48 protein-coding genes and 1 pseudogene (1 of these 49 only partly in view) are annotated in these 57,671 nt (G+C 68.0%); 35 read left to right on the top strand and 14 right to left on the bottom strand.

Translation table 11 applies throughout. The features are described 5' to 3' along the window. On the top strand, nucleotides 1–1,671 hold the 3' portion of the coding sequence (locus tag JZ792_RS09720; protein ID WP_216909067.1) for a DEAD/DEAH box helicase. 111 nt of this gene lie to the left of the window's left edge; 1,671 of the gene's 1,782 nt are visible here — the last part of the coding sequence; the start codon falls outside the window, past its left edge; the stop codon is at nucleotides 1,669–1,671. 130 nt (nucleotides 1,672–1,801) lie between these two features. Further along, nucleotides 1,802–5,173, top strand: coding sequence for a bifunctional RecB family nuclease/DEAD/DEAH box helicase (locus JZ792_RS09715; RefSeq protein ID WP_308165229.1), 3,372 nt, complete (start codon nucleotides 1,802–1,804; stop codon nucleotides 5,171–5,173). Between the two features lie 172 nt (nucleotides 5,174–5,345). Here JZ792_RS09715 and JZ792_RS09710 read toward each other — a convergent pair whose 3' ends face one another. Together JZ792_RS09710 and JZ792_RS09705 are read right to left on the bottom strand one after the other, a co-directional pair. Then, complete coding sequence (locus tag JZ792_RS09710; RefSeq protein WP_216909063.1) at nucleotides 5,346–6,512, bottom strand: amino acid deaminase/aldolase; 1,167 nt, start codon at nucleotides 6,510–6,512, stop codon at nucleotides 5,346–5,348. A gap of 43 nt (nucleotides 6,513–6,555) precedes the next feature. Beyond that, nucleotides 6,556–7,038, bottom strand: a complete 483-nt coding sequence (locus JZ792_RS09705; RefSeq protein WP_216909061.1) for a TetR family transcriptional regulator — start codon at nucleotides 7,036–7,038, stop codon at nucleotides 6,556–6,558. 417 nt (nucleotides 7,039–7,455) lie between these two features. Here JZ792_RS09705 and JZ792_RS09700 point away from each other — a divergent pair, with 417 nt between their 5' ends. Then, nucleotides 7,456–8,202, top strand: coding sequence for a tyrosine-protein phosphatase (locus JZ792_RS09700; RefSeq protein ID WP_216909059.1), 747 nt, complete (start codon nucleotides 7,456–7,458; stop codon nucleotides 8,200–8,202). On the opposite strand, the gene JZ792_RS09695 is transcribed toward JZ792_RS09700, so the two are convergent. Together JZ792_RS09695 and JZ792_RS09690 are read right to left on the bottom strand one after the other, a co-directional pair. Continuing rightward, nucleotides 8,203–9,486, bottom strand: a complete 1,284-nt coding sequence (locus JZ792_RS09695) for a class I adenylate-forming enzyme family protein (RefSeq protein WP_216909057.1) — start codon at nucleotides 9,484–9,486, stop codon at nucleotides 8,203–8,205. Between the two features lie 102 nt (nucleotides 9,487–9,588). Further along, nucleotides 9,589–10,383: an enoyl-CoA hydratase/isomerase family protein gene (locus JZ792_RS09690; protein ID WP_216909055.1), complete on the bottom strand. Its 795-nt coding sequence runs from the start codon at nucleotides 10,381–10,383 to the stop codon at nucleotides 9,589–9,591. A 38-nt stretch (nucleotides 10,384–10,421) separates the two neighbouring features. On the opposite strand from JZ792_RS09690, the gene JZ792_RS09685 reads away from it, so the two are divergent. The 15 genes from JZ792_RS09685 to JZ792_RS09615 all read left to right on the top strand — a co-directional run bounded on the left by JZ792_RS09685 (nucleotide 10,422) and on the right by JZ792_RS09615 (nucleotide 28,631). Next, nucleotides 10,422–11,444 (top strand): glutathione S-transferase family protein, encoded by a 1,023-nt coding sequence (locus tag JZ792_RS09685; protein ID WP_216909053.1) that lies wholly within the window; start codon nucleotides 10,422–10,424, stop codon nucleotides 11,442–11,444. Between the two features lie 123 nt (nucleotides 11,445–11,567). Then, nucleotides 11,568–12,299, top strand: coding sequence for a hypothetical protein (locus tag JZ792_RS09680; RefSeq protein WP_216909051.1), 732 nt, complete (start codon nucleotides 11,568–11,570; stop codon nucleotides 12,297–12,299). Nucleotides 12,300–12,331: 32 nt separating this feature from the next. After that, nucleotides 12,332–13,282, top strand: a complete 951-nt coding sequence (locus JZ792_RS09675; RefSeq protein WP_254189563.1) for an ATP-binding cassette domain-containing protein — start codon at nucleotides 12,332–12,334, stop codon at nucleotides 13,280–13,282. Beyond that, on the top strand, nucleotides 13,279–14,061 hold the full coding sequence (locus JZ792_RS09670; RefSeq protein WP_216909047.1) for an ABC transporter permease: 783 nt from the start codon (nucleotides 13,279–13,281) through the stop codon (nucleotides 14,059–14,061). The genes JZ792_RS09675 and JZ792_RS09670 overlap by 4 nt, the downstream gene beginning before the upstream one ends. A gap of 146 nt (nucleotides 14,062–14,207) precedes the next feature. Then, nucleotides 14,208–17,933, top strand: a complete 3,726-nt coding sequence (locus JZ792_RS09665; RefSeq protein WP_368858154.1) for an ABC transporter ATP-binding protein — start codon at nucleotides 14,208–14,210, stop codon at nucleotides 17,931–17,933. Between the two features lie 276 nt (nucleotides 17,934–18,209). Then, on the top strand, nucleotides 18,210–21,920 hold the full coding sequence (locus JZ792_RS09660) for a multifunctional oxoglutarate decarboxylase/oxoglutarate dehydrogenase thiamine pyrophosphate-binding subunit/dihydrolipoyllysine-residue succinyltransferase subunit (RefSeq protein ID WP_438804315.1): 3,711 nt from the start codon (nucleotides 18,210–18,212) through the stop codon (nucleotides 21,918–21,920). A 217-nt stretch (nucleotides 21,921–22,137) separates the two neighbouring features. Next, nucleotides 22,138–23,691, top strand: a complete 1,554-nt coding sequence (locus JZ792_RS09655) for a Ycf46 family AAA ATPase (protein ID WP_308165228.1) — start codon at nucleotides 22,138–22,140, stop codon at nucleotides 23,689–23,691. Nucleotides 23,692–23,698: 7 nt separating this feature from the next. Then, on the top strand, nucleotides 23,699–24,139 hold the full coding sequence (locus tag JZ792_RS09650; RefSeq protein ID WP_216909039.1) for a hypothetical protein: 441 nt from the start codon (nucleotides 23,699–23,701) through the stop codon (nucleotides 24,137–24,139). Beyond that, nucleotides 24,136–24,378: a DUF2997 domain-containing protein gene (locus JZ792_RS09645; RefSeq protein WP_216909037.1), complete on the top strand. Its 243-nt coding sequence runs from the start codon at nucleotides 24,136–24,138 to the stop codon at nucleotides 24,376–24,378. The genes JZ792_RS09650 and JZ792_RS09645 overlap by 4 nt, the downstream gene beginning before the upstream one ends. Further along, nucleotides 24,375–25,406, top strand: coding sequence for a helix-hairpin-helix domain-containing protein (locus tag JZ792_RS09640; RefSeq protein WP_216909035.1), 1,032 nt, complete (start codon nucleotides 24,375–24,377; stop codon nucleotides 25,404–25,406). Before JZ792_RS09645 ends, JZ792_RS09640 begins: the two co-directional genes overlap by 4 nt. Beyond that, nucleotides 25,403–26,077, top strand: coding sequence for a 4Fe-4S single cluster domain-containing protein (locus JZ792_RS09635; RefSeq protein ID WP_308165227.1), 675 nt, complete (start codon nucleotides 25,403–25,405; stop codon nucleotides 26,075–26,077). The genes JZ792_RS09640 and JZ792_RS09635 overlap by 4 nt, the downstream gene beginning before the upstream one ends. A gap of 199 nt (nucleotides 26,078–26,276) precedes the next feature. Continuing rightward, nucleotides 26,277–26,465 (top strand): hypothetical protein, encoded by a 189-nt coding sequence (locus JZ792_RS09630; protein WP_216909033.1) that lies wholly within the window; start codon nucleotides 26,277–26,279, stop codon nucleotides 26,463–26,465. A 156-nt stretch (nucleotides 26,466–26,621) separates the two neighbouring features. Next, complete coding sequence (locus JZ792_RS09625; protein WP_216909031.1) at nucleotides 26,622–27,170, top strand: TerD family protein; 549 nt, start codon at nucleotides 26,622–26,624, stop codon at nucleotides 27,168–27,170. A 57-nt stretch (nucleotides 27,171–27,227) separates the two neighbouring features. Beyond that, nucleotides 27,228–28,172, top strand: a complete 945-nt coding sequence (locus JZ792_RS09620) for an NAD-dependent epimerase/dehydratase family protein (protein ID WP_216909029.1) — start codon at nucleotides 27,228–27,230, stop codon at nucleotides 28,170–28,172. A 111-nt stretch (nucleotides 28,173–28,283) separates the two neighbouring features. Continuing rightward, nucleotides 28,284–28,631: an acyl carrier protein gene (locus tag JZ792_RS09615; RefSeq protein WP_216909027.1), complete on the top strand. Its 348-nt coding sequence runs from the start codon at nucleotides 28,284–28,286 to the stop codon at nucleotides 28,629–28,631. A gap of 136 nt (nucleotides 28,632–28,767) precedes the next feature. Here the strand turns inward: JZ792_RS09615 and JZ792_RS09610 are convergent, their stop codons facing one another. Next, complete coding sequence (locus JZ792_RS09610) at nucleotides 28,768–28,908, bottom strand: hypothetical protein (RefSeq protein WP_308165226.1); 141 nt, start codon at nucleotides 28,906–28,908, stop codon at nucleotides 28,768–28,770. A gap of 70 nt (nucleotides 28,909–28,978) precedes the next feature. Next, on the bottom strand, nucleotides 28,979–29,635 hold the full coding sequence (locus JZ792_RS09605) for a TetR/AcrR family transcriptional regulator (protein WP_308165225.1): 657 nt from the start codon (nucleotides 29,633–29,635) through the stop codon (nucleotides 28,979–28,981). A 69-nt stretch (nucleotides 29,636–29,704) separates the two neighbouring features. On the opposite strand from JZ792_RS09605, the gene JZ792_RS09600 reads away from it, so the two are divergent. From JZ792_RS09600 to JZ792_RS09575, 6 genes are all read left to right on the top strand, one after another. Continuing rightward, entirely contained in the window at nucleotides 29,705–31,240 is a 1,536-nt protein-coding gene (locus tag JZ792_RS09600; RefSeq protein ID WP_216909025.1) for a flavin-containing monooxygenase, read from the top strand. Continuing rightward, nucleotides 31,237–32,067, top strand: coding sequence for an SDR family NAD(P)-dependent oxidoreductase (locus JZ792_RS09595; RefSeq protein ID WP_109528468.1), 831 nt, complete (start codon nucleotides 31,237–31,239; stop codon nucleotides 32,065–32,067). The genes JZ792_RS09600 and JZ792_RS09595 overlap by 4 nt, the downstream gene beginning before the upstream one ends. Before the next feature lie 3 nt (nucleotides 32,068–32,070). Continuing rightward, a complete protein-coding gene (locus JZ792_RS09590; protein WP_216909023.1) occupies nucleotides 32,071–33,015 on the top strand; it encodes an alpha/beta hydrolase in 945 nt (314 codons plus the stop codon). A 132-nt stretch (nucleotides 33,016–33,147) separates the two neighbouring features. Next, complete coding sequence (locus JZ792_RS09585; RefSeq protein ID WP_216909021.1) at nucleotides 33,148–34,941, top strand: AMP-dependent synthetase/ligase; 1,794 nt, start codon at nucleotides 33,148–33,150, stop codon at nucleotides 34,939–34,941. Between the two features lie 136 nt (nucleotides 34,942–35,077). Continuing rightward, on the top strand, nucleotides 35,078–36,742 hold the full coding sequence (locus JZ792_RS09580; RefSeq protein ID WP_216909019.1) for a molybdopterin-dependent oxidoreductase: 1,665 nt from the start codon (nucleotides 35,078–35,080) through the stop codon (nucleotides 36,740–36,742). Between the two features lie 124 nt (nucleotides 36,743–36,866). Then, the gene (locus tag JZ792_RS09575; protein WP_216909017.1) at nucleotides 36,867–37,493 is read left to right on the top strand and encodes a Uma2 family endonuclease; all 627 of its coding nucleotides are present in this window, start codon (nucleotides 36,867–36,869) and stop codon (nucleotides 37,491–37,493) included. A 3-nt stretch (nucleotides 37,494–37,496) separates the two neighbouring features. Here JZ792_RS09575 and JZ792_RS09570 read toward each other — a convergent pair whose 3' ends face one another. From JZ792_RS09570 to JZ792_RS09560, 3 genes are all read right to left on the bottom strand, one after another. Beyond that, a complete protein-coding gene (locus JZ792_RS09570) occupies nucleotides 37,497–38,978 on the bottom strand; it encodes a DHA2 family efflux MFS transporter permease subunit (protein WP_216909015.1) in 1,482 nt (493 codons plus the stop codon). 77 nt (nucleotides 38,979–39,055) lie between these two features. Then, nucleotides 39,056–39,739 carry a PadR family transcriptional regulator gene (locus tag JZ792_RS09565; protein ID WP_216909013.1) on the bottom strand — a complete coding sequence of 228 codons (684 nt, stop codon included), beginning with the start codon at nucleotides 39,737–39,739 and terminating at the stop codon, nucleotides 39,056–39,058. Between the two features lie 175 nt (nucleotides 39,740–39,914). Further along, nucleotides 39,915–40,805 carry a glycine betaine ABC transporter substrate-binding protein gene (locus tag JZ792_RS09560; RefSeq protein ID WP_216909011.1) on the bottom strand — a complete coding sequence of 297 codons (891 nt, stop codon included), beginning with the start codon at nucleotides 40,803–40,805 and terminating at the stop codon, nucleotides 39,915–39,917. A gap of 242 nt (nucleotides 40,806–41,047) precedes the next feature. Here JZ792_RS09560 and JZ792_RS09555 point away from each other — a divergent pair, with 242 nt between their 5' ends. From JZ792_RS09555 to JZ792_RS09540, 4 genes are read left to right on the top strand one after another with little or no spacing between them, the layout of a single operon-like run. Beyond that, the gene (locus JZ792_RS09555) at nucleotides 41,048–41,932 is read left to right on the top strand and encodes an ABC transporter substrate-binding protein (RefSeq protein ID WP_216909121.1); all 885 of its coding nucleotides are present in this window, start codon (nucleotides 41,048–41,050) and stop codon (nucleotides 41,930–41,932) included. A gap of 42 nt (nucleotides 41,933–41,974) precedes the next feature. Then, nucleotides 41,975–43,120: an ABC transporter ATP-binding protein gene (locus tag JZ792_RS09550; protein WP_216909009.1), complete on the top strand. Its 1,146-nt coding sequence runs from the start codon at nucleotides 41,975–41,977 to the stop codon at nucleotides 43,118–43,120. A 19-nt stretch (nucleotides 43,121–43,139) separates the two neighbouring features. Further along, nucleotides 43,140–43,802 carry an ABC transporter permease gene (locus JZ792_RS09545; protein ID WP_216909007.1) on the top strand — a complete coding sequence of 221 codons (663 nt, stop codon included), beginning with the start codon at nucleotides 43,140–43,142 and terminating at the stop codon, nucleotides 43,800–43,802. Next, nucleotides 43,799–44,512, top strand: coding sequence for an ABC transporter permease (locus JZ792_RS09540; RefSeq protein ID WP_216909005.1), 714 nt, complete (start codon nucleotides 43,799–43,801; stop codon nucleotides 44,510–44,512). The genes JZ792_RS09545 and JZ792_RS09540 overlap by 4 nt, the downstream gene beginning before the upstream one ends. Nucleotides 44,513–44,590: 78 nt before the next feature. On the opposite strand, the gene JZ792_RS09535 is transcribed toward JZ792_RS09540, so the two are convergent. The 3 genes from JZ792_RS09535 to JZ792_RS09525 all read right to left on the bottom strand — a co-directional run bounded on the left by JZ792_RS09535 (nucleotide 44,591) and on the right by JZ792_RS09525 (nucleotide 49,294). Then, the gene (locus JZ792_RS09535; RefSeq protein WP_438804314.1) at nucleotides 44,591–45,811 is read right to left on the bottom strand and encodes an NAD(P)-dependent malic enzyme; all 1,221 of its coding nucleotides are present in this window, start codon (nucleotides 45,809–45,811) and stop codon (nucleotides 44,591–44,593) included. Between the two features lie 502 nt (nucleotides 45,812–46,313). Next, nucleotides 46,314–48,125: an FAD-binding protein gene (locus tag JZ792_RS09530; RefSeq protein WP_438804313.1), complete on the bottom strand. Its 1,812-nt coding sequence runs from the start codon at nucleotides 48,123–48,125 to the stop codon at nucleotides 46,314–46,316. A 314-nt stretch (nucleotides 48,126–48,439) separates the two neighbouring features. Beyond that, complete coding sequence (locus JZ792_RS09525) at nucleotides 48,440–49,294, bottom strand: PHP domain-containing protein (RefSeq protein WP_216909001.1); 855 nt, start codon at nucleotides 49,292–49,294, stop codon at nucleotides 48,440–48,442. 105 nt (nucleotides 49,295–49,399) lie between these two features. On the opposite strand from JZ792_RS09525, the gene JZ792_RS09520 reads away from it, so the two are divergent. Further along, nucleotides 49,400–50,491, top strand: a complete 1,092-nt coding sequence (locus JZ792_RS09520) for a magnesium and cobalt transport protein CorA (protein ID WP_308165224.1) — start codon at nucleotides 49,400–49,402, stop codon at nucleotides 50,489–50,491. A 13-nt stretch (nucleotides 50,492–50,504) separates the two neighbouring features. On the opposite strand, the gene JZ792_RS09515 is transcribed toward JZ792_RS09520, so the two are convergent. Next, the gene (locus tag JZ792_RS09515; RefSeq protein WP_216908999.1) at nucleotides 50,505–51,086 is read right to left on the bottom strand and encodes a suppressor of fused domain protein; all 582 of its coding nucleotides are present in this window, start codon (nucleotides 51,084–51,086) and stop codon (nucleotides 50,505–50,507) included. Nucleotides 51,087–51,089: 3 nt separating this feature from the next. Continuing rightward, on the bottom strand, nucleotides 51,090–51,581 hold the full coding sequence (locus tag JZ792_RS09510) for a YflT domain-containing protein (protein ID WP_109528482.1): 492 nt from the start codon (nucleotides 51,579–51,581) through the stop codon (nucleotides 51,090–51,092). Between the two features lie 107 nt (nucleotides 51,582–51,688). On the opposite strand from JZ792_RS09510, the gene JZ792_RS09505 reads away from it, so the two are divergent. The 6 genes and pseudogenes from JZ792_RS09505 to JZ792_RS09480 form a co-directional block, all read left to right on the top strand. Then, on the top strand, nucleotides 51,689–52,975 hold the full coding sequence (locus JZ792_RS09505; protein WP_216908997.1) for a magnesium transporter MgtE N-terminal domain-containing protein: 1,287 nt from the start codon (nucleotides 51,689–51,691) through the stop codon (nucleotides 52,973–52,975). Beyond that, a complete protein-coding gene (locus JZ792_RS09500) occupies nucleotides 52,968–53,558 on the top strand; it encodes a DUF1003 domain-containing protein (RefSeq protein WP_216908980.1) in 591 nt (196 codons plus the stop codon). Before JZ792_RS09505 ends, JZ792_RS09500 begins: the two co-directional genes overlap by 8 nt. Nucleotides 53,559–53,677: 119 nt before the next feature. Further along, a complete protein-coding gene (locus JZ792_RS09495; protein ID WP_216908978.1) occupies nucleotides 53,678–55,063 on the top strand; it encodes a lytic transglycosylase domain-containing protein in 1,386 nt (461 codons plus the stop codon). A 100-nt stretch (nucleotides 55,064–55,163) separates the two neighbouring features. Then, nucleotides 55,164–56,015 (top strand): lytic transglycosylase domain-containing protein, encoded by an 852-nt coding sequence (locus JZ792_RS09490; RefSeq protein WP_216908976.1) that lies wholly within the window; start codon nucleotides 55,164–55,166, stop codon nucleotides 56,013–56,015. A gap of 19 nt (nucleotides 56,016–56,034) precedes the next feature. Beyond that, complete coding sequence (locus JZ792_RS09485) at nucleotides 56,035–57,171, top strand: Mrp/NBP35 family ATP-binding protein (protein WP_216908974.1); 1,137 nt, start codon at nucleotides 56,035–56,037, stop codon at nucleotides 57,169–57,171. Nucleotides 57,172–57,284: 113 nt separating this feature from the next. Continuing rightward, nucleotides 57,285–57,599, top strand: a pseudogene (locus JZ792_RS09480) (DivIVA domain-containing protein); the annotation flags it as partial. Nucleotides 57,600–57,671: the final 72 nt, after the last annotated feature.

Raw genomic sequence — 57,671 nt, 5'->3', positions numbered from 1 at the left:
GTCGGTTACGAGTCGCCGTCGCCGATCCAGGCCGCGACGATTCCGCCGCTGCTCTCCGGCGCAGACGTGGTCGGCCTCGCCCAGACCGGAACGGGTAAAACCGCGGCTTTCGCGATCCCGATCCTCATGGGATTGGAAATCATCGGCAAGCAGCCGCGCGCGCTGGTGCTGGCCCCTACCAGGGAGCTGGCGATCCAGGTGGCCGAGGCGTTCGGCCGCTACGCCGCGCACATCCCCGGTCTCAATGTGCTGCCGATCTACGGCGGCCAGAGCTACGGCGTGCAGTTGTCCGGACTGCGCCGCGGCGCGCACGTGGTCGTCGGCACCCCGGGTCGCGTGATCGATCACCTGGAGAAGGGCACGCTCGACCTGTCGCAGCTGCAATACCTGGTGCTCGACGAGGCCGACGAGATGCTCAAGATGGGTTTCCAGGAGGACGTCGAGCGCATCCTCGCCGATACGCCCAAGGACAAGCAGGTCGCGCTGTTCTCGGCCACCATGCCGCCCGCGATCCGCAAGATCTCCAAGCAGTATCTGCGCGAACCGGTCGAGATCACGGTCAAGACCAAGACCACGACCAACGTCAATATCAACCAGCGCTGGGTGCAGGTCTCCCACCAGCGCAAACTCGACGCTCTCACCCGAATCCTCGAGGTCGAGTCGTTCGAGGCGATGATCATCTTCGTGCGCACCAAGCAGGGCACCGAGGAACTGGCCGAGAAGTTGCGCGCCCGCGGATTCTCCGCCGCTGCGATCAACGGCGATATCGCGCAGAATCAGCGCGAGCGGACCATCGGACAGCTCAAGTCGGGCACGCTCGACATCCTGGTCGCCACCGACGTGGCCGCCCGCGGTCTGGACGTCGACCGCATCTCGCACGTGGTCAACTACGACATCCCGCACGACACCGAGTCCTACGTGCACCGCATCGGCCGCACCGGCCGGGCCGGGCGCAGCGGCGAGGCACTGCTGTTCGTCGCGCCGAGGGAACGGCATCTGCTCAAGGCGATCGAACGCGCCACCCGGCATCCGCTGACCGAGATGCAGCTGCCGAGCGTCGAGGACGTGAACGCCCAGCGGGTCGCGAAATTCGGTGACACCATCACCGAGAACCTGTCGAACCCGAACCTGGCGCTGTTCCGCACCCTCATCGAGGATTACGAACGCGAGCACAACATTCCGCTGGTCGATATCGCCGCGGCGCTGGCCGTCGGCTCCTACGACGGCGACAACTTCTTCATGGAGCCCGAGCCGGAGCCGGTGGAACGTCCGCAGCGCGCGCCGCGTGACCGTCCGGCCCGTGGCTTCGACGAGGATCGCGGCACCGGGTTCAACCGGACCAGCGGCGCCGAACTCGCCACCTACCGGATCAGTGTCGGCAAACGGCACCGCGTGGTGCCGGGCGCGATCGTGGGCGCCATCGCCAACGAAGGCGGTTTGCGGCGTAGCGATTTCGGGCATATCAGCATTCGACCGGATCACAGCCTGGTCGAGTTGCCCGCCGATCTGTCCAACGAGACGCTCGAAGCGTTGCGGCGCACCAGGATCAGCGGCGTGCTGATCCAGCTCCAGCTGGATTCGGGCCCGCCGCAGAGCCGCTCGTTCACCCGTGGTCCGCGCACCGAGCACAGCGGCCCGAAGCGGTTCGAGAGGCGTAAGCCACGCTCCTGAGCCGGGCAGGGTTCACCGAGGTCACATGGGCTAGCTAAGGTGTTGCCGTCCGCGTTGCTCGGGTGCCGGTGTTCGTCGGGGCGCCGCGAGTGCGGGTGTCCCGTAAGACACAGGAGGGCCGCGTTTGTTCGTGTTCGGTGATCGTGTCGTGTGCACCGCCGCTGATCTCGTGCGCGCGGCGCGGTGCGAATTCGCGCTGTTGCGCGCCCTCGACACCGAGCTCGGCACCTTCGCGGCCGAATCGGCGGATTTCGGCGATATCGCCGCGGTGCCCGGTGTCGGTGCGGAACGCGAACGCACACGCACCGATTTCCGGGATCGATTCGGCGACACCATGGTCGAGGTGCGGGCGCCGCATCCCGAACCGGAGGATCCCGAGGCCAGGGTCGCGGCATTGCGCGCCGCCGACGCCGAGACCGACGCGGCACTGCGCGCGGGCGCGGATATCGTGCACGGCGCCACCTTCTTCGACGGCCGGTTCGTCTGCGCCTGCGAATTCCTGGTCCGCGATCAGGCGGGTTACACCGCGCACGGCACCGCGCCGTATCAGCGGGAATCGGTCAGGGAGGCACTGGAACTCGCCGCACTCGAGCTCGCGGCCTGCGCCGACGCCGCGGACGCCCGCGGGATATCCACCGCCACCGCGGTCCGATTGCACTGGGGCCGAGACCTTTCCGATCTGCCGACGGCCGAACTCGTCCCGATCTATCGGTCACTCAGGCGCCGGGTCGAGTGGATCGTGGAGGAGAAACTCAGCGAACTGCTCCCCGTGCAATGGGGTGATCCACGCTTCCTGGCCTGCGGACGATGCCCGACCTGTACCTCGGCGCTGACCACCGCGCGCGATCTGCTGCTCGTGGCCGGACTCGGCAATCCGGCGCGAGCGCGACTGCGCGAGGCCGGGACCGCGACCATCGACCGGCTGGCGGTCACCGAATCCGCGGTCGCCGGACTCTCCCCGCGCACCGTGGGCACCCTGCGGCGTCAGGCCGAAATCCAGCTCGCCGGTGAACATTCCGGTGGCCCGGAGTACGTCGTGTTCGACCCGGACGCGCTGCGCGCGCTGCCACCGCCGTCCCCCGGCGACCTCGCGCTGATCCTGGACGACACCCCCGGCGAACCGCTGCGGATCGAGGTGGGCGGCCCCGGCGTCACCTACCGGACCTACCGGATTCCCGGCGACTCACCCGCCGCGACGGCCGCGCGACGCGACGCTGTGGCCGACACCCTCGATTTCCTCGCCTCGCGACGTCGCGACCATCCCGCGATGCGGGTGTACTACTTCACGCGCGAGGTCCGCGCGGCGCTGTTGCGTCGCACGGGCGGGTACGGCGTCGGCGAGGAGATCGCCGACGAACTGCTGTGCGACGGCGTGCTGGTCGACCTGTATCCGATCCTGCGCAACGCGGCCGTCATCGGGCGGCGATCGTATCGGCTCGAGACCCTGCGCGAATTTCTCGACGACCGCCTCTCTCTCGATGCCGCGGCGGGCGAATCCGCCGACTGCGCGACGATCCTGCGACTGCGCGACTGGTTGCTCGACCGTGCCGCCGACGAACGGATCACCCCGTGGCCGGTGCCGCCCCCGGGCACGCGGTCCTGGTGTGGCCCGGATTCGCAGGGGGCGGAATCGATTCCGCCCGCGCCCCCGTCGTCCATCGAGGCGGCGCTGGCCGAATTCGCGGCGGGTCGCGGCGCGGCGGGTCCCGCGCCGCATCCGGCCGCGCTGATGGCCGCCGCGCTCGGCTACCACCGGCGCGAGCGGCGACCGCTGTGGTGGGCGCATATGGACCGGCTCAGCCACCCGGTGAACGAATGGCCCGAGGCGGCGGGTGTGCTCGTGGCGGACTGGGGCACCGTCGACACCAAATGGCATCACAGCCCGAACCGGCCGACCATGCGGCGCTATCTCACCCTGACCGGACGGATCGGCACCGGTCGCGGCGCGGGCACGACACTGGCGCCGGGCGCGACCGTCTACACCTACTACGACCGCCCGGTGGCCGCGGGCATGGTGACGGCGGTCGGCAGGCGCGCCACCGCGACCGCCACCGTGCTCGGCTGTTCGGTCGACCCGGATTTCGACGATACGGTCCGCCTGGAGGAATTGCTGCCCGCCGGGTGCGAACCCTACGACGATCTGCCCGTCGCCATCGCGCCACAGTTGCCCGCCCGCGACGAGAATGCCGAGAGCGCGGTGGAATTCGCCGCCCAGCAGTTGCTGGTGACACTGCCGGAGATACCGCGCAACGCCGTCTTCGACATCCTGGCGCGCAGGCCGCCCCGGCTGCGCGACGGCGCCGCGTTGCCCGAGGTGCACGGCGATCACGCGGCCGCGATCACCGCGGCGATCCGCGAACTCGACGACTCCTACGTCGCGGTGCAGGGTCCGTCCGGCACCGGGAAGACCTCCACCGCGGCGCGGGTGATCGAACGCCTGGTGACCAAACATCGCTGGCGGGTGGGTGTGGTGGCGCGGTCGCATCCGACCATCGAGAACATGCTGGACGCGGTGGTCGAATTCGGCGTGCTCCCGGAACTGGTGGCCAAGAAGGATGTCGAATCGGTCGCGCCGGAGTGGGCCGTCATCGACGCGGGCCGCTACCAGCGTTTTCTCGACAACGCCGTCAACGGTTGTGTCATCGGTGGCGCGCCGGCGGATTTCGCGAACGAGGACCTGATCGGGCAGCAGGCCCTCGATCTGCTCGTGATCGCCGACGCGGGCGGTTTCGCGCTGGCGGAGATGATCTCGGTCGGTCCGAGCGCGCGCAATCTGCTGCTGATCGGCGATCTCGCGCCGACGACGGCGCACGCCGCGCATCAGGAACCGGTCGGGGAATCGGTGCTCGGTTGGCTGGTCGAGGACCGGGCCACCCTGTCCGCCGAACGCGGCTACTTCCTCGACCGGAGCTGGCGGATGCATCCGCGCGTCTGCGAGCCGATCTCACGGCTCTACTACGACGATCGGCTGCGGTCCAACGAAACCATCACGCTCGCACGCCAACTCGACGGGGTGGTGCCCGGCATCGAGGCCGTGCTGGTCGATCACCTCGGCAATACCACCGAATCGGAGGCCGAGGCGCGCGAGGTGGTCCGGCGGGTGCGCACGCTGCTCGGCGTCTCGTGGACGGTCGGCACGATGACCCGCCGCCTGCATCCACACGACATCTTCGTCGTCGCGCCCTACGGCGCCCAGGTCGGCCGGATTCGCACCATGCTGGCCCGCGCCAAGATCGAGGACGTCCTCGTCGGCACCCCGGATCGCTTCCGCGGCAGGCAGGCTGCGGTGGTCCTGCTGTCGATGACCACCTCCACCCCCGCCGACGCGCCCTACGGCATGTCGTTCCCGCTCTCGCGCGGTGTGCTGCACGCCGCGCTGTGCCGGGCGATGTGGAAGGCGGTGATCATCCGCTCAACGCTGCTGACCGAATATCTGCCGTCCACACCGCGCGAGGTGACGGATCTGGCGCGGTTCCTCGAACTGACGGCCGCGCCCAGCTGAGCGCGGCGGATCGCGCGGAGTTCGGTGCGGACGGACGCCGACAGGAACGCTGCGTCGACCGGACTCGAATGCCGAGCAGACTACGACGTCGACAGTTGAGCGCCGAACAACGTCGACGCCGAGCAGATTTCGGCATCGACCGGAGTTGGGCCCAGACTGAAATCCGAGGCCGTCAGCCGAAGCACTGACCTTCGCCGCGATAGGTGGGGACCGTGCTGCGCGTGCCGTCCTCGTCGACCAGGTGGATCCGATCGAAACGCTCGCACAGTTCGCCCGCCTTGGCGTGCCGGAACCACACCCGGTCACCGATGCGCAGCCCGGACGCCGACGACAGCGGGGTCTGCACCTCGCCCGCACCCTCGGTACCGATCAGCCGTAATCCGGTGGGCCACACCGGCTTCGGCACACGAGACGGACCGGTCGGTCCGGAAGCGATATAACCACCGGCGAAAACGGTCGCGATGGACGGCGTCGGCCTGCGCAGCACGGACGTGGCGAAGAACAGGGCGGGACGCGGGGTGAACGCGCGGTAGTTGTCGAACAGCGTCGGCACGTACAGGCCCGATCCCGCGGTCACCTCGGTGACCTCGGGATCGGCGATACTGACCTCGATCGAGCCGGTGCCGCCGCTGTTGACGATCCGCAACGGGCCGACCACCGAGCGCACCGCCGCCAGCACCTCGGTGCGCCGGGTGGCGATCTCGGCGGCCGAGAGTTTCTTGACCAGGCGAATCGCGATATTGCTGTCGGGAAGTCCGGCGATCTGCGCCTCGTAGGTCATCACGCCGACGACATCGAAACCGCGATCCACCGCCGCGCGGGCCAGTGCGGCGGCCTGATCGGGCGTGCGTATCGGGGAGCGGCGCACGCCCAGATGGATCGGGCCGACCCGCAGCGAGGCGTCGACATCCAGGCAGATCCGCGGCCGGACCCGGTCGCTGCCGACCGCGGCCCTGATCAGCGCGAGTTGCTCGGTGTCGTCGACCATCAGGGTGATGGAATCGAGCAGCGTCGCGTCGCCCGCGAGTTCGGCCAGGGCGGCCCGGTCGACGCTCGGATAACCCAGCAGCACGTCACGGGCGCCGAGCCGAACCAACCAGATGGCCTCGCGCAGCGAATACGACATGATGCCCGCGAAACCCCCGGCCGGTCCGGACCCGAGCACTTCCTCGAGGACGGCGCGACAGCGCACTGATTTACTCGCCACGCGAATGGGGACCCCGCCCGCCCTGCGCACCAGATCGGCGGCGTTGGCACGCAGTGTGGGCAGGTCGATGGCGGCAATGGGCGGATCCAATTCGGCGGTTGCCGCGTGGAGCCGCGCGATCGGCGAGGTCACCGTCCCCACTCAACCACCAAACTGGTCAGACGTCCAGCTCCTGTCAGTACGTGTCGGTCGCACGTCCCGCCAGGCCGCTGACCAGGTCGTCCAAGACGACCAACGCGGTCTCGTCATCACAGTCGGCGAGCCACCGCAGCACCGTGCCCTGCAACATCGCGGCCGCGTACGCGGCGATCGACTCGACCGGTTCCAACCATTGCGTGCCCGACCGGGCCGCGCAGAGGTCGAGGAACCACGCGACCTCGGCATCCATGTCACGGAACATCGCGCGAGCCGAAGGGTCCGGCGCGCAATCGGGCGGGACGTCCCATCGCTCGCGTAATGCGTTGACGGTCGCCTCGTATGCTTTTACCTGTTTGGTCGGCGCGGCCTTGACCATCGGCCAGTACGCGCTGACCCCGGCGTGCAACAACACTCGTAGTGCTCGCACACCGGTGAAATCGAGCGAGGCGGCCGCCTTCTCCACGGCCTCGCAGATCGCCGGCCGGAACCGCACCTCTGCTATCTCTCCACGTGCGCTCAACGACGACTCCCTCGGCGAAAAAACTCGCGCAAACTGCGGCGCGACTCGCTGAACATTGCGACCACTCCCACCGACCTCTTCATTGAGATCACGGGGCTGCCCGGTCCAACGTTCACCAATGGTAGAGGGTTATCAAGGTTTAAGAACGGGTTCAATGGGTAATTTCAGACTGAAAGAATGTTTTGTTACCCAAACGGAATGGCTTCGCGACCATCCCTGGGCGCTGATGAAACCTCGTTCTGGGTGCGGTCTCGTCGACCCTCCCGGCGAGAGACACCTCGATCCACTGTACGGACGATTTCGGGACCGCCCGGTGTCGCTGTGGCGCACAACACAGAGCGATCCTCGCGAACCGGTCATCAGAATTTCGCCGAGCGAACGATTCCCACGGCAACCCCCGGCCGATAGCCTGGGTCGGTGACTCTCCCGACCCCCGTCGACCAGTTCTTCATCTCCGGCACCTTCAACTTTCGCGACACCGGCGGCCTGCGCACCGCCGACGGCGCGACGGTCCGTCCCGGCGTCCTGCTCCGCTCGGCCCAACTCAGCGGCCTCACCCCCGACGGCCACGCCACCATGCGCGAACTCGGCGTCACCGACGTCTACGACCTGCGCGGACTGCGGGAGATCGACCACGTCGGGCACGACAACCTGCCCGACGGTGTCCGGCTCAACATCACCCCCTTCGACTCGCGCATGGGCGAGCGGCCGCCGCACGAGGCGCGCACCTCCTTCGGCATGGCCCACATGCTCGAGGTCTACCGGTTCTTCCCCGCGCTGCCCGAGGCCCAGCGCGCGATCGCGTCGATCGCCGACTCCGTGCTGCGCGGCGAGGGCGCGGTCCTGGTCCACTGCGCGGCGGGCAAGGACCGCACCGGCTGGGCGGTGGCGACGCTGCTGTACGCGGTCGGGGTCACCGAATCCGATATCTTCGCCGACTTCCTGCGCAGTAACGAGGCGGTCCCCTCGCTGCGCGCGATGTTGCAGCCGAAAATGCCCGAGGGGGTCGAACTGACCGCCGATCTGCTCGGTGTCAGGAACGAATATCTGAACGTCGCCGTGGCCGCGGCGCTGGAACAGCACGGTGACTTCGACAGCTATCTCGAGGCCATCGGTCTCACCGCGCAAGTGCGCGCGCGATTGCGCGAAACGATGCTGGAGTAATCAATCGATGCGTGGAAATCCCGACTGACCCGCCGCACCGCGACGGACCAGGCCGTCCGCGTCGATGGTGACCTGATCGCCGGTGTGGAACCAGCTGCCGGTGAAGCGATCGGCGGTCGCCTCGGGATCGTTCCAGTAGCGTCGCGTGACATTGGGCCCCCGACACAGCAACTCACCGTGCCCGGAGCTCGCGCGCGGCCCGAACAGCGCCAATTCGGTACCGCCGAAAGGGAATCCGAGGACGGCGGCATCCGCTTCGGCGCGGTCGTCGACGGCCAGACCGATACCGCTGGTCTCGGTCGCGCCCCAGACCGACCACTGCCGCGCGGCGGGAAAGATCTCACGCAGGGCGGCCGAGGGCGTCGCGCCCGCGGCGGGGACGAACATGCGTTCGGCGCGATGTCCGGCACTGCTGATCCGCGACACGCCCTCGGTGCGCATCCCGTCCTGACGCAGCGCGGCCAGTTGCGGTAGTAGGCGGGCGAAAAGTCGCGGGGTCGCCGAGACCATGTCGACCCGTTCGGTCGCGATCCCCTCGGCGAGTTTCCCGGTATCGGGGGCGAGTACGACGGTGCCGCCGACCGCGAAGGTGGGCAGCAACTGATCGACGCAGCCGCTGGCATGGGCCAACGGCAGTAGCAGCAGGTTCCGCAGTCCGTCGGTCGGCAGGTCCAGCGCACCGACCACCGACCGGATGGCCGAGAGCAGATTCTCGTTGGTCAGCTCCACGCCCTTGGGCTCGGCGTCCTGGCCCGTGGCGCCCGGCGCGGGGCCGCTGGTGTAACAGAGCAAGGCCAGATCGCTCAGCGCGGCGCCGTCATCGATAAAGGCCGCGCCGTCTGGCAGTTCGTCGCCCGCGCCCGAGCCGAGGACGAAATCCGCTCTGCTGTCGGCGATCACGCGTTCGGCCACCGCCGCGGGCAGACCGTCGTGGACGAGAACCGGCACCGCGCCACTGAGCAGCGCCCCGAGGAAGGCCTGCACCCAGCGAGCGCCGACGGGCATGTGGATGGCGACGCGGTCGCCGTATCCGATGCCGTGCTCCTGTAATCCCCCGGCGATCCGCGAGGCGGAATGCCACAGCTCCCGGTAGGTGAACCGGGGGCCGCCGATCTCGACCACCGCCTCGCGCTGGGCGAACGCGTGCACCTGTAGATCGAGCAACTCGGTGAGCGCGGGGGTGAGATTGCCGTACCTGAGTACACCGTCGGCGCCGCGAGCCAGCGGGTTGGCGCACACGGGCGGCCCGGCCATGGGGTATTCGACCAACAACTGCTGCGACATTCGTCCTCCGCGCGCCTCGAGCGACCAGGCACCTGCGACTATATGACGTGGATCACAATCCCGCTGGGTTAGCGGCGATACGTGTCATGTCGGACACGCCGGTCAACGACCGGTGTAGGTTGCCTTGCCCGGTCCGACCTCCAGAAAGCTGCGCACCGCGCCGCGCAGATCCTCGGTGTCGAACAGCACGCCGGAAACCTGCGGGGTGACCGAATCGGCGTGTGCCACACCGCCGGAACGCCAGGCCGCGACGATCTGTTTGGTGGCGGCGTGCGCGCGGGTCGGCCCCTGTGCGAGCCGGTGGGTCAACTGCCTGGCCGCGGTGTCGACATCCTCGTGCACGGCGTTGACCACACCCCAGTCGGCCATCGTCGCCGCGTCGTAGAGATCGCCGGTCATCACGAATTCGCGGGCGCGCCCCGATCCGGCGCGCTCGGCCAGCCGCTGCGGGCCGCCCATCGACGGGGTCAGCCCGACCACCGTCTCCACCAGACCGAACCTGGCCTTCGGGGCGGCCAGGATGATGTCGCAGGCCAACGCGATCTCGAAGGCCGCGGTCAGGGTCAGGCCGTGCGCGGCGAAGATCACCGGGCACGGCAGCGCTTCGATCGGATGGATGATCTGCGCGAACAGGGTGCGCCACAGTTCGGCGCCCTGTTCCACCGACAACCCGTCGAAGACGTGCACGTCGACGCCACCGGAGACGACCTTGCCTTCGGCGCGCAGCAACACCGCCCTGGGCGGGCGCGCGGCCAATTCCGCGATATCGCCGACCAGCGAGTCGAACATCGCCTGGTCGAACAGGTTCAGCGGCGCGTTGGCGAAGGTGAGGATCGCCACCTCCGCGCCGCCGTCGGTGACTTCACGTTCCAGCCGGGTCGCCTTCGATTCGCTCATCCGGTCAGCCTAGAACCCGGATCTGCCAGACTGTGCCGGTGACCAAGTCGGCATCCGAATCCGGTACCTACGTCGAGTCCGGCGAGTTCAAACGCGACACCAACTACATCACCACCCGGATCACCGCCGACGGCCGTGACGGCTACCCGGTCGAGGCGGGCCGCTATCGGCTCATCGCCGCCCGCGCGTGCCCGTGGGCCAATCGGACGCTGATCGTGCGCAGGTTGCTGGGCTTGGAGAACGCGCTGTCGCTCGGACTCTGCGGGCCCACCCACGACAAGTTGAGCTGGACCTTCGATCTCGACCCCGGCGGTGTCGACCCGGTGCTCGGCATCGCCAAGCTGCGTGACGCCTACCTCGCCGGATTCCCCGACTATCCGCGGGGCATCACCGTCCCCGCGATCGTCGATATCGCGACCGGTCGGGTCGTGACCAACGACTACGCGCAGATCACGCTCGACTTCTCCACCGAATGGACCGCCCTGCATCGCCCCGGCGCGCCGCTGCTGTATCCGGAACCGCTGCGCGAGGAGATCGACGAGGTGAGTCTGGCGATCTTCCGCGACGTCAACAACGGGGTGTACCGCTGCGGTTTCGCCGGGACCCAGGACGCCTACGACACGGCCTACGACCGGCTCTTCACCCGGTTGGACCAGCTCACCGAACGGCTGGAGGGGCAGCGCTACCTGGTGGGCGACACCATCACCGAGGCCGACGTCAGACTGTTCACCACCCTGGTGCGCTTCGACCCGGTCTATCACGGACATTTCAAATGCAACCGGAGCAAACTCAGCGAGATGCCGGTGCTGTGGGCCTACGCCCGCGATCTCTACCAGACCCCCGGTTTCGGAGACACCATCGACTTCGGCCAGATCAAGACCCATTACTACGTGGTGCACACCGATATCAATCCCACCCGGATCGTGCCGAAGGGACCGGATCTGTCGGGCTGGCTCACCGCGCACGGCCGCGAATCGCTCGGGGGACGCCCCTTCGGCGACGGCACGCCGCCACCGCCGCCCGTACCGTCGGAACAGGTGCCGACACCGGTCCTGCCGTAGACCGGGTATATCGGCCGTAACGGGGAACCCGTCGAGTGATGCGGTTCGTTGCCGCGTTGGGCCGAGCAATCCTCGGTGCCATAGAGTTCTGCCAGCGAATGCTGAGACTAAGGGGTTCTGCCGATGAGGCACAGCGCGTTCGAAAAGACCGTGGTCACGCTGCTCGAGAACGGATCGAAGCTACAGGGCCCCGCGGTGGAGAAGTACATCGACATGGTCCGGCGCTCACACCCCGACGAAACCCCGGCTCAGATCATCACCCGGCTGGAACGGTTCTACCTGCTCGCGGTCACGGGCAGCGGTACGGCGGCGGGCGCGACGGCCGCCATGCCCGGTGTCGGCACCGTCGCCTCGCTGGCGACGATCACCGCGGAGACCGCCTTCTTCCTCGAGGCCTCGGCCCTGTACACCCTCGCCATCGCCGGGGTGCACGGCATCGCGCCGGAAGCCAAGGAACAGCGCCGCGCGCTGGTGATCGCCGTCGTGCTCGGTGACGCGGGCATGGACATCGTGGAGAAATCGGTCGGCCATTCGGCCAAGAACTGGGGCACGCTGCTCGCCACCCGCGTCCCCGGCCTGTCCGGGATGAACGATTCGCTGATGAAGCGTTTCATCATCCGATTCCTGACCAAGCGGATGGCGCTGATGGCGGGCAAGGTGATCCCGATGGGTATCGGCGCCGTCATCGGCGGTGTCGGTAACCGCGCCCTTGGCAAGACCACGATCGCCAACGCGCACAAGGCCTTCGGCGCGGCGCCGACCAGCTGGCCCGCGTCCAGGCATCTGGTCATCGAAGCGGATCCGCTGAAGGCGATCGATCCGTCCGCACCTCGGCGGACCCCGGGCCCGCGGTGACTCCAGCACGCCCCGCTTTCTCCGTTCGCGGATTGACCAAGCGCTACGAACAGACCGTGGCGATCGAGGATGTGACCTTCACCGTCGACACCGGCACCAGCGTCGGCCTGGTCGGGCCCTCGGGCGCGGGTAAGTCGACGGTGCTGCGCATTCTGCTCGGCCTGGTGCGTCCGACCACCGGCACCGCGTCGGTGGGCAGCCCCGGCTCGGTGGCCGGTATCGGCGGCGGGTCGCCCGTCGGCGGCATGCTCTCCCCGCGCGGGCTGCATCCGGCCCGCGCGGCCCGCGACCACCTGTCGATCCACGCCGCCGCCGCGCGCGTGCCCGACGGGCGGGTCGAGGAAGTGCTCGACTCGGTCGGGCTGTCCGGCCACGCCGACACCAGGATCTCGGCGTTGAGCGCCGGACAGCACACCCGGCTCGCCCTGGCGACCGCGCTGCTGGCCGACCCGCCGCTGCTCATCCTGGACGAACCGGCCGAAGGTCTCGACGCCGCCGAACGCGGATGGTTGCAGGATTTCCTGCGCGGGCACAATCGCAGGGGCGGCACCGTGCTGCTGTCGAGTACGTCGCTGGCCGCGGTGGTGCCGATGGTCGACAACCTCGTCGTGATGAGCGAGGGCGCGGTGGTCTACCAGGGCACCCCGACGAAACTGCGGCGCGGACATCCGGACCGGCTCGTCGTCGCCGCGTCCACCCCGGTGGCGCTCGCGACCGTGCTCGCCGCGCGCGGCTACACCGACGCGGTGATCCGCCCGGACGGCAGACTCGCGGTCGCCGACGCGACCGAATCGCAGATCCGGGACGCCGCGCATACCGCGGGTGTACGACTGGACAGCGTCACCGCCGATCCGATCCACCCGGATCGGGTCCTCGCCTCGCTCACCAAACCGAAAACCGCCGCACCGACACCGTTCGCGGCGTCCGCCCCGTACCCGAACCACCCCGTCCAGCAGCCGACGTCCTACGGAATTCCACGGTGATCACCCTTCTGCCCCCGGATCTCGTCCCCGCCGTCAACTCCGAACTCCGCAAAGCCGCGACACTGCGCTCGAACGCGATGCTGGCCGCCCTGCTGCCCGCCGTCGCCCTGGTGGCGTGCCTGGCGACCAGCGTGCGTTCCGGCCCCGCCGACCCCGAAGCCGATCCGGCCACCGGCGCCGCCTCGATCGGGCTCTACGCCGCGATCGCGGTGACGATCCTGGCGGCGGCCGTCTTCGGCGCGGCGGGCGCGGGCGCGGAATTCCGGTATCACTCGATGCCGGTCACCGCGCTGTTCACCACCGACCGCGACCGCCTGATCGCCTCGAAACTGCTGGTCACCGGGGCCATCGCGCTGACGGTCGCCGTCGCGGTCGAACTCGTCGGCTTCGCCTGCCTGCTGATCTTCGGGCGCGGCAAGGTCGAGTTCGGCACGCAATTGGTCACCGTGCTCGGCGGCGGATTACTCGCCACGACCTGCTGGTCGCTGATCGGCGCCGGGCTGGCCCTGGTACTGCGGAAATCGGGCGCGGCGATCGCGGTGCTGCTCGGCTGGCTGCTGATCGCCGAACCGCTGATCTGGCTCATCGCCAACGCCGTCGGGATGGGTGGCGTCGCCACCCTGCTCCCCGGATCGGCGACCATCGCCACGGTGGCCGTCGGTTCCTTCCCCGACAGCGACATCCTCGCGCCGACACCGGCCGCCGTCGTCGTCCTGCTGCTGTGGACCATCGGCAGCGCGGGCGCGGGCTGGTGGTCCCTGCGCACCCGCGACCTCTGATCCACGCCTGATCCGCGGATCTCACCCGAACGCGCGCCACCCACCACCGCCCAGCGCGCGGCGCCGCGGCGACCACGCGGGAATCAAAGCGCGTCGCGAGACGTCGTAACGTCGGGGATACGAACAGGGGTGAGTGGGAAGTGCTGGTGGCGGAGTTGGACGGGCGTGCGGCGCGACGGCCGGGGTGGATTCGACGATTGTGGGCGGCGAGCCTGGTCTACCGGGGCACGCTGGCCGGGGTCGCCGCGGCGGTGGCGCTCGGCGCGGTGGTCGAGGTCGCCGCTCCCCTGCTGACCAAACGCGCCGTCGACGCGGCGGGCGTCGGCGATACCGAGGTGATCGGGGTGGTCGCGGCCCTGCTCGCCCTGCTCGCCGCCGGACGGTTCGTCTCCTCACTGACCAGGCGGGTACTGGCCGGGCGACTGTCCTTGGATATGCAGCACGCGATCCGGGTGGATCTGCTCGCCTCGTTGCAGCGTCTGGACGGGGCCGGACAGGACACCATCCGGACCGGGCAGGTGGTGTCGCGATCCATCACCGATCTGCAACTGGTGCAGGGCCTGGTCGCCATGGTGCCGTGGTCCGGCCTGGCGCTGCTGCAATTCGTGCTCGCCGCGGCGGTCATGGTGTGGCTGTCACCGCCGCTGGCCGCGGTGGCACTGCTGGTCGTGCCCGCCATCGCGCTCGTCGTCTACCGGATGCGGCCGCGCCTGTACGCGGCGACGTGGTCGGCGCAGCAGCGCGCGGCCGATCTGGCCCAGCACGTCGAGGAAACCGTCACCGGCGTCAGGGTGGTGAAGGGTTTCGGGCAGGAGGCCAGGATGGTCGACCTGCTGGAGAAACACAGTCGCGACCTCTACGCCGAGCGGCTGCGCGCCGCGCGCGTCGACTCGAGGTTCGCACCGGTGGTCGCCGCCGTACCACAGGCCGGAATGGTCGCGGTGATCGTCGTCGGCGGGCTGCTGGCCCTGCACGGCCTCATCGGCGTCGGCACCTTTCTCGCCTTCGCCGCCTACGTCGCGACCATGACCGCCTCGGCCCGGACCATGTCCTCGGTGGTGATCATGGCGCAGTTGACCCGCGCCGCCGCCGAACGAGTGTTCCAGGTCATCGACACCGCACCGGTCATCGCCGAACCGGCGCACCCCGCGCCACTGCCCGACGGCCCGCTCGGCATCGATATCCGGTCGCTGAGTTTCGGATTCGACCCGGACCGGCCGGTGCTGCGCGATCTCGACCTCGTGGTGCACCCCGGCGAGACGGTGGCGATCATCGGACCCGCGGGCTCCGGCAAATCGACGCTCGCGCTGCTGCTGCCGCGTTTCTACGCGCCGGATTCGGGCAGCATCCACCTCTTCGGCACCGAGGCCGATGCACGGGCAGCCGTCGACTCCACATCCGGCGGTGTCGGAGCGGCCGGGTCCGACTCCGCCGCGCGGGGCCGGTACGAACCGACGGACGGTTCACCCACCGACGGTCGATGTCGGTCCGTCGACATCTCCGACGTCAGCGCCGCCGACCTCCGATCCGCCGTCGGCGTCGTGTTCGACGATCCCTTCCTGTTCTCCGACACCATCGCCGCCAATATCGCGCTCGGCCGGACCGACGCCACCGACGCCGAGGTCAGGCAGGCGGCGAAACTCGCCGCCGCCGACGATTTCATCAACGAACTCCCCGACGGCTACGACACCGTCGTCGGCGAACGCGGGCTGACTCTCTCCGGCGGTCAGCGCCAGCGGATCGCGCTGGCCAGAACCCTGCTGGCGCGTCCGCGCATCCTGGTGCTCGACGACGCCACCTCCGCGGTGGACGCGGTGACCGAGGCCGCCATCTTCGACACCCTGCCTGACCGGGGTGGGCGAACCACGCTGATCCTGGCGCACCGCGAATCCACCCTCGCCCAGGCCGACCGGGTGATCCGGCTGCCCGCCCCCGAAGCGCCCGCCCTCATCGTCACCGCCGAACCGGCGCGCGGGCGCGAGGCGACCGGCGGTCCCGGAAACTGGTCCGGCATCACCAACGCGTTGAGCGAAACCCCGGAACTGCGCCGCAACATCGCCCGGCTGCCACCGGCCACCGACCGTCCCGTCGACGACGACCGCGCGCTGCGGCAACCCGAACCGAATTTCCGGCTCGCGCGGCTGCTGCGCCCGGTCCGGCTGCTCGTGCTCACCGTGGTCGCGTTGCTCGCCGTGGACGCGCTGCTCGCGATCGCCTTCCCGCCGCTGGTGCGCTACGCCATCGACGACGGTGTCAGCGGTGACGACGCCGGGGTGCTCACCCGCGCCGCCGTGATCGGAACCGTCCTCGTCGTCGCCGGACTACTGGTCGGCATCGTGACCACGGTGCTGACCGCCCGCACCGGCGAACGCGTGCTCTACGGGCTGCGCATCCGCAGCTACGCCCACCTGCAACGGCTCGGACTCGACTACTACGAGCGCGAACTGTCCGGCCGGATCATGACGCGCATGACCACCGATGTGGACGCGCTGTCGACCTTCCTACAGACCGGGGTCGCGACCACCCTGATCGGCGGACTGACGCTGATCGGCATCGCGGTCGCGCTGCTGGTCATCGATGCCTCGCTGGCCGCGGTGGTACTGATCGCGCTGCCGCCGCTGTTCGGGGCGACGCTGCTGTTCCGTCGTGTCTCCGACACCGCCTACACGGTGTCGCGGGAACGGGTGTCGGCGGTGAACGCCCACTTCACCGAGAACGTCACCGGTCTGCGCGCCGTTCAGGCCAATCGGCACGAACCGGTCGCGGCCAGGCGTTTCGCCGAGTATTCGGTGCGCTACCGGCATTCGCGGATGCGGGCGCAGTGGGCGATCGCGACATATTTCGCCTCCGTCATCGCCTGGGCGGATCTGGCTCTGGCGGCGGTGGTGTTCATCGGGGCCCGCGAGGTGGCGGCGGGCACCACGACGGCGGGCACGCTGATCGCCTTCGTGCTCTATCTGGAACTGCTGTTCGGTCCGATCATGCAGCTGTCGCAGGTCTTCGACGGCTATCAGCAGGCCAGGGTCGGCCTGCGCCGGATCGGCGACCTGCTGCGCACGCCGTCGTCCATCGCGGCCGATCCGCCCGACGCGGTCGCGATCGGTGGGTCGTTGCGCGGCGAGGTCGGATTCGACGAGGTCCGCTTCCAGTACTCGGGGGCGACGAACCCGGCGCTGGACGGGGTGTCGCTGGAGATCGCGCCCGGCGCCACGCTCGCACTGGTCGGTCCGACCGGCGCGGGCAAGTCGACCATCGTCAAACTGCTGGCCCGGCTCTACGATCTGCCGCCCGGCGGTGCCGACGGCGGGGTCGGCGCGATCCGGGTGGACGGTGTCGACATCCGCGACTACCGGCTCGCGGACTACCGTTCCCGGCTCGGCATCGTGCCGCAGGAAGCTCACTTGTTCACCGGCGACGTCGCCAGCAACATTGCATTCGGACAACCATCCGCGAGCGCCGAACGGATCGCCGCGGCCGCCGAAGCGGTCGGCGCGTCGGCGATGATCGCGGCGCTGCCGTTGGGGATGCGGCAGCCGGTCGGCGAACGGGGACGCGGGCTGTCCGCGGGACAACGTCAGCTGATCGCGCTCGCCCGCGCGGAACTGGTCGACCCCGATCTGTTGCTCCTCGACGAGGCCACCTCGACCCTCGACCCGGAGACCGAGGCATCGGTGCTGGTAGCGAACCGATCACTGGCACGTGGACGGACCACCGTCGTGGTCGCGCATCGGCTCGGCACGGCCGCTCGGGCGGATCGGATCGCCGTGGTCGACCACGGCCGGATCGCCGAGATCGGCACCCACGACGAACTGATCTCGGCCGGAGGACAGTACTCGCGCCTGTGGGAGGCGGCTACCTCGCCCTCTCGTTGAGCGCCGAACGTGGTACAGGCGACAGTCTGCCGGGACGAGGGAATATTCTCGTTGCCGGACGAGTCTGCACAGGTGAGTTCTGGAATGTCCGGTGGTGGGTAGCATCGCCGATTTGCTGCTGGGCCTATCCTCAATGAGGGCGCATCGGCGCGCATCCGCTGATCCCCGTGCCGGGCACGTCACAAACGTCGCAGCGCGAAGAACGAAATGAGGCGAACACCTGCTGTGAGCAGCTCAACTTCCCAGTTCGGACAGAACCAGTGGTTAGTCGACGAGATGTATCTCAAATACAAGGAGGATCCATCCTCTGTCGACGCAAGTTGGCACGAGTTCCTCGCCGACTACACCCCTGAAGTGACCGGCGACCAGCCAACTCCTCAGACGACACCTCCCGCCGCCGACTCGGCGCCCGCCGCACCGGCGGCCGTGAAGACCGCACCGGCAGCGGTCAAGACGGCACCGGCGCCCGCACCGGCGAAGGCCGCACCCGCCGCCGCCAAGCCCGCGCAGGCCCCGGCGGCCAAGGCCACCCGCGCCCCGCAGACCACCCCGGCGCCGCTGTCGAACGCGGCGCCCACCACCGGTGGTCCCAAGTCCGGCGAACCGGCTTCCGACGAATCCCGGGTGCTCCGCGGCGCGGCCGCGGCGGTCGCGAAGAACATGTCCGCCTCGCTGGCCATCCCGACCGCCACGAGCGTGCGGGCCATCCCGGCGAAGTTGATGATCGACAATCGTCTGGTCATCAACAACCACCTCGCGCGGACCCGCGGCGGCAAGATCTCCTTCACCCACCTGCTCGGTTTCGCGATCGTGCAGGCGGTCCGCAAATTCCCGAACATGAACCGGCATTTCGCCGAGGTCGACGGTAAGCCGAACACGGTCACCCCCGCGCACACCAACCTCGGTCTCGCCATCGATCTGCCCGGCAAGGACGGCAACCGTTCGCTGGTGGTCGCGGCCATCAAGAACACCGAGGACATGACCTTCGGGCAGTTCCACACCGCCTACGAGGACGTCGTGCGGCGCGCCCGCGACGGCAAACTCACCGGCGAGGACTTCTCCGGCGTCACCATCTCGCTGACCAACCCGGGCACCATCGGCACCGTGCACTCCGTGCCGCGTCTGATGAACGGCCAGGGCGCCATCATCGGCGCGGGCGCGATGGAGTACCCCGCCGAATTCCAGGGCATGGCCGACGAGCGCATCGCCGATCTCGGCATCGGCAAACTGATGACGCTCACCTCGACCTACGACCACCGCATCATCCAGGGCGCGGAATCCGGCGATTTCCTGCGGACCATCCACACCCTGCTGATCTCCGACGAGTTCTTCGACGAGGTCTTCCACGCCCTCGGCGTGCCGTACGAGCCGGTGCGCTGGCGCCAGGACATCCGCGAGCGCGGCGTCGACAAGAGCGCCCGCGTGCTCGAGATGATCGCCGCCTACCGCAACCGCGGTCACCTGATGGCCGACACCGACCCGCTGCGTCTGGTCAAGGAAAAGTTCCGCAGCCACCCCGATCTCGACGTCACCCAGCACGGGCTGACCCTGTGGGATCTGGACCGCGAATTCAACGTCGGCGGTTTCCACGGCCAGGAACGCATGAAACTGCGCGACGTGCTGTCGATCCTGCGTGACGCGTACTGCCGCCACGTCGGCGTCGAGTACACCCACATCCTGGAAACCGAGCAGTTGCAGTGGATGCAGGAGCGGGTCGAGCAGAAGCACGCGAAGCCGACGGTCGCCCAGCAGAAGTACATCCTGAACCGGCTCAACGCGGCCGAGGCGTTCGAGACGTTCCTCCAGACCAAATACGTCGGCCAGAAGCGGTTCTCGCTCGAGGGCGCCGAAGCCGTCATCCCGATGATGGACGCCACCATCGACCAGTGCGCCGAATACGCGCTCGACGAGGTCGTCATCGGTATGCCCCACCGCGGCCGCCTCAACGTGCTCGCCAATATCGTCGGCAAGCCCTACTCGAAGATCTTCACCGAGTTCGAGGGCAACATGAACCCGGCGGCCACCCACGGCTCCGGTGACGTGAAGTACCACCTGGGCGCGCGCGGCACCTACCTCCAGATGTTCGGCGACAACGAGATCGAGGTCTCGCTGACCGCCAACCCCTCGCACCTGGAAGCGGTCGACCCGGTGCTGGAGGGTCTGGTTCGCGCCAAGCAGGATCTGCTCGACAAGGGCGACGGCCCCGAGGGCTTCTCGGTCATGCCGCTGATGCTGCACGGTGACGCCGCGTTCGCGGGTCAGGGCGTGGTCGCCGAGACGCTGAACCTGTCGGGTCTGCGCGGTTACCGGGTCGGCGGCACCATCCACATCGTGGTGAACAACCAGATCGGCTTCACCACCGCGCCGGAGAACAGCCGCTCCACCGAATACTCGACCGATATCGCGAAATTCATCGGCGCGCCGATCTTCCACGTCAACGGCGACGATCCCGAAGCCTGCGACTGGGTGGCCCGTCTCGCGGTCGACTTCCGGCAGAAGTTCCGCAAGGACGTCGTCATCGACATGGTCTGCTACCGCCGTCGCGGCCACAACGAGGGCGACGACCCGTCGATGACCCAGCCGTCGATGTACGACGTCATCGACACCAAGCGTTCGGTGCGCAAGGCCTACACCGAAAGCCTGATCGGCCGTGGCGACATCTCGCTGAAAGAGGCCGAGGACGCGCTGCGCGACTACCAGGGTCAGCTGGAGCGGGTGTTCAACGAGGTCCGCGAGCTGGAGAAGTACACCCCGGGTCCGAGCGAGTCGGTCGAGGACGACCAGAAGGTCCCGACGACCGTGCAGACGGCCGTCGACAAGGCACTGCTGCAACGTATCGGCGACGCCTTCCTCGACGTGCCGGACGGTTTCAACGTGCACCCGCGCGTGAAGCCGGTGCTGGAGAAGCGCCGCGAGATGGCCTACGAGGGCAAGGTCGACTGGGCCTTCGCCGAGTTGCTCGCCTTCGGCACGCTCATCGACGGCGGTCTGGCGGTGCGCCTGACCGGTCAGGATTCGCGTCGCGGCACCTTCACCCAGCGCCATTCGGTGATCATCGACCGCAAGACGGCCGAGGAGTACACCCCGCTGCACAACATCGGCAGCGAGAACCCGGGTTGGTTCGCGGTGCACGATTCGGCGCTGAGCGAATACGCCGCCGTCGGTTTCGAATACGGATATTCGCTGGGCAACCCGGACGCACTCGTGCTGTGGGAAGCGCAGTTCGGCGACTTCGTCAACGGCGCGCAGTCCATCATCGACGAGTTCATCTCCTCCGGTGAGGCCAAGTGGGGTCAGCTCTCCGACGTCGTGCTGCTGCTGCCGCACGGCCACGAGGGTCAGGGTCCCGACCACACCTCCGGTCGTATCGAGCGGTTCCTTCAGCTGTGCGCGGAAGGTTCGATGACCGTCTCGGTGCCGTCGACCCCGGCGAACTACTTCCACCTGCTGCGCCGCCACGCGCTGGACGGCATCCGCCGCCCGCTGATCGTCTTCACCCCGAAGTCGATGCTGCGCAACAAGGCCGTCGTCTCGGATCTGAAGGATTTCACCGAGTCGAAGTTCCGTTCGGTCTTCGACGAGCCCGCCTACGAAACGGGCACCGGTGATCGTTCCAAGGTCAAGCGGATCGTGATGACCAGCGGCAAGCTCTATTACGAGCTCGCCGCCGAGAAGGCGAAGCAGAAGCGCGAGGATGTCGCGATCGTTCGGATCGAGCAGCTCTACCCGCTGCCCGTGCGCCGCCTCAACGAGGCGCTCAACGGCTACCCGAACGCCACCGATATCGCGTGGGTCCAGGAAGAACCGGCCAACCAGGGCGCATGGCCCTTCTTCGGCCTGAACCTCCCCGAAACCCTCCCCGAGCGGTTCAAGAAGCTGCGCCGCATCTCCCGCCGCGCCATGTCGGCCCCGTCCTCGGGTTCGAGCAAGGTCCACGCCGTGGAGCAGGCCGAGATCGTCGCCGAGGCGTTCGAGCCGACCAGCTAGTCACGTCCGACACCCGACGCCGGGTCGTATCGCTCCCCCGAGCGAAACGACCCGGCGTCGTCGTTGGGCGACCGATCCACAGAGGCCCACGACTGCGAATTCCCCGAGTACGGCCCGGACCAGACCGAAGGAAGGCAGCGCCGCCCGCACCGGTGTCCGGTCGATGTGCGCGGTCGAGCCGCGGAACAGATCTCGGTGCGCATTACCATCGGCGACTGTGCCGCCATTCCGCTCCGCCCTGACCCACCTGCTCCAGGCGCGTTTCCCGCTGTTGTTCGTGGAATCCTTCGAGGAACAGCGGGTGTTGGACGAGATCGACGCCGCGGTAGCCGGTTTGAAGACCCCGCGCGCGCTGTGGCGTTGGTCGGCGACGGAGGGGCTGCGCCGGGCCGGTGGCCCCCCGGAACGGGAGACGCACGCACCGGCGGCGATGTTGCAGGGGGTGGCGCGGGTGCACGAGCGGGCGGTCTTCGTGCTGAGCGATCTGCACGCCTTCCTCGGCGACGGCACCCAGCAGGCGGATCCGCTGACCGTGCGCGCGCTGCGGGATGTGGTGCGCGATTTTCGGGCCGGGGAACTGGCCCGCACCGTGATCGTGGTCGCGCCGGTGCTGCGGATCCCGCCCGAACTCGAAAAAGATGTCACGGTGGTCGATTTCGCGCTGCCGGGCGAACCCGAGATCCGCGACCTGCTCGAAGGCATGATCATCCGGAATCGCGACACGGTGCACGTGGCGCTGGACGAACGCGGTCGTGACCGATTGACCAAGGCGGCGCTCGGCATGACCCTCGCCGAAGCCGAGAACGCGGTATCGCTGGCGATGGTGAACGGCAGTGCCCTCACCGAATCCGATGTGGAACTGGTGTTGGCGGAGAAAGCGCAGACCATCCGCAAAACCGGACTGCTGGAGTTGGTTCGGAGCGAGATCGATCTCGCCGACGTCGGCGGGCTGGACGCGCTGAAGTCGTGGCTGGACAAGCGGCGTGACTCCTGGCTCGCCGAGGCCGCCGCCTACGGGCTGCCCGCGCCGAAGGGGGTGCTCATCACCGGTGTGCCGGGTTGCGGAAAATCGCTGACGGCCAAGGCCGCCGCCGCGGCGTGGGGACTTCCGCTGATCCGGATGGATATCGGCCGGGTCTTCGCGGGCCTGGTCGGCGCGAGCGAACACAATATGCGCTCGGCCCTGGCGACCGCGGAGGCGTGCGCGCCGTGCGTGCTGTGGGTGGACGAGATCGACAAAGGTTTCGCCGGGGCAGGCACCGCTTCCGACACCGGCACCAGCGCGCGGGTTTTCGGCACCTTTCTCACCTGGTTGCAGGAGAAGACCGGGCCGGTGTTCGTCATCGCCACGGCGAATCGCATCGAGAATCTGCCCCCGGAATTTCTGCGCAAAGGCCGATTCGACGAGATCTTCTTCGTCGACCTGCCGGATTCGTATGAGCGCGCCGATATTTGGCGGCTACACCTGACCCGGCGTCCCGCCGGACCGGCGGGCGGACCGGAACTCACGCCGGAGCTGCTGCGGGAACTGGCCGGGATATCGGAGGGGTTCTCCGGCGCGGAAATCGAACAGGCCGTGGTCTCCGGGCTCTTCGAGGCGTATTTCGATCGGCGCGCGCTGACCGCGGCGGATCTGCTGCACGCGGTGCGAAATACCGTCCCGTTGTCGACGTTGCACGCCGCGCAGGTGACCGAGCTGAGGGAATGGGCGAAATTGCGCGCTGTTCCCGCATCCCGATCGCTGGGCAACGACGGCCTCGCCCCGGAATAATCCATACGTGAGCATTTCTCTGATACTGCTGCCCGTCGCACTCGGCGCGGTCGCGAAAGCCGCCGTCGCGCAGAGTTCTCCCGCACCGAATGTGTGCACCGTGTCGACGCGGTTGCGGGACGCGAGACTGCTGAATCTGGCGTTGCAGGACACGGGTGCGCGCACCACCTCGGCCGCCCCCGACGCCATCGATGTCGAATGGGCGCAGATGACAGCGCAACTGCGGCGCGACGCCGAGGGGGTGTGGCAGGCGCATTTCCACGGCACCGAGGACCGGCAGCGCTGCGTGGACACGGTGCTCGCGATCGACGCGGCCTACGGTTTGCGGGTGCAGGCCGAGGTGTTGCGGCGGGTCCGTGACCAAGCGCCCGCCGCGGGCATGTCGCTCGTGTCGCAGACCGCCAACGCCGACCGCTCGGTGACCATGGTGCTGGAGGTCCGCGAATGAGCCGGCCGGTCCGCATCACCGTGACCGTGTCCGCCGACGGACAGATACAGGCCGAGACGCACGACGCCGTCGGCGAGCAGTGCCTGCCCTACGTCCAGGCGCTGGAGGATCTGCTCGCCGCCGACACCCTGGACAGCACCTACACCGAGGACTGGTGGAAAACCGAGGGGGCGCCCGTGGTCCCGCAGCCGGATCGCGCGCATTTCGCCCAGCCCGCGCGACTGGATCACGAGCGATGAGCCTGCCGCAGCCCGGCAGCCCGCGCTGGCGGGTAACCCACAGCCTCTGGATTCTGCCTACCTTTCTCCTCGGTCTACTGACCTGGGGTTCCTTCTTCTATATCGGCATCCGCACCGGAAAACGGGCGTGGTTGATCACCGGCGGTGTGTACCTGCTGTTGGTCATCGGTTGCTTCGTGGCGATGGGGTTCTCCGGACCCACCACCGACGAGCTCGCCGCCGGGGCGCCGCCGCGCACCCACAGCGAGGAGATCGTCAACACCTGGTTGTCCGGCGCGCTCGTCGCGAACTGGATCGCGGGATTCGTGCACGCGCTACTCGTCCGCCCGCAGTACCTGCACCTGCTGTGGGAGAAGTCGGCGGGGCCTCAGCACGCGATCACGCCGGTGTACCCCAATCGAATTCAGCCGCAATCCGCGAACGGCTGGATCGGCGGTGATCCGCAACAGTATTGGGCACCGCAGCCTCCGTCCGTTCCAGATCCGTGGCACGGCTCCGCCGCACAGGGCTCGCCGTGGCACTCAGCACCCGTACCCGCGCCGGGTACATCTGCCGAACCATGGCCCGCGACGGCTGTTCCCGCACCCGGCTCGCCGAACGCTGGGCAGTCCGTGCCCGCCACCTCACCGTGGCAACGCAATCCGTCCACTCCTGCCGAAGGCGGTCGGCTCGCCCCGCTTTCCGCGCCCGGATCCGCACCGCAATTCGGCCGACCCGCCGCTGCGTCCGAATCCGCCCGGTCGGGCACGCACCGGCCAGCCTCGGATTCCGACGTCACGTCAGACCTCGCCACCGACAGGATCGACGTGAATACCTGCTCGGCCGAACAACTGTCACAGGCGGGCCTCCCCGGGGCCGCGGTGGACGCGGTGCTCGAGGCCCGCAAGAGCACCGCCCCCTTGCGCGATCTGCGCGAATTCGCTCGAGTCACCGGACTGAAACCCCATCAACTCCACCTCGTCGCGGCGCGTCTCTCCTTCTCGGAAACCCCGACACCCGCGGCCCGGGGCCGGAAGCTCGATCTGTGATCCCGAACGAGATCCCCGCCGATTCCCTGCGCCTGGCGCGGGTACTCACCGCCACCGCCGCCGAGGGGCCGGGCCTGCGGACCGCGATCTGGTTGCAGGGCTGCACGATTCGTTGCAAAGGCTGCTTCAACCCGCACATGTGGGCGGATTCCGGCGGCACGACCGTCCCCGTGGGCGAGTGGACCGAACGCCTCCTGCGCGAGGCCACCGCGGCAGGGGTCGACGGCATCACCCTGCTCGGCGGCGAACCCTTCGAGCAGGCAGCCCCTTTGGCGCGCTGCGCCGCGGCCGCCCGCGCACACGGTCTGTCGATCATGACGTTCACCGGCTACGACTACACCGATCTGTGCGCCTGGGCCCAGGTGCGGCCGGATATCGCGGCGCTGCTCGCACACACCGACCTGCTCGCCGACGGCCCGTTCCGCACCGAACTGCTCGACCACCATCGCCCCTGGGTGGGCTCGACCAATCAGGGTCTGCGCGCCCTGACCCCTCGATATCGCGACCTGGATTTCGTGACCGCCCCGGATCGCGTCGAAGTGCGGGTCGGCGCGGACGGCACCGTCGCGGTCAACGGATGGAGCGACATGGACGCGCTCGACACCCTCATCGCGGACCTGGGCGCACGCATCGACCGCCCACACGCCCGGAAAATCGATCCGCGCGACTGACCGTCGCCGGGCCGGACGACCACGCCGCCGACGCCGAGGCACACGCGACCACGGCCGGAGCCGACCGAAAATCAAATACATGTTCGAGAACGGGCGGGAATCGGAACCATACCCAGTCGGTATGCGCCCGTGTCCTACGGTCGACCGTTCGGGAGGACTCTGGACAGAGTTGGGGTGCGGTGGTTGGAAGGAGTGGGGTATGGGTTTATCGAAACGTCACGTCCATATCGAATCCGACTACCTTTCGCTGGATTACACGGCTTCGGCGGAGCAGGCCCGCAATGTCGCCGATGAACTGGCCGAAGGTTTTCCGGAATTCGAAGTGACGGTCGACGACGAACTGCGTGACGGATTGCCGCCTCTCCCCTGCTCGCGTCTGTGGGATTGAGGTCCGCATTTTCCCTGCCGCACCAGATGTTTCGCGTCTCCACGGCTGTTGTGCCGATTCGACGTGGCGCACGGCGGGCGCTCTGCGCATAGGGTGGGAATCGTTGGACGGCGCGACGGTGATTGTGCCGTATCGCGCGTCGAGAAGTAGGTGTCGGTGTCCACGACGGTTGATGACGAGGGTGTGCCCGGACTCGCCTGGGTCACGATGGGGCTGGGGTGGGATCCGGAGACCCGTCGATGGCTGGCCGGTGGCAGACCCGATATCGATCTGAACGCGGCCGCGCTGATGTTCGAGGGTGATGTACTCGTCGATACGGTGTATCACGATCAGTTGATATCCCAGGACGGGGCGGTGCGACTGCTCGCCGACAGCGTCACCGGGGAGGAACCGGGCGACGACGAGGTGCTCACCGTCGACCTGACCAGGTTGTCGCCGAATATCACCACCGTCATCTACCTGGTCACGTCCTACGCCGGACAGTCGTTCGAGCAGATCGACAACGCCTTCTGCCGCTTCGTCGACGGCGTCAACGACATCGAGTTCGCCCGATACATTCTGGACAACGGACCGAATCGCACGGGATTTGTTCCCGGAAAGCTGGTCCTGACGGCGCGGGGATGGCAGTATCAGCCGATCGGCGTGGCCATCGAGGCGAACCATCCGGTCGAGGCGATTCCCCAGCTCGCCCCCTACCTTTCGTGAACCACGCCGGCGCTTTTCACCCGTAGGTGTATATCCGCCGGACAGAAGAGGTTCCGAGTGCGAGTCCTGGTCACCGGTGCGAACGGCTACCTCGGCGGCGCGGTCTGCCGGGCGCTGCGCGACAGCGGGCACACAGTCATCGGTTCGGTGCATCGCGGGCGGTCACTCGCGCCCGCGGACCTGCCGATGCGGGCCGCCGACCTGCGCGATGTCGCCGCCCTCACCCACGCGCTGCACGGTATCGACGCGGTCTGTCATCTCGCCGGGCTCACCCGCGCCCGCGATTCGCATACCGAGCCGCTGCGCTATTTCGAGGTGAACGCGGGCGGCACCGTCGCCCTGTTGCGGGCAATGGAGGCGGTCGGCGTCCGCCACCTGGTATTCGCCTCGACCGCCGCGATCTACGGCACACCGGATCGGCAGCCGATCGACGAGGATCTGCCCGACGACCCGCCCCATCCGTACGCGGCGAGCAAACTGGCCGCCGAAGCGGCCATCACCGCCCAAGCCGCCACCGGCACGCTGTCCGCGGTCATCCTGCGGTTGTTCAATATCGTCGGCGGGTCCAATGCCGACGACGGCGGGATCGTCCCGCGACTGCTCGCCGTCGCCGCCGGCGAACTGCACCGCCTGCCGATCAACGGCGACGGCACCGCCGTTCGCGACTACCTCCACGTCGACGACGCCGCACAGGCTTTCGCCGCCGCACTGACCCGACTGCCCGACCCCGGCGTCTCCCGGCGATACAACATCGGCAGCGGAATCGGCACCAGCGTGAACGAGTTGGTGGCTGCGACCTCCCGGATCACCGGCAATGCCGTCGCGGTCCGGCACCGCCCGGCCGCGACCGAACCGCGCCGACTCGTCTGCGACAACACCCGCGCCAGGAACGAACTGAACTGGACGGCGACCTCCTCCGATATCGACACGATCATCGGCCGCGCCTGGGCGGCCAAGGATCCGAAAACCCGGCCGATTCCGGACACACCGGGAAAGATGTAGCGATCAGCCACCTTCGGGGGCACACGAATTGGGGGCATTCGCGCGGCCCCGCCGCGCGGTAATTTCCGAACCGAGTTATCCACCTGGAGTTTTCGGCGAGGAGGACTGTAGATGGACGATGAGACATGTGCCCCGGCCCCGGAGCTGACGGCACAGCTACTGCGACAGTTCCGACTGATCACCGGCGTCGAGATCGGACCCGACGACGACTATTTCGCGATGGGCCTGGTGACACCGCTGCGGGCACTGGAAATCGTCGCCCTGCTGGAACGCACCTTCGATTTCGAGGTGCACACCGACGACCTGCATCCGGACAATTTCCGAACCGTGCACCGCACGGCCGCATTCGTCGTCCGCAAAGCCGCGGCGGTGACCTGTCGGGCACCCGCGCCCGACCTGGAACGGTTCCTCGCCGAGCACACACACGACAACGCTCCACCACCCGCTCCACACAGGTAATCGCGCTCGCCTCGATTCCCGAACGCCCACCGCTCGTGGGTGCAGATCTCCGACGGCGACGTGCCCTGCCGCGATCAGTAGGCGAGCTCATGCGGGCACAACGTTCGATGGCGTTGCGCAGCCGAACGGTGAAACGTTATTGCACGCCGGGGTCGCGGTGCACCCACACCACGCGGCTGTCCCGGAGTTCGATCTGCGCGGCGATTTCCTCGGGCAGCTCTTCGAGTTCCTCCCACGTCATGAATTCGGGGAGGTCCGGTCGGTCGACGTCGGGCACGGCCGTCATCGTATTCACCCGGGCAACGCACCACGGCGGTAACAGCTGTGGTGACCGACGGGGGTCCGACCTAACGCGTGGACTCGGCGGAAACCGCGGCACGGCCCAACGCTTCGGCGAGCGCCGGATCGAGGGCGAAGGCGAGAGCTACCAGGGATTCGACGAGCAGGTCGACGAGGTCGTCGCGGCCGATGGGTTCCTCACGCAACCACGTCAAGGTCGTCTCCTCGACGAACGCCACCCAGCCCCGCATGCCGAGCAGGAGCCGGGGCCTGCGGTCCTCCTCGATCGGCACCGGCGCTTCGGCGAGGATGATGCCGATGATGACGTCGCGGGTCTGGTCGACCAGAGGTTTCAGGTCGGGGCTCACGCTGGTGGGGCCGCGCAGCAGCGCCAGGTAGGAGGCGCGGTTCTCGGTGACGTATTCGACGTAGCGCCCGATCGAGTCGTGCAGCATGTCGAGCACGCCGAGCGTGGGGTCGGGGGTGACGCGTTCGAGGAGTTCGGCGTTCGCCTGCGCGACGACGGCCAGCTGGAAATCCTGTTTCGTCGGGAAGTAGTGGAAGAGCAGGCCGCGCGAGATGCCCGCTTGTTCGGCGATCTCGGTGATGGAGATGTCCTCGATGGCGCGTTCGCCGAGCATCTTGACCCCGAGGGTTATCAGCTGCACGCGGCGCTGTTCCGGGGTGAGCCGGACACGCTTGGTCGCTCCCGCTTCTCTTGCCACGCCGCCATCTTACTGAACGTGACTCAATAGCTGTTGACTGACGCTCAATAGATCCGTATTCTCACTTATATGAGTCGCAAGGTTACAGACAAAGCCGTCGGCGACCAGCCCACCCGCCACGCCAGGACGATCGTTATCGGCAGTGGGTTCGCGGGGCTAGGGCTGGCTATCCGACTGGGGCAGCAGGGTCGCACCGATTACCTGATCCTCGAACGTGGCAACGACGTCGGCGGCACCTGGCGGGACAACACCTACCCCGGCGCGGCCTGCGATGTGCCGTCGCACCTGTACTCGTATTCCTTCGCGCTCAATCCGGACTGGTCGCGTTCGTTCTCCAAGCAGGGCGAGATCTACCAGTACATCCGCAGTGTCGCCGAGCGGCATCGGGTGCTCGACAAGCACATCTTCGACTGCGACGTGACGAGTGTGCGCTGGAACGCCGACGACGCGCGCTGGGAGATCAGCTCGTCCAAGGGCGAGTTCACCGCGGACACGGTGGTCTCGGCGGTCGGTGGACTCTGCGAACCCGCGCTCCCGGATATCAAGGGCATCAACACCTTCGAAGGCGAGACCTTCCACTCCGCCCGCTGGAATCACGAGATCGACCTGACCGGAAAGCGTGTCGCGGTCATCGGCACCGGGGCCTCGGCCATCCAGATCGTGCCCGCCATCGCGCCACAGGTCGCGCATCTCGACGTCTACCAGCGCACCGCGCCCTGGCTGCTTCCGCGCATGGATCGCCCCTACACGCTGCCGGAACGACTGGCGTTCAAGCACATTCCCGGCTTCCAGCGCCTGTCGCGCGCCGCCATCTACGCCGCGCGCGAGACCCAGGTCGTCGGCCTGGCCAAGGTGCCCGCGCTGATGCGTGGATTCGAACTGCTGGCGAAGGCCAAGTTGCGCTACGAGGTTCGCGACGCCGAACTGCGCAAGAAGGTCACCCCGAACTTCCGGATCGGCTGCAAGCGCATGCTGATCTCGAACAACTACTACCCGGCGCTGAGCCGCCCGAACGTCGACCTGGTCACCGAGGGCATCGCCGAGATCCGCGCGAATTCCATTGTCACCAAGGACGGCACCGAGCGTGAGATCGACGCGCTGATCGTCGCCACCGGATTCCACGTGACCGATTCGCCGACCTACGAGGCCATCACCGGCAAGGACGGTCGCACGCTCAGCGAGGTGTTCGACGAGATCGGTCAGCAGGGCTACAAGGGCGCGTCCATCGCGAACTTCCCGAATATGTTCTTCCTGGTCGGCCCGAACGTCGGCCTCGGCCACACCTCGATGGTGTACATGATCGAATCACAGATCAATTACATCGCCGACGCGCTGGCGACCGTCGACGAAATGGGTTTGCGCACCGTCGAAGTCCGCAAGGACGTCCAGGACGCTTACAACCGTGATTTGCAGGCGAAACTGGGCAAGAGCGTGTGGAATACCGGTGGCTGCGCGAGCTGGTACATGGACAAACATGGGAACAACACCACGTTATGGCCCGATTTCACCTTCGAATTCCGTAGGCTGACAAAGACATTCGACGTGGACGCCTATCAGACGACGGCCGCGTCACGTAACGATCTGAAAGTGGTGGCAGCACCGTGAGCAATGACGCTTATTTCACGGGCAAGGTTTGCGTGATCACCGGGGCGGGTTCGGGCATCGGCCGGGCGCTCGCGGAGAACCTGGCCAAACGAGGCGCCAAGCTCGCGCTCTCCGACATCGATACCGAGGGCCTCGCCGAGACCGCGCGCAGGTGCGAGGAACTCGGCGCGCAGGTGAAATCAGATCGGCTCAATGTGGCCGAACGCGAGGCGGTGTTGCTCTACGCCGACGCGGTGAAAGCGCATTTCGGCGTCGTGCACCAGATCTACAACAACGCGGGAATCGCCTATCACGGCGACGTGATCAAGTCCGAGTTCAAGGACATCGAGCGGATCATGGACGTCGACTTCTGGGGCGTCGTCAACGGCACCAAGGCCTTCCTACCGCTGCTCATGGAGTCCGGCGCGGGCCATGTCGTCAATGTCTCCAGCCTGTTCGGGCTCATCGCCGTGCCCGGCCAGAGTGCCTACAACTCGGCCAAATTCGCGGTGCGCGGTTTCACCGAATCGCTACGCCAGGAAATGCTGGTCGGTAAGCATCCGGTGAAGGTGACCTGCGTGCACCCCGGCGGCATCAAGACCGCCGTCGCCCGCAATGCCACCTACGCCGACGGCATCGACGCCAAGAACGCGGCATCGATGTTCGACGCGAAATTGGCGATCCACACCCCCGAGATGGCCGCGCAGACCATCACCGAAGGGGTGCGCAAGGGCCACGGCCGCGTGCTCATCGGCTGGGAGGCCAAACTGCTCGATCTGTTCGTGCGGATCACCGCGTCGGGCTACCAGCGCATCTCCGCCGCCGTCAACCGGCCATTCCTGCCGTAGACCATGCGCGATTTCGATATCCCGCTGCCCCTCGCGCGGGCGGTGCTCGATCCCGTCTTCCGCGTCATCCTCAACGATCGCCTGCCGTTCGCGGCGCAGCGCGTGCTCATGGACGTGATGTCGCGCGCACAGCCGGTACCGGACGACACCGTCGTGCGCCGACTGCGGCTGGCGGGCAGGCCAGCGGAGCGGATCACCTCGGCCTCGACCGTGATCGACGGGCCACGCGCGCGGGCGGCGGAGTCGGGCGCGATCCTGTACCTGCACGGCGGCGGGTACACGGTCGGCTCGCTGACCACGCACCGCTCGCTGGCGGCCCGGCTCGCGCACGGCACCGACTGTCCGGTGTACGTGCTCGACTACCGACTCGCGCCGGAGCACCCCTTCCCCGCCGCGCTCGACGACGCGGAGACCGCGTTCCTCGAACTCGTCCGAGAGAAGGGGCACCGGCCCGAGCGCATCGCGATCGCGGGTGATTCCGCGGGCGGCGGACTCACCCTGGCCACCGCGCAGCGACTCGTCGCCGATCACGGGCTCGCCCCCGCCGCGCTCGGACTCATCGCCCCGTGGAGCGACCCGAACCTGATTCCCGACCGCGAACGCGATCTGGTCGTCAATCGGCCCTGGTCACGCTCGTGCGCCGCGGCCTACCTCGGCGCGGGCGACGGCGACGATTCCGGCTACGCGCCACTGCGCGGTGCACTGCACGGCCTGCCGCCGACCTACCTCCAGGTCGACGAGGGCGAGATGCTCTACGACCAATGCCTGACGCTGGAGGCGGCGCTGCGCGACGCGGGCGTGCACGTCCGGTTCAGCCGGACACGCGGACTGTGGCATGTCGCGCAACTACAGGCCGGGCTGATCGGGTCCGCGGCCGCCGAGGTGCGGGAACTGGCCGATTTCCTGCGCGAAGCGTTACAGCCGGTGTCGGTCCGGGATCTAGGATGATCACGCACCCCGTATCCACCGGCCGATGGTTCCGCTCGAAATAAGATTCGGACAAATTTCCGGTGGTCGACATGACGACGCGCCCATACGTGTCGTAGATTACTGGCGAGTAAACCACGTGGAAGGGCAGTGATGCGCGAGTTCGAAGTTCCGGCTTCCTACACCATTCCGGAAGACGCGAACAATTCCGACAACGTCTTCCGGCATGCCGAACAGTCACCGAACGCGGTGCTGTTCAACCTGTCGGACGACAACGGCGGCTGGCGGAATGTCACCGCCGCGGAGTTCGCGAAGACGGTGACCGGCATCGCGAAGGGTTTGATCGCCTCGGGCATCGAACTCGGTGACCGCGTCGCGATCATGGCCCCCACCCGGTACGAATGGGTCGCCTTCGACTTCGCCATCTGGGCCGCGGGCGGCTGCACCGTCGCCATCTACGACAGCTCCGCCGCCGAGCAGGCCAAGTGGATCCTGCAGGATTCGGCCACCAAACTGCTGGTCCTCGACAACGACAAGCACCGCGCCACGATCGACGAGATCGAGGCGGGCTCGCTGGCGGATCTGAAGGAAACCCTCCAGATCGACAAGGGCGCGGTCGAACAGCTGATCGAGCGCGGCGCCGACCTCGACGACCAGGTCGTGCACGACCGTCGCAAGCAGGTCAAGGCGGCCTCGCCCGCGACCCTGATCTACACCTCGGGCACCACCGGCCGCCCCAAGGGCGTCATGCTGTCGCACGCCAACCTCTGGGCGGAATCGAAGTCCGACCGGCTCGCGCTGCGCAAGTACATCCAAGAGGGCAAGAAAACCCTCATGTTCCTGCCGCTGGCCCACGTCTTCGCGCGCGCGGTCACGCTGACCTCGTTCGACGCCAAGGTGGTCCTCGCCTTCACCTCCGACTGGACCACCCTGGTCGAACAGTTCGGCAGCTACCACCCGCACTTCATCCTCGCGGTGCCGCGTGTGTTCGAGAAGGTGTTCAACGGCGCCAAGCAGAAGGCGCACGACGGCGGCAAGGGCAAGATCTTCGACGCCGCCGCGGACACCGCCATCGAGTGGAGCGAATCCCTCGACAACGGCGGCCCGGGTCTGGTGCTCAAGCTCAAGCACGGCGTGTTCGACAAACTCGTCTACAGCAAACTGCGGGTCGCGCTCGGCGGCCAGTGCCAGGCGGCCGTCTCGGGCGGCGGACCGCTCGGCGCGCGCCTCGGCCACTTCTTCCGTGGCGTCGGCGTCACCGTCTACGAGGGTTACGGTCTCACCGAATCCACCGCGGCGGTCACCGTCAACACCCCCGAGAACCTGCGAGTCGGCAGCGTCGGCAAGCCGATCGAGGGCCATTCGGTCAAGATCGCCGAGGACGGCGAACTGCTGCTGCGCGGTTCGGTCGTCTTCGACGGCTACTGGGGTAACGCGGAAGCCACCGAGGAGGCCTTCGCCGACGGCTGGTTCAAGACCGGCGATCTGGGCGCGATCGACGCCGACGGCTTCGTCACCATCACCGGCCGCAAGAAGGAGATCATCGTCACCGCGGGCGGCAAGAACGTCTCCCCCGCGCTGCTCGAGGATTCGCTGCGGGCCCATCCGCTGATCAGCCAGGTCATGGTGGTCGGCGACGGTCAGCCCTTCGTCGGCGCGCTGATCACCCTCGATCCCGAGGCGCTGCCGGGCTGGAAGGAACGCAACAGCGTCGCCGCGGACACCCCGATCGAGCAGCTGATCGAGAATCCGGCCATCGTCGCCGAAATCGATGCCGCGGTCGCGGACACCAACAAGAAGGTGTCGCACGCCGAGGCCATCAAGAAGATCCGCATCCTCGCGGTCGACTGGACCCAGGAGACCGGCGAACTCACCCCGAAGATGTCGCTCAAGCGCGCCGTCGTGATGAAGCAGTACGCCTCCGAGGTGGAGAAGATCTACAGCTGATCTCCTCGTGACAGCAACGGCGCCGCCCGCGAATCGAATTCGCGGGCGGCGTTGTCGTATCGGGCCCTTCCCGATGTTCGTCTGCCGTCAGAAAATGGTCACATCGACGGCACGGGGGCGGCAGTAGGCTCGGTTCATGGCGCGACTGTGGTATCGGATGGCGGCCGGGATCGTCTCGGCGGGCCTGGCACTCGGCGTCGCCGAAGTGCTCGCCGCCTTCGTCGGCTCCGAAACCGCACCGGTGCAGGTCCTCGGCTCCACGGTGATCGACCACACGCCGGGTGGATTGCGCGAGTGGGCGATCCAGACTTTCGGCACCAGCGACAAAATGGTGCTCTACCTGTGCATGGCGGTGGTCGCGATACTGCTGGCCGCCTTCGTCGGCGTCGTCGAACGCGGCAACCGCGCGATCGGCTCGTCGGTGTTCGCGGTGTTCGGGATCGTCACCGCGGTCATCGCGGTCGAACAGCACGGGTTCTCCGCGGCGTTCCCGACGGTCGTCGGTGTCGCGGCGGGGATCTACGCGCTACGGGTACTCACCCGCCGCGTCGAGGCGGTCGAGGCGGTCGAGGCGGTCGAGGCGGTCGAGGCGGTCGAGGCGGTCGAGGCGGTCGAGGATGATCGGCTCACCCCCGGAGACCGCACCCCGGACCACACTCCCGCATCGTCGGTATCGACCGCCCGACCGCGAGCCATACCGCATCCGGCCCTCGTGCCGGACGGCGTGAGCGCGTTGCGACGCCGACAGCTGCTGCGCGGTGTCGCCGTCACCGGCGGGGTAGCGCTGGTCGCCGGATTCGGCGGCCGACTGCTCGGTTCGCGACGGGCCGACGTCTCGGGTGAACGAGCGGCGGTACAGCTGCCGGAACCGGTGGGTCCGCCGATTTCCCTTGCGCCGGAAGCGGATCTGCGCATTCCCGGACTGACCCCGTATCTCACCCGCAATGCCGATTTCTACCGGATCGACACCGAACTCATCGTGCCGCAGCTGTCGATCGAGGACTGGTCGTTGCGCATCCACGGCATGGTCGATCGCGAGATCGTCATCCGCTGGGCGGATCTGGCGAATCGGGAGGCGATCGAACGGCTGGTGACATTGGCGTGCGTATCCAATTCGGTGGGCGGCGATCTGATCGGCAACGCGATGTGGCGCGGTTACCGGATCGACGAAATGCTCGCCGAGGCGGGCCCGCACCCCGACGCCGACATGGTCATGTCACACAGTGTGGACGGATGGACCGCGGGAACCCCGCTGGCGGCACTCACCGACGGCCGTGACGCGCTGCTCGCCGTCGGCATGAACGGTGAGCCGCTTCCGGTGTCCCACGGCTACCCGGCCCGCATGGTCGTGCCCGGCCTGTACGGCTACGTCTCGGCCACCAAATGGGTGACCGAACTCGAGGTCACCCGGTTCGACCGCGCGATGGCCTACTGGACCAAGCGCTGGTGGTCCCCGTACGGCCCGGTCAAGACCGGCACCCGCATCGACACCCCCCGCGCGAACGCCAAGATCTCGAAGGGCACCGTCGCCATCGCCGGAGTCGCCTGGGCCCAGCACCGCGGCATCAGCGCCGTCGAGGTCCAGATCGACGGCGGCCCGTGGCAGCAGGCCAGACTGTCCGCCGAACAATCCATCGACACCTGGCGCCAATGGGTCTACGAATGGAACGCCACCCCCGGTTCGCACACCGTCTTCGCCCGCGCCACCGACGGCGCGGGCGCCATCCAGACCGCCGACCGCATGGGCGCCCTACCCAACGGAGCCACCGGCCACCCCGAGGTCGCCTTCACCGTCAAATAGTCGCCGGGGAGCCCGGCTCGAGCGGAGATCCGCTGCCACCGCACGATCGCCACTCCGCCGTCGGGGCAGTTCGCGGCAACTAGGATCGAACACGGAATCCGTTGCCCACCCCGAGGAGCGCAGCATGTCCGCCGTATTCGATTGGGCCAGAGAAGAAAATCTGCAGCCCGAACTCATCACGGTGGAAGTCTGGCGGGAGCTTCCGGAGGAGTTCTGCCGCCTGGTCGAAATCGTCAACGGCGAGGCCGTACGGGCGGAGTCGCCGTCGCGTCCACATCAGACGGCGGCCCGCCGCCTCACGGATCTGCTCGATACCGCGATCACGACGCACCGCCGTCGATCTCCCGATGAATGCCTCGATGTGAATACGGACTTCGATGTGCTGTTGTGGGAAGCCCCACGCACGACCATCCGCCGACCCGACATCGCGGTATTCGAGTGCGCACCCGCCGATCTGCGCCCCTTGCCCGCTCATATGGTGAAACTCGCCGTCGAGATCGTGTCACCGGGGACGAGCAAGGTCGATCTGGTGGAGAAGAAGGCGGAATACGCGGTCGCCGGAATTCCCTGGTACTGGATCGTGTGGGTCGTCGACGACCGGGTCTCGTCGATCGAGATCCACGTACTGGATCACACGCTCGGGCAGTACCGACCGCATGTCGAGATGACGCCGACGGCATCCACCGCGACCATCGACCTACCGATTCGGGTCGCGGTGGATTGGAGTCGGCTCGACGGACTCACCCGGTGACGCTCAGCCCGCGAGGGTGTCGGCCTTCGAGAGTTTGTCGGTCGGTTCCGCCGCGCGGCCACGGGAGTGGCTGACGAACAGGGCCGAGGCGACGACGCCGATGAGGAGGATGCAGGCGGGGAGCAGCATCGATTCGGCGAGTGCGGAACTGAAGGCGTCCTTGACGAATTCCGGTATGGCGCCCTGACCCGCGCCGCCTTCGGCGACCTTGCCGCCGCCGAGTCCGTTGGCGCTCATGCGGGAGGCGATGAGTGCGCTGATCGCGGCGCTGCCGAGGACCGAACCCACCTGGCGGGTGGTGTTGTAGATACCCGCGCCCGCACCGGCCTGCTGGACCGGCAGGTTGTGGGTCGCCGTCGACGCGAGCGGAGCCCAGATGCAGGCGTTGGCGAAGCCGGCGAGCGCGGCGGCGATGAGGAAGACCGCGATCGGGGAATCCGGTGTCATCAGCGCGGCGAACCAGAAGACGGAGGCCGCGAAGGCGGTGAAGCCGATGGTCGGGACCAGCCGCGGCGGCAGGCGATCGGAGAATTTGCCGATGACCGGGGCGAAGAAACCGGTCACGATCGCCATCGGCGCGAACACCAGGGCGGATTTGGTCGGCGACATCTCGCGGACGGCTTGCAGGTAGAAGTAGGCGGGCACCATCAGCGCGGTGATGGCCGCGCCCATGGCGGCGATGGCGAGATTCGACAGCGCGAAATTGCGGTCCTTGAACAGGCTCAGCGGCAGCAACGGCTCACCGCGGTTGCGGGCCTGGTTCCAGATGAACGCGGCGAGTACGAGCACACCCGCGCCGATCATCAGCCAGATACCCACCGACCAGTCGTAGGAATTCCCCTCCTGGATACCGAAGACCAGCAGGAACAGACCGACACCGCTGAGCACGATGCCCGGGATGTCGAATTTGTGGTCGTTGGTCTCCAGCGACGGCACCAGCCAGACGGCCAGCCCGAACGCGATGATGCCGACGGGCACGTTGACGAAGAAGATCCACTCCCAGCCGAGGCTGTCGACGAGCACGCCACCCAGAATCGGGCCGACCAGTGTCGCGAGACCCGCGACGCCGCCCCACAGGCCCATCGCCGCGCCACGACGATCCGGCGGGAACGTCCTGGTGATGACGGCCATCGTCTGCGGGGTCATCAGCGCCGCGCCGAGTCCCTGCACCGCGCGGGCCGCGATCAGCATGCCGATGGTGCCGGAAAGACCGCACCACAGCGACGCGGCGGTGAAGACGGCGAGACCGATGAGGTAGATGTTCTTGGGGCCGTAGCGGTCGCCGAGCCTGCCGGTCACCAGCAGTGGCACGGCGTAGGTCAGCAGGTAGGCGCTGGTCACCCAGATCACCGAGGAGACATCGGCTCCCAGGTCTTCCATGATCGCCGGGTTCGCGACGGCGACGATGGTCATATCGAGCAGGATCATGAAGAAGCCGACGACCAGCGCGGTGAGCGCCAGCCACGGATTACGTTGGGTGGTCATAGGTTCGGTTCCATTTCTCGGAAGCTTCGAAGGTTGGTGAGCGATCGGGGCCCGGCGTGCCGGACTCCGTCGCGAGATCACGGGGAGGCCGCGGCGGCGCGGCGGGGTACGGGCGCACGCTCGGTATTCCCGGCGTCGGCCCACGGATGTTCCGGTCCGGCGATCCTCGCGCCGGTTTCCGGGTCGAATCGCTCCCACTCCAGCGCGCCGCTGCCGAGTTCGGCGAGGAAGCCGTCGATCCACGCGATCTCCGCGCCGACGGTCGCGCGCAGATACGGCAGCACGATCCAGTACCGACGCGGGACCTGGTGTCTGGTGGCCCAGTCCGTCATGCGGTCGAAATCCTCGATATCGGCGCGCAGATGCCGTAGCCGTTCCTGGAGCAGGGCGGTGACGTCGGCGGCGGGCAGATTGTGCGCCTCCGCCAGCGCGAGCGGGAACATCGGATATTCGGCGTGCGGGTACCGGATGACCTCGGCGACCTTGTTCCGCAGCGCCTGTTCACCGAGTTCGGTGATGCGATAGGTGGTGCGTTCGGGACGATTACCCGACCGGTCGACGCCTTCGGCACGCACCAATTCGTGCTCGGCCAGTCGCGCGACCGTGTGATAGAGCGATCCCGGGCGGACCTTGACCAATAGGTCTTCGCCACGACTGATCAGCAGCTGATACATCTCGTACGGATGCATGGGCCGCTCCGCCAGCAGAGCCAGCACGGCGACCGCGAGCGCGGTCACCCCGGGACGCGCCTGTTGTCCCATTCCTTCCCCTCTCCGTGGTCGAGCGTGGCACCGGCGATCCGCGGCCGGTATATCCCACGCCAAATACTCCACACGGAATATACGGTCCGGAGCATCGGGGTGGCAAGGGGGTTCCGCGCACACGATCCGTGATGGAAATGCCTCGTAGAGGCCCGAAATGACGGTATTGCGAAGATCAGAGGGCGTGCTCGTCCAGCCAATCGCGCGCCGCGGTCGCGGCGGAGGTTCCGGCGCGGACCTTCAGGATCAGGTCGACCAGATCCTCGGTGGTCAGCTCACCCGCGACGTAGTTCAGTTTCTCCAGGCGACGGTCATCGAGCATGCCCTTGCGGAAGATCGGGAGCACGTTCTGCGCGGGGAGCGCGTAATCCTCATCGGTGAGGATCGCGAGGCCATCGGCTCCGCCGGGGGTCAGAGCGGGCGGGCCGGAGAGGACGCCGACCGGCGAACCGCCGTCCAGCAAGGCGTTTCGCAACGTCGCCGCGTCGGGCAGTGGGCGTTCTCGGGCGAAGTCGCATCCGGCGATCGAGAGTCGCGCGGACGACGCGCGCAGAATGTCGGGGGCGGGGGCGATTCCGGCTTCCCACTCGCCGCAGCGCGGGCCGATGTCGGCGATCGAACGCAGGTCCTCTCGGTCGGCGACCTCGGCGGGCAGTAGGACGCGCGGCCGCATATCGGTCCCGTCGGCCGGATCGGCGACGACGATGCCCTCCGGCAGCGCCCGATTCAACGCGACGGTCACCTGCTGCGGAGTTCGGGCGGTCGTGGCGGAATCCAGGTAGGCCAGCAGTTCTCCGCTGTGTTCGCCGACGAGACCGATCCGGCCCGCGTCGAGTGCGGCGAGATAGTCGGGCCGCGCTCCGAGCTGTGGCAGCACCGCGACGGTGAGTCCGGTGCGCGCGAGCGCGCCCGCGTAGATCTCGGCGAGCACCCGGGATTCCACCGAATCTCCCGCGCCGACAACGAATGCCGAACGCGCGTCGTCGCTGCCGCACGATACTGCGGTGACAGCGGCCGTGACCAGCAACAACCGTGCCAGCATCCGCTTCGACGCGGCCAGCAACATCCGACGACACCAACTCTCCGAAGTCGACAGAGCCGACACAAAGGCTCAGTAGCGGGCAGTATGGACAACCAGAATGTACCGGTGGCCGTCGTCATCCGGCCGCTCGCATAGCTCGCTCTGCCGGAAGGACCCCAGTGGATACCACATCGACCCCCGATGCCGCGCGGCACCGGCGCTCGGCGCTGCGCTTGGCCTTGCGCGCCACCCGATTCCTGATCGCCGCCGCGGCATTGGCGACGGCCATGATCCTGTCGGCCTGCGGTGATTCCGATCCACTGGCCGCCGACGGCGATTGCTCGGGCGACACCGTCGTCGTGGGGTCGGCGAATTTCCCCGAATCGGAGACCGTCGCCGAGATCTACGCGGAAGTGCTGCGCGTCAACGGTTTCACCGTCGAAACCCGGCTGAATATCGGCAGCCGCGAGGCCTACATCCCGGCGCTGCGCCAGTGCGCGATCTCGGTGATCCCGGAGTACACCGGCAACCTGCTGCAATACCTGGACAAGAACGCGACGGCGACCAGCGCCGCCGACGTCGATGCCGCGCTGGTCACCGCCCTCGGTTCCGATCTCGTCATCGGCACCCCGGCCCAGGCCCAGGATTCCGACGCCGTCGTCGTCACCAAGGCCACCGCCGACCGCTGGAATCTGCGCACCATCGCCGATCTCGCGCCCCATTCGGCCGAGGTGAAATTCGGCGCTCCCGCGGAATTCCAGGAGCGCGCGGGCGGACTGCCCGGATTGAAGAAGAACTACGGACTCGACATCGCCGCGAACAATTTCGTGCCGATCGCCGACGGCGGCGGTCCCGCGACGGTCCGAGCCCTGGTCGAGGGACAGGTGACCGCGGCCGATATCTTCACCACCTCGCCCGCCATCACCCAGAACAACCTGGTGGTGCTCCAGGATCCGAAGAACAATTTCCCCGCGCAGAACGTGGTGCCGCTGTTCAACGCGGCGAAGAAATCCGATAGGGCGCTCGCCGCGCTGAACGCCGTCTCCGCGAAATTGACGACGCAGGAACTGCTCGCGTTGAACGAAGCCGTTTCGGGGACGAGCAAGACCGAACCGAAAGCGGCGGCCGTGGCGTGGGTGAACGCCATGGGACTGAACAAGCCCCTCGGCTAGTCGGCTCGAGCACTGAAATACAGGATTACCAGGAGATACCGTTTGTCCGATATCGAATTTCGCGGTATCAGCAAGATCTATCCGGACGGCACCCTTGCCGTCGGCGATCTCGACCTGAATATCGAATCGGGTTCGCTCACCGTGTTCGTCGGTCCCTCCGGCTGTGGCAAGACCACGTCGATGCGGATGATCAACAGGATGATCACGCCGACCTCGGGGGCGATCACCGTCGACGGCGTCGATATCTCGACGGTGGATCCGGTGACATTGCGCCGCGGGATCGGATATGTGATCCAGAGCGGCGGGCTGCTGCCGCATCGCACGGTGCTCGACAATGTCGCGACGGTCCCCGTTCTTCGCGGTGCTTCACGCAGGGCCGCGAGGGCCGCCGCGCTGGAGGTGCTCGACCGGGTCGGGCTGGATCGCGCTCTGGCGCAGCGGTATCCGGCGCAGTTGTCGGGTGGGCAACAGCAGCGGGTCGGGGTGGCGCGGGCATTGGCCGCCGATCCGCCGATCCTGCTGATGGACGAGCCGTTCAGCGCGGTCGATCCGGTGGTGCGGGCGGAACTCCAGGGCGAAATGCGAAGACTACAGGCCGAATTGCGCAAGACGATCGTGTTCGTCACCCACGATATCGACGAGGCGATCACCCTGGGCGATCGCCTCGCGGTCTTCGGTCGCGGTGGCGTCCTCCAGCAGTACGACACTCCGCGACATGTACTCGCACGGCCCGCAACGGATTTCGTCGCGGAATTCGTCGGGCGCGACCGTGGCTATCGCGGCCTGTCGTTCCGAACCGCCGCACACGTTCCCGTACACGAGATCCGGACCGCACGCGCCGACGAGGTGGCGGACCTGCGGCCCGCACCGGGCGAATGGGTGCTGGTGGTCGACGCGGCGGACCGGCCGTCCGGGTGGGTCGATATCGCCGGTGCGGCGTCGGTGCGCGCCGGAACCTCTCTCGCCGAGAGCATGTCGGCGGGCGGTTCGTTGTTCGCTCCCGGCGCGGATCTGCGCCAGGCGATGGACGCGGCCATCTCCTCGCCGTCGGGAATCGGTGTGGCGGTGGATGATTCCGGCGCGGTGCGGGGTGGCGTGCGGGCGAGCGACGTCGTCCGAGTACTGGCCGAACAGCGGTCTGTCGAGGACGCCGAACGCCACGGCCTCTCCCCCGACGGCGCCGGATGAGCACGGTCAGAGGTGTTCGATGCGCTATCTGATCGACAATTTCTCCGTCGTCATGGGATTCACCCGAACCCACGTGTATCTGGCGCTGGTGCCGTTGGTGATCGGATCGGTGATCGCGATTCCGGTCGGCGCGTCCGTTCGTCGAGTGCGTTGGCTGCGCCGGGTCACCGTGACCGTGGCGAGTCTGGCCTACACGGTGCCGTCGCTGGCCCTGTTCGTCATCATCCCGCCGCTGGTCGGCATCTCGACGATCGATCCGCTCACGGTGATCATCGCCCTGTCGGTGTATTCGACCGCGCTGCTGGTGATCGCGGTTCCGGCCGCCCTCGATTCGGTGGCAGCCGATGTCATCGACGCCGCCGACGCCATCGGCTACGGTCCGCTGCGTCGCACCCTCACCGTCGATATGCCGCTGGCCGTGCCGGTTTTCGTCTCGAGTATGCGGGTCGTCGTGGTCAGCAATATCGCGATGGTGTCGGTGGGCGCGCTGATCGGGGTCGGCGGGCTCGGCAAACTGTTCACCCAGGGCTATCAGCGCGACTATCCCGACGAGATCGTCGCGGGCATCATCGTGACGCTCGCGCTCGCGCTGATCTTCGACCGCGCGGTCTATGCCCTCGGTCGTCTCGCCACGCCGTGGACGCGCGGGGGCGGACGCACCGCGAAGGGCGGCGGCACATGAGTCTGTTTCTCGACGCATGGACCTATCTCACCGACGGCGCGAACTGGGGCGGTCCGGCGGGCATCGGAACCAGGATCGCGCAACATCTCTGGTACAGCGCTCTCGCGGTCGCAGCCTCGGCCGTGGTGGCGGTGCCGCTGGGACTGGTGATCGGGCATACCGGTCGGGGCGCGGCGCTGATCGTCGGCTTCGCGAATTCGATGCGCGCGCTGCCGACCCTCGGACTGCTCACCTTTCTGGTGCTGCTGCTCGGGCTCGGCCTGATCCCGCCGCTGCTGGCCCTGGTCACCGTCGGCATCCCGCCGTTGCTCGCGGGCACCTACGCGGGTATCGCGAATGTGCCCGACGACGTGGTCGACGCCTCGCGCGCGGTCGGCATGACCGAACGCCAGATCCTGTTCCGCGTCGAGATCCCCAATGCCATGCCGATTCTGCTCACCGGCCTGCGTGGGGCGACGTTGCAGGTGGTCGCCACCGCGACCATCGCCGCCTACGTCGACCTCGGCGGTCTCGGGCGCTACATCTTCGACGGTATCGGCCTGTACCGCTACGACCGCGTGCTGGTCGGCGCGATCCTCGTCGCGGTACTGGCCATGGCGCTCGACGGCATCCTGGCCCTCGCGGTGTGGGTGAGCGCGCCGGGCACCGGTCGTCTGCGTCGTGGACTCGCGCCGATCACAGTGGCGAATTCGATCCGGCCCACTTCGTAGGGAGGCCGATCCGCACCGGAAGCGGGAGCGTCCCGGTCCGAATTCGGACCGGGACGCTCCCGTGGAGATTCGAACCGCCTACGCGACGCCCTCGGCGCGAGCCGCGTTCGCCACCGCTTCGGCGACGGCGGGCGCGACACGGGGGTCGAGCGGGCTCGGGACGATCTTTTCCGGGCCGAGCTCGTCGGCGACGACGCTCAGGATGGCGTCCGCGGCGGCGATCTTCATACCCTCGGTGATCCGGCGGGCGCCCGCGTCGAGCGCGCCCTTGAACACACCGGGGAAGGCGAGGACGTTGTTGATCTGGTTCGGGAAATCGCTGCGGCCGGTGGCCACGATCGCGGCGTACTTGCGCGCCACCTCGGGGTGGATCTCCGGATCCGGGTTGGACATCGCGAAGACGATCGACTCCGGGGCCATCGAGGCGATGAGCTCCTCGGCGATCAAACCGGCGGACAGACCGAGGAACACGTCCGCGCCTGCCAGGGCCTCGGCCGCGCCACCGTTGAGACCGCGCGGGTTGGTGCGCTGGGCCAGTTCGGACTTGACCTCGTTGAGGTCGGTGCGCTCCCGGCTCACGATGCCGCGCGAGTCGAGGACCGTCACGTCCTTCACGCCCGCGGCGAGCATGATGTTGGTGCACGCGACGCCCGCCGCGCCCGCACCGGAGACGACGACCTTGAGTCCGTCGATGGCGCGACCCTGGACCCTGGCCGCGCCGTTGAGCGCGGCGAGCACCACGATGGCGGTGCCGTGCTGGTCGTCGTGCATGACGGGGCAGTCGAGCGCCTCGATGACGCGCCGCTCGATCTCGAAGCAACGCGGAGCCGAGATGTCCTCGAGGTTCACCGCGCCGAAGCTCGGGCGCAGGCGGATCAGCGTCTCGACGATCTCGTCGACATCCTTGGTGTCGAGCACGATCGGGATCGAGTTCAGGCCTGCGAACTTCTTGAACAGCGCGGCCTTGCCCTCCATGACCGGAAGCGAGGCGCGCGGGCCGATGTCGCCGAGTCCGAGAACCGCGGTGCCGTCGCTGACGACGACGACCAGGCGGTCGGTCCAGGTGTACTGCTTGGCCATCGACTCGTCTTCGGCGATGGCCCGGCTGACCTGCGCGACGCCGGGGGTGTAGGCGATCGAGAGGTCGCGCTGGGTCTCCAGCGGAGCTGACAGCTCGACCGAGAGTTTGCCGCCGAGGTGGCCCGCGAAAATCTCTTCCGACGTGATCGAGGAAAGGGAGGCCGGATCTTCGGTGCGGTTCACCGCGGTGGCATTCGGTGCGTCAGTCACAGGTGACACGATTTCACTCCTGCTCGGGTCGGGCTCAACCGGGGGACGGTTACCGCCGGGTACTGAGGTGATAAATGATTCGAACCGCTCATCGAGTGCTCCGGTCGATCAGTTTCGCATTCCGATCGCGCGCAGGGAACCTGCAGCAGGATATCGAATTCGCGGTGCGTCGCTGATCCGCGAAGCGGAGCCGGAGGGTGTTCCGGGCGGATATGCGGTGCGATCCTCGGGGCGCCGCGGTGCGCGGCGGAGAAGATCGTCATCGTTCCCTGACCCGGCGGTGGCAAGGGCGGGAATCCGCAATATTCTGCCAGCCTCGACGACGACTTGCCAAACCGGTGTGTGCTATACCGGTCGCGCGTCATATTCCGAGGGTAGGGCCCGGGAATTACCCCGAGGTAAGGGGAAACTCGCACCCCGGCGAACAGGGTCTGTGAGGAGACGCAGCGCACCCGGACCGGCGCGGTGAGCCGACCGGTCGGCGCGGGCGTCGACCATATCGGAGGCGCGCTCACAGGGGTAGCGGATCCGCCACGCCGCCACGGTGTCCGTCGGCGGGTTCCTCGGCGACGGGCCGAGCGGGCGGATGTGCGGCCAGGACCGATTCCTGACCGGCGAGCGGCCGGGCGGACGGTTCGGCGACCTGGACGTCGACGGGCTCGCGCGGCAAGACGGCGAGCACCGATTCCTGCCCCGCGATCCTGCGGACGTCGGCGGCGGTGAGCTGGTCCGAATCGTCGCGCGTGTCGGGGCTCTCGGCGCCGGTGGACCGTTCGCCTGCGCCGACCCGACTCCACGGCCGGGTCTCCGGACGCACCCAGACCTCGTCGAGACCGCCGGACATCAGCCGCACCCGCCAATCGGCGTCGGGGCCGGGGTGGTCGGTGCGGCGATGCATACCCCTGGTCTCGGTGCGGGCCAGCGCGCTGTATTTGGTCCAGCGCGCCACCGCGAGCAGCGCGGCGGCCTGCCTGGCGCGCAGCCGACCGGCACCGCGTCCGCCGAGATCGAATTCGGCGCCTGGCCACATCCCGTCCAGTTCCCCGATGCTGTCGCGCAGGCTGCCCGCGCTGCGCCAATAGCTGCGTCGCAACGGCAAGGTGTGTTCCTGCACCAGACCGACCACCGCGCGCGGATCGACGCGCGGCCGATCGTGCAGTCCCGCGCCGGGCACCGGATTCGCGGCCCTGGGTATCCCCCTGGCGACGGCGAATCGGGCCGCGCTCGCACCGGCCCAGACGCCGGAGGCGAGCGCCCACGCGCCGCCCTGTCCGCCGAATCCGCTGACCGCGCCGGTGATGGCTTCCCTGGTGGTGACGTCACCGGCTCCGTACAGGCCGGAAACCGTGGTCGCGCAATCGGTTCCGGTGATGTGCAGGCCGCCGGTGCCGCGCACGGTGCCCTCCAGTACCGCCCGCAGCGGAATCCGCCGGGACCGGTCGACCACGCCTTGGCGCGACAGCCAGATCCCCACGACTTCGGGCAGATCTTCGACGGCGGCGTAGACGCGCCTGCCCGCGGCGAGCGCGGCGAACGCGTCGGTTCCGAGGTCGGCGAGGTCGGCGCCGGATTCGTCGTACACCGTGGGGAAATGCGCGGCCAGTCCCGGCGCCGAACTCGAATGTCGTGCGACCGTGGGCAGACTCAGGGCCGGGGCCAGGCCGTAGGCGCTGGAGAACTCCATCCCGGACAGTTCGGCGCCCGCTTCCACCGCGAGCAGCAGTCCGTCACCGGTGTCGACATCGGTGCCGGGTCCGCCGGACAGGAAGGCGCAACCGCCGGTGGCGACGACGACCGCGCCCGCGCGCACGGTCCACGGCAGATACCGGTTGTGCGGTTGCAGGCCGGTCGCGCCCGAGACGACACCGTCGGCGTCGGTGAGCAATTGCAGCGCCGGGTGGTGATCGAGAATTCGGACGCCGGCCTCGCGCAGGCGTCGGCGCATCCGGCGCAGATAGCTCGCACCGTCGACGCACACCCGCGAGGACTTGCGGTGGGCGTTGCGATCGGTGCCGGGGAATCGGTAGCCCCAACGCGCCAATTCGTCGATGCGACGATATGTCTCGTCCAGGACCATGTCGATCCACATGGGGTCGCCCAGGTCGCCGCCGTGCGCGCAGGCGCGGCGGACGGCGTCGTCACGGTCGGGGCCGGGCGGCATATTCCAGAGCGCGGTCATGCCGAAGGCGGTGGGACCGCTGGATCCGCAACGGGCCTTGTCGACAAGGATCACCCGCGCGCCGGAGGTGGCGGCCGAGACAGCGGCCCAGGCACCGGCGGGGCCACCGCCGAGAACCAGAACTTCCGCTTCCAGATCAGCCACAAGAAGAAATATTCGGCCACTATTCATCCGGCCGCAACTATTACACGACTATTAGCCCCACCATTGTGTCCAAAGCAATATTCCCGTGACCACGAAAACAACCGCGGAACCGGTAAAGGCAGCGAAACCCCGATGCCGATCCGAAAAAACTTGAGCGACAACGGCCGTCACGGACGCGAGCACATGGCACACGATGGATTCCCCGCCCGGCCCGGGGAAATCGCGCCTGCTCGCGATGAAGGCGGATCCGATCACGACGAGGGCCAGAACGACGGTTCCCGCGGCCACCACGCCGCTGAGCCAGCGAACCACTCTCACCGGACGATCACCGGCACACCCGTGGCCTTACCGACGAGCTCGTCGAACTGCGCCGGATCGGTGGTGAATTCGCCCAGGCGGATGGTCTTGTTCGCACCGTGGTAATCCGACGACCCGGTGGTGAGCAACCCGAGTTCGGCGGCCAGACCCGAGAGCGCCTCCCGATCGGGGGCCGCGTGGTCCGGGTGGTCGACCTCCAGTCCGCCCAGTCCCAGCTCGGCCAGTTCACGGATGTCGTCGACGGCGAGCAGCCGACCGCGCTTCCTTGCCCTGGTGTGCGCGAGCACACTGACCCCGCCCGCCGACGCGATCATCTCCACCGCGCGACGCAACGGAGTATCGGCCTTGTCGACGTAATACGGGCCGCTCGGCGCGAGCAGCCGGGTGAACGCGGAGCCGACGTCGGGCACCACCCCGGCCTCGACCAACGCCCTGGCCAGATGCGGACGCCCCGCCGACGCACCGGCGGAATCGAGCACCGCGTCCGGATCGATGGGCAGGCCGTCCTCGCGCATCCGTTCGGCCATCGCCCGCAACCGGTCGACGCGTTCGGCGCGCAAACGCTCGCGCTCCTCGGCGAAACCGCGGTCGGCGGGGTCGAAGAGATAGGCGAGCAGGTGCACCGGCACCGGCCAGCCGTCCTCGCCGAGTCCCACGCACGACATCTCCATGCCGCGTACCAGGCTCAACCCGTCGGGTAGCGCCTCCGCCGCTTCGGCCCACCCCGATGTGGTGTCGTGATCGGTGAGGGCGACGACATCCAGGCCGTCCGCCGCCGCTTTCCGCACGAGTTCGGCCGGTGTGTCGGTACCGTCGGACGCGTTCGAATGGGTGTGGAGGTCGATGCGCACGTCTCCAGTCATACAGTGCGCGATCTCCGACGGTTGTGGTCAGGCCCCGACAAGGCGACCCGGTCTCGAGCAGGCCCGTCGCCGATCCCGACGTAGCATCGGCGGGTGCCCTCCATTCCGCCGATGCCGTCGTTCCGCGCTTCCACGCGCGCGGCCCGCACGGCGACACGTTCGGAACTGCCGCGCATCCCGGTCCCGACCGCGCGCGCCATCGTCGACTGCGGCGTCTACGTCGACGGACACCGGCTGCCCGGCCGATTCACCCACCGGGACGCACTGGCGGAAGTGCGCAATCGCGGGGCCGGTTTCGTCTGGGTCGGCCTGCACGATCCCGACGACGCCCAGATGGGCGATATCGCCGAGACATTCGGTCTGCACGCCCTCGCCGTCGAGGACGCGGTCCGGGCGCATCAGCGGCCCAAACTGGAGCGCTACGACGACACCCTGGTACTGGTGATGCGCACCGTCGCCTATGTCGAACACGAATTGCACAGCGTCAGCGAGATCGTCGAGACCGGCGAGATCATGGTGTTCGCCGCCGCCGATTTCGTGGTGACGGTCCGGCACGGCGAGCATTCCGGGCTGGCCTCGGTGCGGCAGCGCCTGGAGGCCGACGCGACCATGCTCATGTACGGCCCCGGCGCGGTGCTGCACGGCATCGCCGACTACGTGGTCGACAACTACATCGATGTCGCGGCCTCGGTCGAACTGGATATCGACGCGATGGAGGAAGAGGTCTTCACCCCGCGCAGCCAGGTCGCCATCGAATCGATCTATCAGCTCAAACGCGAAGTGGTCGAATTGCGCCGCGCGGTGAATCCGCTGGCGATTCCGCTCCAGTTGCTCGGCCACAAATCCGATCTCCCGCTGCCCAAGGAGATCAGGCGCTATATGCGCGATGTCGCCGACCACCACACCAGCGTGGCCGAGCACATCACCGATTTCGACGGCTCGCTCAGCGCGTTGATCAGCGCGGCGCTGGCCAAGATCGGCGTCCAGCAGAACACCGATATGCGCAAGATCTCGGCCTATGTCGCCATCGCGGCGGTGCCGACGATGTTCGCGGGCATCTACGGCATGAATTTCGACCATATGCCGGAACTTCGGTGGACCTATGGATACCCGCTGGTCATCGGCGTCATCGCCTCCATATGCACGGTGCTGCTCGTGCTGTTCCGGCACAACCACTGGCTCTGAGCGATCCGCGCGACTACAGGGTGGCCGCCCCGCGCGCCGGATCGTGCACGTCGATCCCGGCCTCGCCCCAGGCGTCACGCAGTGCGCTCGCCCCGCGCACCCGGACCCACGCCGCTTCGGTCGCCGTCACCGGCGTGACCGTGAGATAGCGGACCGGGTCGGCCGGTTCGGGCAGCACGACCTCCGGGATATCGCTGTCACCGAGCAGGACGGCGGTGAAATTCGCACCCGTCCACATCGGCTCACCCAGATCCAGCAGCGCGTCGGGTTGCAGTACGACGCCTTCCACGGCGGGCGTGGCGACCAGGACCCCGAGCGCGCGCACGAGTCCCGCGGTCTCGCCGATTCCGGCACGCAGGGACAGGACGAGTTCGGCGCGTGGTCCACGCACCGGATCCGCCAGCAGGTCACCGGGATCACCCATCGGATGACGTGAGCCGCCGAGAGTGACGAAACGCACCAGATCGCCGTCGTGGATGCGCAGGATCTCGATGGCCTCCAGCCCGAGGAAGGTCACCGAGGCCGAGTCGACCCCGGCGGCGGCGACGCCGTAGTGGTCGAGCACTCCGGCGCGGACCCTGTCGACTACTTCCATCCGTCAGATCGCCAGCCTGGCGAGCATGTCGCGCGCCTGCTCGGCCGATTTCGGATCGCACAGCACGTCGTAACGGCCCGCGACCAACTGCATGGTCGAGGCGAAATCGCGCTGCCCCTTGGTCGCCGCGTACGGGATCGAGGTGGTGATGACGCCGAAGATGATGCCGCCGACCAGACCGACCAGCAGCGGCCCGAACGCGCCACCGGTGGTGAACAGGCTCAGCAACAGACCGAGGAACAGGCCGAGCCACGCGCCGCTCACCACGCCGCCGCCGATGACCTTGCCCCACGTCAACCGGTAGAGCACCCGTTCGACCTGCATCAGGTCGACGCCGACGATCGTCACGTCCTGCACCGGGAATTGATTGTCGGCCAGGTAGTCGACAGCCTTCTGCGCCTCGGCGTAGGTCGGATAGGAGCCGACCGGCCAACCCGACGGTGGGGTGGGGAGACCCTGCCGGGCGCGGCTGGAGCCTCCTAGAGGATTCGTCATATCACCATTCTGCTATCACGCCGGGATTTCCGGGGATGTGAAACGCGTGTTCTTGTCGTCCGTGGCGTGGCGGGTGCGCTCGCCCGCGAACCTCTAGCCTGACAGCCATGGCAGCAACCAGGGTTTACGTCGCCAGGCTGGCCGGCCTGGTGGTGCTGGGACCGGACGGCGAGTCCATCGGCCGTATCCGCGATGTCGTCGTGGCCATCCGTTACGACCGCCAGCAGCCCCGGGTGCACGGCCTCGTCGTCGAACTGCCGAGCCGCAGGCGGATTTTCGTGCCCATGCTGCGGGTGACCGCGATCGAGCCCGGCGTTGTCACCTTGAACACCGGAACCGTGAGCCTGCGCCGCTTCGCGCAGCGACCGGGTGAACTGCTCGCCATCGCGCAGATCGTGGATTCGGCCGTCCGGGTGGACGATCCGGACCTGCCCGACCTGGTCGACATCGACGTGTTCGTGGTGGATCTGGGGATCGAGCAGACCAGGACGCGGGATTGGCGGGTCTCTCGGGTCGCGGTGCGCGGGCACCGGCGCATCGGGCGCAGGCGGACCGTGCACGTCGTCGACTGGTCACGCGTGTCCGGTCTGACGCCGTACGAGATCGGCAGACCGGGCCAGGACGTGACGACACTGCTGGAACAGTTCGAGGGCCTGCGCGCCGCCGACGTCGCCCATCTGCTGCGCGAGTTGCCGGAGAAGCGCCGGATCGAGGTCGCCGAGGCACTCGACGACGAACGCCTCGCCGACGTCGTCCAGGAATTGCCCGACGACGACCAGATCGACCTGCTCGGCCACCTCGAGGTGCGCAGGGCCGCCGATGTCCTGGAGGCGATGGATCCCGACGACGCCGCCGACCTGCTCGGCGAACTCTCCACCGGCGAACGCGAATCGCTGCTCGCCCTGATGGATCCGGAGGAATCCGAACCGGTCCGGCGGCTGCTGCAACACTCGCCCGATACCGCGGGCGGTCTGATGACCCCCAAGCCGGTGATCCTGACACCGTCGACGACGGTCGCCGAAGCGCTGGCCCGGGTCCGCAATCCCGATCTGACCCCGGCGCTGGCGTCGATGGTCTTCGTGGTCCGCCCACCGACCGCGACGCCGACCGGACGCTATCTGGGCTGTGTCCACCTCCAGCAGTTGCTGCGCGAACCACCGGCGCACCTGGTCGGCGGAATACTCGACAGCGATCTGTCACCGTTGCGCGTCGAGGTGCCGCTGTCGGCGGTGACCCGCTATTTCGCCACCTACAACCTGGTGTGCGGCCCGGTGGTCGACGCGGAGAGTCATCTGCTCGGCGCCGTCACCGTGGACGACGTACTCGATCACCTGCTGCCGGAGGACTGGCGCGAGCAGGAGGAATCACACGAAGGGGTGCCAGGGCATGAGTGAGAAGAGCCCGGCGAGGCTGCGGCTGGAGACACCGCTGGAAACCCGCTTCCGGATCGACTGGGATGCCGAGGCGCTGGCCCGCAGCAGTGAGCGGGTGGCCCGATTCCTCGGCACCGGACGCTATCTGGCGATGCAGACCGTTGTCGTCATCGTCTGGATCCTGATCAACATCTTCGTGGTGGCGCTGCGCTGGGATCCCTATCCGTTCATCCTGCTCAATCTGGCCTTCTCCACCCAGGCCGCCTACGCCGCCCCGCTGATCCTGCTGGCCCAGAATCGCCAGGACAACCGGGACCGGGTCGCACTCGAAGAGGACAGGTCCAGGGCGACCCAGACCAAGGCGGATACCGAATTCCTCGCTCGCGAACTCGCGGCGCTGCGGATCGCGGTCGGCGAAGTGGCGACACGCGACTATCTGCGCCGCGAACTCGAGGAGATGAAAGAGGTGCTCGACCGAATCGATGCCGCGGCGTCACCGGATCGTGCGCACGATATCAACAAGACATCGAAGGCGCGTCGCAAGAAAACCTCCGGTCAGAAGCAGGGAGGTGACCCGATTCCGCCGCAGCCAACCGATCCATGACCGGAAATGCTCAACAACCACTTGACCCATGGGTAACCTGGAGAACGTTGTCCCGAGCGGGTCGGATGCGAAATGTCCCGGACAGCCGCTCTCACGACGTCGAGGATTGGTGTGGCCGAATGCGTATATCTGCTCCGATTACCGTGTCGGCCCTGGTAGTGGCGGGTCTCGTCGTCACGGGATCGGGTACCAACACCACCGATGAGACCACGGCACCGCAGGCTACCGACGCGTTACTCGCCGCTTCCAACGGTCCCGGCGGCACGGGCAACGCGCCAGACAACACCAAGGAAGCCGAGCTGTCCCGGACAGTCGGCCTGCTGCCGGTAACCCCCCAGACGCCGCGCAAACTCACGGCAATGACGCCGCCCGCCGACGGTAACGCCCCCTTCGCCGGAACGGTTCCGCTTCGTGACATCGTGTTGCCCGCCACCGGCGGCGCGCTCGGCATCCCGGAAATCGTGCTCGCGGCCTATCGCAACGCGGAGCTGGCAATGGAATCGGCGGCGCCGGACTGCGGCCTGCCGTGGAATCTGCTCGCGGGAATCGGACGGATCGAATCGGGTCACGCGAGCGGCGGGCGAACCGACGCCGCGGGCACGACGGTCACCCCGATCTTCGGCCCGGCGCTCGACGGCACCCTGCCCGGCAACGAGGTCATCCAGGCCACCGACGGCGGCTACGTGCGCGCGCTCGGGCCGATGCAGTTCCTGCCGAGCACGTGGAGCCACTACGCCTCCGACGGCAACGGCGACGGGGTCGCCGATCCGCACAACGTCTTCGACGCGACCGTCGCGGCGGGTAAGTACCTGTGCTCGGGCGGGCTGAACCTGCGCGACCCGGCACAGGAACTGCGGGCCGTGCTGCGCTACAACAACTCGATGTCCTACGCCGCCAACGTCTTGAGCTGGTCGGCGGCCTATCGCACCGGCGGCAAGCCGAGCCAGGACCGCATCTACCCCGGTCTGATCCCGCCAGGTCAGGCGCCGAATCCGGACATGCTGGCGGCGAACAGGACGACGCCGAGCCCGTCCACCCAGGCCGAGTTGCCGCCGAACCCGCCGACCACGGTCGACCCGGCCGCCCCGACCCAGGTGATGATCACCATCCCCGGCCTGCCGCCGATCCCGTGCGGCATCTTCTGCCCGGCGCCCGCGCCCCCCGCGAATCCGTGTGAGACGCAGACGATTCCGGCGCCGATGCCGCGCCCGGGCGATCCCGCGCTCCCCCCGGCGGCCCAGACCTTCGGCGCGGGCGAACAGCGGGACCCGCAGGCGATAGCGCCCGCGCCCGCCTGCGCGCCGCTGATGCCCGATATCGGCGACCAGCGGGCAACCGTGCCCGCACCCGCGCCGGAGGCGGCTCCCGAGGCCGTCCCCGCCGAAACCCCGGAACCCGAACTGCCCGAGGCCCCGCAGCAGGAAGCGGCGCCCGCGCCGACGCCCCAACCGGGCATCACCCTGCCGTTCAACATCGTCATCCCGCTTCCGCCCGTCGGTCCCTGACCAAACCTCGATCGAGGTCACGAAGCAGTAACAAAAAGATCTCGAATGCGGTACCCTCTCCTAGAGTTTCAATCTTGAAAGCGGAGGAGGGCACCACACCGTGGGGCGTCACCGTAAACCTTCGACCGGTGTAAAAGTCGGCCGAACATCTGTCCTAGCTCTGTCAGGTTTGCTCCCCGCCGGCGTCATCGCCGTCGCGGGCGCCTCCGACTTGGACCCCGCCATGCAGGCGGATATCCAACCGTCCCCCGAGGAAGATCGCGACGCGCTCGGCGCGCGCCTGGCCGCCGCGCTCGACGAGACCGCGGACCACGCCATGGCGCAACAGGGCTTCCGTGCCCCGCCGGTGGTCAAAACCGTTGCGCTGCCGGACAACCGGGCGCGCGCCGAGATGCCCGCCGGGCCGCTCGGCATTCCCGGCATCGCGGTCGCCGCCTATCAGAACGCCGAACAGGTCTTGCACACCGAGGATCCCGAATGCGGGATGTCCTGGTCGATGCTCGCCGGTATCGGCCGGGTGGAGTCGACCCACGCCTTCGGCGGCAAGGCCGATGCCGACGGCAATCCGCTCGCACCGGTCTACGGCCCGGTGCTCGACGGCTCGCTGTACGGCAACCACGTCATCCACGACAGCGACGACGGCGCGCTGGACGGGCTCAGCGGGTACGACCGCGCGATCGGCCCGATGCAGTTCCTGCCCGACACCTGGAAGCGCTACGCCGCCGATGGCAACAACGACGGCGTCGCCGACCCGCAGAACCTCTTCGACGCCACGCTGACGGCCGGGAAGTACCTCTGTAGCGGCGGACTCGACATGCGCGACATGTCCCAGCAGACCCGCGCGATCCTTCGCTACAACAACTCGATGGCCTACGTCGCGAACGTCATGGCGTGGGCCAACTCGTACAACAACGGCGTCGCTCCGAAGCCCGCGGAACTGCCCCGGATCTGAGACGACTAAAATCGCTGGAATGTCAGTGGTTACGGAAGCGGATGTGCGAGGAGCCCTCGCAAAGGTCGACGACCCGGAGATCCGCAAGCCGATCACCGAACTGGGCATGGTGAAGAGCATCGGGATCGGCGCCGACAGCAATGTCCACATCGAGATCTATCTGACGACGGCCGGTTGCCCGCTGCGGACCGAGATCACCCAGCGGGTCACCAAGGCCGTCGCCGACGTCGCGGGCGTCGGAGCGGTCACGGTGGAACTCGACGTCATGGACGACGAGCAGCGCACCAACCTGCGCAAGCAGTTGCGCGGCGACTCGCCCGAGCCGGTGATTCCCTTCGCCCAGCCCGGCTCGCTGACCCGCGTGTACGCGGTGGCCTCGGGTAAGGGCGGTGTCGGGAAATCCAGCGTGACCGTCAATCTCGCGGCGGCCATGGCCGCGCGCGGGTTGTCGGTCGGCGTGCTCGACGCCGATATCTACGGCCATTCGGTGCCGCGCATGCTCGGTACCGATCAGCGCCCCACCCAGGTCGAGCGCATGATCATGCCGCCCGTCGCGCACGGGGTGAAGGTCATCTCGATCGCGATGTTCACCCAGGGCAACACCCCGGTCGTCTGGCGCGGACCGATGCTGCACCGGGCACTTCAGCAGTTCCTGGCCGATGTGTTCTGGGGCGACCTCGACGTCCTGCTGCTGGATCTGCCGCCGGGGACCGGCGACGTCGCCATCTCCATCGCCCAGCTGATCCCGAACGCGGAGATCCTGGTCGTCACCACCCCGCAGCTCGCGGCCGCCGAGGTGGCCGAACGCGCCGGCTCGATCGCGTTGCAGACCCGTCAGCGCATCGCGGGCGTCGTCGAGAACATGTCCTGGCTCGATCTGCCGGACGGCACCCGGATGGATCTGTACGGATCGGGCGGCGGCCAGACCGTGGCCGACAGCCTGAGCCGCGCGGTCGGCGCGAACGTCCCGCTGCTCGGTCAGATCCCGATCGAGCAGGCGGTGCGCGAGTCCGGTGACGAGGGCACGCCGATCGTGCTGCGCGATCCCGAGAGCGCGGCGGCCAAGGCTCTGCTCGAGGTCGCCGACAAACTGGCGGTCCGGCGGCGTGGCCTGGCCGGGATGTCGCTCGGCATCGACACCACGCGTCACCTGTAATACGTCCAGGCGCGGACCGCGCGCAAGGATATGCGCGGCCCGCGCGAGGATATGCGCGCGGACCGCGCGAGGACATGTGCGACGTGTCGGCCGGTGCCAATAAGCTGATCGGCATGCTCACGCTGCTTTTCTACGTGCTGATCGTAGGCCTCGTGGCCGCGATGCTCTTCCTGCTCGCGAGTGTGGTGTTCGGGCGGGGGGAGGAACTGGGGCCGCTGCCCGAGGGCACGACGGCCACCGTGCTGCCCGCGGAGGGCATCAGCGGGGCCGATGTGCGGGCGCTGCGCTTCCAGCAGGTGGTGCGCGGATACAAGGCGGGCGAAGTGGACTGGGCGCTGGCGCGACTGGCCGCCCGCATCGATGAACTGCAACGGGAATTGGCGTACGCGCGCGGCGGTACGGCTGAGTCCGCCGTACCCGCGAGCGCGCTGCGGACCGGCCCGCAGCCCGCACCGGCTCCGGTCCCGTACCGGCATCCCTGGCCGGAGACGCCCGCGCCG

The organism is Nocardia noduli (assembly GCF_019038455.1).
GTDB lineage: Bacteria > Actinomycetota > Actinomycetes > Mycobacteriales > Mycobacteriaceae > Nocardia > Nocardia noduli.
This window is presented reverse-complemented; position numbering and strand designations above follow the sequence as displayed.

Coding starts and splice junctions, on each gene's coding strand:
- JZ792_RS09695 (WP_216909057.1), bottom strand. CDS start 9,486: ATGTCGCAGCAGTTGTTGGTCGAATACCCCATGGCCGGGCCGCCCGTG.
- JZ792_RS09690 (WP_216909055.1), bottom strand. CDS start 10,383: ATGAGCGAATCGAAGGCGACCCGGCTGGAACGTGAAGTCACCGACGGC.
- JZ792_RS09680 (WP_216909051.1), top strand. CDS start 11,568: ATGAGGCACAGCGCGTTCGAAAAGACCGTGGTCACGCTGCTCGAGAAC.
- JZ792_RS09660 (WP_438804315.1), top strand. CDS start 18,210: ATGTATCTCAAATACAAGGAGGATCCATCCTCTGTCGACGCAAGTTGG.
- JZ792_RS09645 (WP_216909037.1), top strand. CDS start 24,136: ATGAGCCGGCCGGTCCGCATCACCGTGACCGTGTCCGCCGACGGACAG.
- JZ792_RS09640 (WP_216909035.1), top strand. CDS start 24,375: ATGAGCCTGCCGCAGCCCGGCAGCCCGCGCTGGCGGGTAACCCACAGC.
- JZ792_RS09630 (WP_216909033.1), top strand. CDS start 26,277: ATGGGTTTATCGAAACGTCACGTCCATATCGAATCCGACTACCTTTCG.
- JZ792_RS09615 (WP_216909027.1), top strand. CDS start 28,284: ATGGACGATGAGACATGTGCCCCGGCCCCGGAGCTGACGGCACAGCTA.
- JZ792_RS09600 (WP_216909025.1), top strand. CDS start 29,705: ATGAGTCGCAAGGTTACAGACAAAGCCGTCGGCGACCAGCCCACCCGC.
- JZ792_RS09590 (WP_216909023.1), top strand. CDS start 32,071: ATGCGCGATTTCGATATCCCGCTGCCCCTCGCGCGGGCGGTGCTCGAT.
- JZ792_RS09585 (WP_216909021.1), top strand. CDS start 33,148: ATGCGCGAGTTCGAAGTTCCGGCTTCCTACACCATTCCGGAAGACGCG.
- JZ792_RS09580 (WP_216909019.1), top strand. CDS start 35,078: ATGGCGCGACTGTGGTATCGGATGGCGGCCGGGATCGTCTCGGCGGGC.
- JZ792_RS09575 (WP_216909017.1), top strand. CDS start 36,867: ATGTCCGCCGTATTCGATTGGGCCAGAGAAGAAAATCTGCAGCCCGAA.
- JZ792_RS09570 (WP_216909015.1), bottom strand. CDS start 38,978: ATGACCACCCAACGTAATCCGTGGCTGGCGCTCACCGCGCTGGTCGTC.
- JZ792_RS09565 (WP_216909013.1), bottom strand. CDS start 39,739: ATGGGACAACAGGCGCGTCCCGGGGTGACCGCGCTCGCGGTCGCCGTG.
- JZ792_RS09560 (WP_216909011.1), bottom strand. CDS start 40,805: ATGTTGCTGGCCGCGTCGAAGCGGATGCTGGCACGGTTGTTGCTGGTC.
- JZ792_RS09555 (WP_216909121.1), top strand. CDS start 41,048: ATGATCCTGTCGGCCTGCGGTGATTCCGATCCACTGGCCGCCGACGGC.
- JZ792_RS09545 (WP_216909007.1), top strand. CDS start 43,140: ATGCGCTATCTGATCGACAATTTCTCCGTCGTCATGGGATTCACCCGA.
- JZ792_RS09540 (WP_216909005.1), top strand. CDS start 43,799: ATGAGTCTGTTTCTCGACGCATGGACCTATCTCACCGACGGCGCGAAC.
- JZ792_RS09515 (WP_216908999.1), bottom strand. CDS start 51,086: ATGGAAGTAGTCGACAGGGTCCGCGCCGGAGTGCTCGACCACTACGGC.
- JZ792_RS09510 (WP_109528482.1), bottom strand. CDS start 51,581: ATGACGAATCCTCTAGGAGGCTCCAGCCGCGCCCGGCAGGGTCTCCCC.
- JZ792_RS09505 (WP_216908997.1), top strand. CDS start 51,689: ATGGCAGCAACCAGGGTTTACGTCGCCAGGCTGGCCGGCCTGGTGGTG.
- JZ792_RS09500 (WP_216908980.1), top strand. CDS start 52,968: ATGAGTGAGAAGAGCCCGGCGAGGCTGCGGCTGGAGACACCGCTGGAA.
- JZ792_RS09495 (WP_216908978.1), top strand. CDS start 53,678: ATGCGTATATCTGCTCCGATTACCGTGTCGGCCCTGGTAGTGGCGGGT.
- JZ792_RS09485 (WP_216908974.1), top strand. CDS start 56,035: ATGTCAGTGGTTACGGAAGCGGATGTGCGAGGAGCCCTCGCAAAGGTC.